Here is a 57,671-nt window from a genome sequence, read left to right on the forward strand (position 1 = left end):
GGAGATGCGGGAGGTTTGACGGTTACGTTATAATTTGAAAAATACGATTGACATACGAGATAAACAGGGCTATGCTTGTATTGCAAAAAAGCAAGCTCTTGACAGTGCATGAGGAGGAATTATCATGGCATCACTTTTTCCAAGAGAGGAACACGCCGAAGCACTGTTCCACAGAATTCTGAGCAATCCGGGTGCAGAGCAGCAGTTGTACGAAACCTTCTGCATGGAGCAGGAGAATGCATCGTTTGAGGATGGCGGCGGTGCAGAGTGCAGCTTTGCGAAAGCGCTTTTGCAGGCTTACGAGAACCGCGATATTTCCGCGCTGACGATTGCGCTATGCAATAACACGATGTTCGATCTGCTGCGTACAGCTTATCTTATTCCGTATCGCTTTCATGGCAAAAACGGCGGGAATCCCAGACTGCTGACCGATGCGAACGGTGAGGTGCGCGAGGAATACCGCAATGCCGTCTCGGCACGAGAGCTGCGCAAGTTCCACGATATTTACCGTCAGCACCTGTCTGTACCGCGTGCGGCGCTCTACCTGGCCGATGGCAGTCATCTGCGCCACAAGTACACCAAGGACATGCAGGTGCGGGAGATGTATTCGCCGTCCCGCCGCGGCGTGCTGACGCTGTACGCGCTGCCGGATACGGTCGAGCAGGGTCTGACCGAAGCACAGGCGTACAACATCGTCTGGGACGCATTCAATGAAATCCAGCAGAGGTGTCCGACCGCGATGGTATTCTACGGTCAGGACACCGGCTACAAGTTGCAGAAAAGCCACGATGAACTGGGCGTTCTGCTGCCGCTTAAGGAGTTTGAACATAACATCCTGCACCATCTCGAGCAGGTGGACGGCATTGTGCTGCGCTGTCGTGAGGAGATGATCCATCAGGCTGGCAAGGACTCGCTGCCGCTGTAAAAAGCATAACAAAACCGCTGCTATGAGAAAAACTCACAGCAGCGGTTTTGGCTTGTCTGCAGAAAATCAGGTGCAGTAACGGAACATCTTATCCGTCATAATGCGGGCGAAGATCAGTCCGAGCGGAAGCGCGAGAATGATCAATGTGGCAGACGCGAACCACGAAGCGGAAATGCTCAGGTTCATCATACCGAGATTGTAAATTGCGCGGTAGAGATACAGGCCGGGCACCATAATCACAATAGATGGCACTGTAATCGCGATGCGCGGAAAACCGGAGTGCTTTTTGTACGCAGAAGCCAGCAGTCCGGCGATCATGGCCGCGAAAAATGCGGCAGCCGCAGGCGGCAAAGATGCAAGGTCAACCAGCTCCAGACGCAGCGTGTTGGATATTGCGCCGATAACCGCGGCGGACATCGCCAGTGGTACCGGGCTGTTGAACATGATCGAAAAGCCGAACACACCGCAGAAGCTGGTGAGCAGGCGGAATACGATATACTGCAGCATGCTGAGGTTCAGCGGCAGAAAATCTACCGGTTTGAGGTGCAGCGCGAGCGCCATCAGCCATGCGGCCATCGTGGCAATCAATACGATCATTACCGCGTAGCTGAGCCGTTCGAGACCTGACCGCATATCCAGCTTGGCCATGTCGATGCCGCTGGTGATGAACGGAAATCCGGGAATGATGAATAGCATGGAGCAGATGTAGCCGGCTTCGTGCTGGACATTGATGCCGCAGGTCATCTCGGCAATCTTGAGACAGCCCGCGTACACCAGACAGGCTGCTGCGACCGAAACAGTCGTGCAGAGCACAAGCGTCAGATGGTGCTTGGACAGCTTGCAGCGCACGGCGTTGCCGATACCCGCGCCAAAGAATGCGAGTATCATCTCGACCCAGCCGCCGCCGAGCAGAAACGTAAATGCACCGCAGGCGAGGGCAGCCGCCAGACCGAGCATCAGTGGCGAATACAGTCCGTGCACCTGCTCGATTTCGTCAAGGTGGGTGTGCAGCTGCTCGCCGCTCATACGGGAGCAGATGTCGGCAAACTCAGCGACGAACTGCTCGAGTCGGTTGAGCTTTGAGGTGTTGACGCCTGTGCTGGTCAGCGTGAGCGTTTGCGAAAAGGCCTGTTCACCGTCAAAGCAGGTGTATTCGATCGAGGTCAGACCAATGTCGGCTGCACAGACCAGCCCCAGCTCCTCCGCGAGCGTGTTCATCGAACTGCGGACACGCCATGCACCGGTGCCGCATGAGAGCAGCATCAAGCCGGTGCGGCCGATGACGGAGGCCTTCTCGCGCAAGGGCGCGGCAGAGATCGGTAGAGTAGCATCATGTGATGTGTAATCGTGCCACGCAATGTGCATGTGGTTGGGGCGAAAAGCAGTTTGCGGCATAGTAATGCACTTCCTTATATGGCTGTATTGTAGTCGTTCTGTGCAGTAAAGTCAATAGATGAATGTAGAAAACGTCTGTTCAATTATTTGTAAAAGAAATTCCTGTTGGGTGTGGAATTTAGCCTTACAAACTTATTCGCTGTTCACCTGTAGTGGTAAAAATCACATATTTTGCAGAGTCGCCGTATTCTGAGCACTTTGCCTGTGAAGCTTTCAGTAGTTTTGCTTTTTCAACTTCTTTATTAATCTCATATATCTGCTTCTTGGCCAGTTTGGGATTAAAAGTAACAATCCTTTTTTCTGTTATCTTGAACTTTTTAATTTTTCCTGTTTCGGAGTCCTTGAATTTATATTCAAACTCATCTACACATTCTTTGATGCGGTATAAAAGTATTAAGCAGTTAAAAACAAAAATCCAAGAAGATATTTACTAATCTTATTGACATAGAAAAATAAATGAATATAATCATAGTTGAACAACTATTCAACTAAAATTATACGAGGTAAGTGTATGCCTAAACCGTCTTATATTTGTAATTGCGATGTAATTCATGAGGATATTGTGAATGATGTGAAATCCAAGATGCAACCCAAAGATGATTATATCCAGTTAGCATCTTTATTTAAGCTATTTGGAGATGGTACCAGAGTACAAATCTTACACGCTCTGGAACAGAGTGAGATGTGTGTATGTGATCTTGCTGTGCTACTGGGGGTAACGAAATCCGCAATCTCACACCAGTTAAAGGCATTGCGTCTTGCGAATCTGGTAAAATTCCGTAAAGAAGCACAGATAGTTTACTACTCGTTGGCAGATGATCATGTGAAAGAGATTATTGACAAGGGATTTGAGCATCTTTGGCAGAAATAATATTTTTTAATATTATAGTTGAGTAATTGAACAATTAAACAAATTATAGAGTAGGGATGCGCTGATTGCTGCAGGTTATGATCCGTGTAAAAAATGCAATCCATAAAAATGTGTCAGATATTTAAAAAATATGGAAGAGGAAGGCTGTAGTTCTATATTGCAATACTTCTTCTTTGCGCATATTGGATATGTTGTTGAGGGCGACTGTTGCACGCAGAAGATAAGTTGCGCCGGTCTGCGATAATGTGCTGTTTGTATAAGGAAAAGGACAAGGAGTTATGATGAATTTTAGTGGTATATTGATTGGTGTGCTTACCTTTTTTCTGATTGGATTGTTCCATCCTATTGTTATATATGCGGAGTATTACTTTGGAAGCCGCTGTTGGCCGGTATTTTTGCTGGTGGGCATTTTGTGTATGATTCTATCCGTAAGAATGCAGGAAATACTTTGGTCGGTTTCCCTGGGTGTTTTGGGCGTCAGTTGCTTTTGGAGCATTAAGGAACTGAAAGAACAGGAAAAAAGAGTGGCAAAAGGATGGTTCCCGAAGCGGAAGGTGGATAAGCACTAAAGAAGAAAGCGGGGAGATGAGAAGATGGCGGTATGGAGATTACAGGTGAATACTGGAGGAGCGAACGTTGCGGATTATTGCTTGCAAAACCATGTTGCAGCACTTGGGGGCTGGCAAGGTACTTGCTATGGAGCGTTTATCAAGGCAATCTTACACGTTTCTGACGAGCTGATTGAAAAAATCTATATCGACTTCTTCAACAGACTGCCAGAATTCATGCAGAACGCCCTAAGTGAAGACTTCCGGGTGGCGTAAGTGGTATTTTTAGGATCTGATTATAAGGATATTATCATGAAACGCATATTTCTATTAAAAGGGTTGGACTGTCCAAATTGTTCTGCAAAAATTGAAAAAGAAGTCGGAGAATTGGATGGAGTACAATCCTCAGTGGTAAATCTGATGAAGCAGACGCTTACAATCAATGTTACTCAGACAGCCGCAGATACGATAGCCAGTCAGGTTGAAACGATTGTCCACAGCCATGAGCCGGGTGTGGAGGTTCAGGAAGAAACAATTATCCCCGTTACAAAGAGTTATTTGTTAAAGGGCTTGGACTGTCCGAACTGCTCCGCAAAAATTGAAAAAGAAGTCGGAGAATTGGATGGAGTACAATCCTCACTTGTAAATTTGATGAAGCAGACGCTTACAATCAATGTTGCTCAGACAGCCGCAGATACGATAGCCAGTCAGATTGAAATGATTGTTCATAGCCATGAGCCAGATGTGGAAGTTTCTGAAATTGTACAGGAATCTTATATACCGGAAAAAAAGCAGGAGGCCAATGAATCCTATAACAATGAGGATAAGAAGTTGACAGTTCGTTTAGCGACTGGTGCAGCAATCTATGCCATTGGTATGGCATTGACTGTTTTTGCGAAAGTGCCACTGCCTATCGAGTTAGCTTTTCTCATTGTTTCTTATGTTATTCTTGGTGGAGATGTTGTATGGCAGGCTGTGAGGAACATTTCAAAGGGGCGTGTATTTGATGAACATTTTTTGATGAGTGTTTCTACGATTGGGGCTTTTGTCATTGGTGAATATCCGGAAGCAGTTGCTGTTATGCTATTCTATCAGGTAGGTGAATTTTTTCAGTCATTGGCTGTTAAGCGTTCCAGAAAATCTATATCAGACTTAATGGATATACGTCCGGATTGTGCTACAGTCAGAAGGAACGGAGAATTGATTACCATATCTCCTGAAAGTGTTGCCATTGGTGAGATTATTATTGTAAAGCCTGGTGAAAAAATCCCATTAGACGGTGTGGTATTGGATGGAGATTCTATGCTGGATACGAGGGCTTTAACTGGAGAATCGGTTCCGAGAAGCGTTCATAAAGGAGACGAAGCACTTTCCGGTTGTATGAATCAGACGGGTGTTTTAACGATTAAGACAACGAAAGCATTTGGTGAATCTACTGCTTCAAAGATTATTGATCTTGTGGAGAATGCGTCCAGTAGAAAAGCACCAACAGAAAATTTCATTACTACATTTGCACGTTATTACACTCCTGTTGTTGTAATCTTAGCAGCTATTCTGGCAATTCTGCCACCGATCCTTCTTGGTGGATGTTGGACAGAGTGGATTCGCAGAGGATTTGTTTTCCTTGTGGTATCTTGCCCATGTGCATTGGTCATTTCAATCCCGCTGACTTTCTTCGGAGGTATTGGTGCGGCATCTAAACGAGGTGTTCTTGTAAAAGGAAGTAATTATTTAGAGGCGCTTAATCATGTCAGCATTATTGTGTTCGATAAAACCGGAACACTTACAAAGGGTGTTTTCAATGTGACTGATATTCTGCCTGAAAATGGATTTTCAAAAGAACAGGTTCTGGAGTATGCGACCCAGGCAGAGAGCTTTTCTAACCATCCTATTGCAAAATCCATTCTCTCTGCTTATGGAAAAGAAATTGACCAATCAGTTATCTCTGATTACAAGGAAATTTCCGGATATGGAATCAGTGCCATGGCAGGAAAGAAGAAAGTTTATGCTGGCAATACGAAACTTATGGATTCAGAGCATGTGGAGTACACAGTCTGTGAAAAAGTTGGTACAAAGGTATATATAGCAGTAGATGGTCAATACGCCGGATGCATTTTGATAACAGATGAAGTAAAGCCGGACAGCAAAAAAGCAATTTCTGATTTGAAACATATCGGTGTGGAAAAAACAGTCATGCTTACCGGTGATGATGAAAAAATTGGGAAGTCTGTTGCAGAAGAATTGCAGTTGGATGAATATTATGCACAGCTGCTTCCTGACCAAAAAGTGGAAAAGGTTGAGCTTTTAGACAGTAAAAAGAGACCGGGAAGCAAATTGGCTTTTGTTGGTGATGGTATCAATGACGCTCCTGTCCTTGCCCGTGCAGATGTTGGTATTGCAATGGGTGGGCTTGGTTCGGATGCGGCCATTGAAGCAGCAGATGTAGTTCTGATGACAGATGAACCGTCTAAGCTGGTGGACGCGATTGAAGTAGCAAAAGCGACAAAACAGATTGTCATGCAGAATATAGTGATTGCTCTTGGGATTAAGAGTGTGTTCCTGATTCTTGGCGCTCTTGGTATTGCGGGAATGTGGGAAGCTGTATTTGGTGATGTAGGCGTTACCATAATTGCTGTTTTGAACGCAATGAGAATTTTGAAAAAATAGGAAATGAGGTGGGAATGTGAAACGAAAACTGATTCTGTTAGCAGTTACAATTGTTTTTCTTGCAGGTTTCGGTGCACTTTTGCACTCACCGCTCTCTATGATTGATGCAATCACAGGAGCAACACCGAAAGCAAAAAAAGCTGCCCAAGCCGCCGCACAGTTGGAAGGCTCTTATGTTCTCGGTATTAATATGATGTCAGATGGTCTCGACAACGAGAACACCCGGAATAAATTAAAAGAATTGGCACTGGACGATTCGGAAACAAATGAAACAGATCTCATGAAAACGGACATTAGTTTTCGGTTATATGTATCTGAGACGGATTATCCGCTTGTCAGTTATGCTAAGAAACTCTGTGACAGGTTGAAACAGGCCGGTTTCTCCGTAGATCTGAAAGAGTACAGTAACACAATGATGCTATCAAGAGTGGTAAGTGGAAAGTATGATGTATTCCTGGCATCGGATGATTTTATTGACGTTACAACGCTAACACAGATGGACTATATGATCATGGACAGCGAAGAAATGAGGTGAGCGGGAATTTATGAGAAAATGGAATACGATTTTGTCTGTTTTAATGCTTCTCATTTTTATGATTCATGGAATCATGGGCAGCTTTATGCTGAACGGAGTTGGAAGTAGCGCAGGGAAACTTCTTGCATGGATTGGTGTTGGTATTCTTGTTGTGCATACGGTGATTGGTGTCATCCTGACAGTTCAGAGTTTACAGACAGCGAAGCAATCCGGAAAAATGTATCTGAAACAGAACGCCATATTCTGGGCGAGACGAGCCAGTGGGCTGGCAATACTGATCCTGCTGTTCTTCCATATTGGCTTGTTTGGAAAGGTGCAGAATGGGACATATATTTTGTTCCCTTTTACAACGGTAAAGATGGTAACTCAGCTTTTGTTCGTGGCGGCAATCTTTGTTCATATTTTTATCAATATCCGCCCATTGCTCGTATCGCTGGGAATCATCAGTTATAAAGAACGAAGGGGGGATATTTATTTGATTCTTTCGGTGCTCCTTCTGTTTATAGCGGGCGCAGTTATTTTCTATTATATTGGGTGGCAATATCTATGAGTAAGACAATTATTATTATAGGTGCTGGACTGGCAGGACTTTCAGCGGCTTTGCAGGCAGCGGAAAATGGATGCAATGTAAAACTGGTTTCCTCCTTTCCATCAGAGCGGGCACAGTCTGTTATGGCGGAGGGCGGTATCAACGCAGCTTTGAATACAAAAGATGAAAACGACAGTCCCGAAGAACATTTCACAGATACAATAAAGGCGGCTTGCGGTCTGGCAGACCCAAATGCAGTTTGGGGAATGACACAGGCAGCACCGGAGCTGGTGCACTGGCTGTTAAAACTTGGAGTTCAATTTAACATGAGCGGCTATGATGATGTGGATCTGCGGAATTTTGGCGGGCAGAAAAAGAAAAGGACTGCTTTTGCACAGAGTGACACCGGGAAGCAGATTATGACCGCTATGATTGACGCTGTTCGTCAAAAAGAAGGGGCTGGTATGGTAGAACGGTTTAGCCACCATTCTTTCCTGACGCTTCGACTGTGCGGCAGTGTTTGCTGTGGTTGCGTAATTAGGGATGAATACAGTCAGGAAATTATGGAATTACCGGGGAATGCGGTCATTGTTGCCTCCGGTGGTATGCACGGATTGTTTGGGAATACAACAGGTTCGCTGTCCAATACGGGAGAAGTAACCGCAGAATTGTTCCGGCTTGGTGTTCCTCTGGCAAATGGTGAAATGATCCAGTATCATCCGACTACTGTGGAATGCGGCGGGAAACGTATGCTTATCAGCGAGGCAGCCAGAGGGGAAGGCGGCAGGCTGTTTGCTCTCAGAAACAATCAGCCGTGGTATTTCATGGAGGAAAAATACCCGGAGCTTGGAAATCTGATGCCCCGTGATATTACCGCCAGAGAAATATGGAAGGTCAGCCATGAATCCGAGGTATTTCTTGATATGACGGAAATATCGAAGGAGGTCATTTCAAATAAGCTGTCTGGCTTAGCAGATGACTGCATGACATATCTGCATAAGGATATTCGGAAGGAACCTGTGCCTGTTTTGCCAGGAATCCACTACTTCATGGGTGGTATTCTTGTGGATGAGCAGCACAGAACGTCGATTCAGAATCTTTATGCTGCCGGGGAATGCTGTGCCCAATATCATGGTGCAAACCGTCTGGGTGGTAATTCCCTGTTGGGCGCATTGTACGGAGGACGTGTTGCGGCAAAGTCAGCCTGCGAACAAGCTGACGGCGTAGTTTTATCTTGTGCGGCGCAGATAGATATTCCACCAGTACAGGAAATTGTGGGAACAAAACAATTAAATCAGGCTATGCAGGATTCTCTTGGGGTTGTTAGAAATGGAAGTTCCCTGTTAAAAGGGATTCGGAAAGTGCAGGAACTAAAAGGAACTCTGCCGTTGCTTGGTCTTGCAGTTCTCCAAAGCGCCTTTGCCCGAAAAGAAAGCCGGGGAGCGCACTGGCGGGAGGATTATCCTGAATGCAACAACAGGGATTTTCTCAAAACGACGGTGGCACGATTTGACGGAAAGCAGATACAAATTTCCTTTATGTCTGTTCCAGAGAGGCGGTGATTAACTTGGTATATAAAGTACGGATTCGGCGACAAGAGAATCAGAAATCAGACAGCTATTGGCAGGAATTTGAGTTTGGCGGAAGTGAAAATAGTTCTATTGCCGCTGTCTTAAACGAATTGAATAGTCGTAGCCCACTGACAGATGCATGTGGGAATACGGCTGCTCCTATTGGATGGGAATGCAGTTGTATGGTACGTAAATGCGGAGCGTGTGCCATGCTGATCAACGGACTTCCCCGGCTGGCCTGCTCTACATTTCTGAATATGCTAAAGAGCAGTACCGTTACGCTGGAACCACTCAGTAAGTTTCCTCTTGTCAGGGATCTGATTGTTGACCGGTCATTCCTGTTTGAGAACTTGAAGAAACTAAACCTTTGGTTGGAAAGCGAAGCCTATATGATTGAATTTACACACGAACCGAGGTATCAGTCGGCTCGCTGCCTGATGTGCGGGTGCTGCCTTGAGGTTTGTCCAAACTTTTCTTCAAAGGGTACTTTTGCTGGAGCGGTTGCAGCGGTCAACGCTTTTCGGATTCTGAATGAAGAACAGGAAATAAGCCATCGAAACGATGTTTCAACTCAATATAAGGAAAATTATTTTGAGGGATGCGGGAAATCATTAGCTTGCCATAACATTTGCCCGATTGGTCTACCTGTCGAAGAATTGATCGTGAGGTCAAATTCGGTAGCTATTTGGGGAAGACAGTGAGTATCAAAATGCTGATTAAAAAAACATGATTAACCTACATCTATGGTTTTACCAAAAATAGAGACATATCCTTTGTTTCGGTGTGTTAGCGGTTTTATTATGGACTGGATTCCGTATATGTATACTGTGGCAAAGATACCAAAAACAGGAGTAGTTCTTGTAATGAACCTGTTTGTTGCAGTCGCTTTTCTGGCTTTTGGGGAACTTGCAAATCTGCTGCTTGTCAGTTTGAGTGTTTGCTCTATTTTAGGGGGAATTGTTCGGAAATGGGTCGAATATAAGAATTATAAGTAATCAGCGATTTTGGGAAAAGCAGGCTGAGGCGTTCGGGAAGCGGTTTTTGAATTTTGAGCGAATGGGTACAGTTGAAATTTCAAGTAGCAGAGTGCCGAAAAAGTGGTATAATGAACGAGTAAAAGGAAGACAGATGCGAACAAAGCGTGAGTGCAGGCGGTACTGCGCTGTGTATGCCGCGTATGCCAAAGCGTGTGCCAGCAAGTGGATTGTAAACAACAAGGAATCGCAGACTTTTAATCGGGGTCGATTTAACCGCTGTTGAGCGACCGCAGAGGGTCAACAGGGGCTTGCAGACCTTTGTCCGTTCAGGTCATAATTTCCCGACAATGAAGCCGCTGGACTGATTGCGGGTGCACAAGGCAGAATAACCGTGTATACGCGAGATTCTGCAGATAGCTTACACCAAATTACCACAGGCTTGCAGCAAAGGAAGCCTTGGAAATGTACAGATTGAATTTGGGCAATCGACCCGTCGAGAAATCGGCGGGTCTTTTTTTGCCCATCGGAGGCGCGGCGGTGTGTTCTTTTCGCAGCCTTGCAGCCACACAGCGTTTCACGCCGGTATCCCATTTCAACTTGTTTTACAGGAATATTCGCCGCAAAAGCGCTCCGAATACGGCGTATAGTCTGTGTTTTCGCCTGTTTTGGCAGAAAAAAGGCGAAATTCCTTGAAATACCGTCCGCGAAGTGCTATGCTATTCTTATATAATGCCGTTTTGCGGCGAGAAATGAGGAAAAAGAAGGGCAGTCTGTCGGGGAGAGGCGGCTGTCACGGGTAAGGAGAATTGGTTGATGAAAACAAAAAAGAGGAAGCGGGGTCTGTCCTTCCTGCTCGCGGTACTGGTAACAGCGGCATGTCTGCTGACCGGCTGCGGCACACAAAAGAGCGAAGCACAGGAGGACGCGGAAACCATTCAGGTCTATCTATGGAACACCACGCTGTACGAAAAATATGCCCCCTATATCCAGTCGCAGCTGCCGGATGTGAATATTGAGTTCATTGTCGGCAATAACGATCTGGATTTTTACAAATTTCTGAACGAGAACGGCGGCCTGCCGGACATCATTACCTGCTGCCGCTTCTCGCTGCATGACGCTGCGCCGCTCAAGGGCAGTCTGATGAACCTCGCCACGACCAACGAGGCGGGCGCGGTCTACAACACCTACCTCAACAGCTTCAAAAACGAGGACGGCAGCGTAAACTGGCTGCCGGTCTGCGCGGACGCGCACGGCTTTGTGGTCAACCGCAGTCTGTTCGAGAAATACGGCATTCCGCTGCCCACCGATTACGACAGCTTTGTTTCCGCTTGTCAAGCGTTTGAAAAGCACGGCATCCGCGGCTTTGATGCGGACTATTTCTACGATTACACCTGCATGGAAACGCTTCAGGGACTTTCTGTCTCCGAGCTTTCCTCGGCGGAAGGCCGCAAATGGCGCACCGCGTACAGCGACCCGGCCAGCACCGAGAAAGTCGGTCTGGATGACACCGTTTGGCCGACCGCTTTCAAGAACCTCGAGCAGTTCATCCGCGACACCGGCCTGAACGCCGCTGACCTGACACTGATCTACGATGACATCATGGACCGGATGCGCAGCGGCGAGCTTGCCATGTTCTTAGGCAGCTCTGCTAACGTTAAAATCCTGCAGGATGAGGGCATTGATACGACCTTCCTGCCGTTCTTTGGTCAGGACGGGCAGCAGTGGCTGATGACCACCCCGTATTTTCAGGTTGCGCTGAGCCGCAATCTCGAGCAGGACAGCAACCGCCGCGACAAGGCGATGCAGGTGCTCCGTGTCATGCTCTCCGAGGAAGCACAGAACCGCATCGTCTATGACGGACAGGACATTCTGAGCTACAGCCAGAACGTCAGTCTTCGCCTGACCGATTATCTGGAGGACGTGCGCCCGGTGGTCGAGCAGAACCATATGTACATCCGCATCGCCTCCAACGATTTCTTCTCGGTCTCCAAGGATGTGGTCTCGCGCATGATTGCAGGAGAATATACGGCAGAGCAGGCGTATCAGGCGTTCAACGCGCAGTTGCTTGCGGATGAGCCTGCCGCGGATACGGCTGTGCTGACCTTGGACAAGGGCTATTCAAACGTTTTCCATGCGGACAGCGGCAATACCTCCTTCTCCGTGATGGCGAACACGCTGCGCGGCGTGTATGACACCGATGTGCTCATTGCTGCGGCGAACAGCTTTACCGGCAGCGTGCTGGCGGCAGACTACACCGAGAATATGGCTGCCTCTATGATCATGCCGAACGATCTGCGCGCGTATCGGCGCACGATGACCGGCGCGGAGCTGACCGAGACCGTCCGCGCCTTTGTCGAGGGCTGCGAGGGCGGCTTTACGCCGTTCAACCGCGGCTCTCTGCCGGTGGTCAGCGGCATTGCCATCGAGGTCAAGGAGGAAAACGGCGGCTTTACGCTGACCGGGATCACGCGGGACGGCAAACCGCTCCGCGAGGACGAGACCGTAACCGTAACCTGTCTGGCGACGGCGGGCAGCATGGCGCCGCTGTTTGCGGACGAGAGCCGTGCCTTCGAGGGCGGCGACACGAGAGTTCGGGACACCTGGAGCGCGTATGTCTCCGAGGGGAATGCCGTACTGGCGGAGCCGGAAAACTATATTACATTGAGGTAAACGGAAATGGCAGATAAAACACGCGGAAGCAAAATAAAATACCGCTTCCTGAAAAAATGGCGCCGCCCTGTCGCCGCACTGCTGGCTCTGGCGGTGCTGCTCGGCGGCATCTGCTATCGGTATTTCTTGTTTATGTCGCAGACGGTCTATCGGGAGAGCACTTCGCATCTGTCGGAGATCCTGCGTAAATCCGACAATATGCTGAACCATCTGGTCAGCCGAAACCAGATGCTGCTGCATCTGTGGAACGATTTTCTGAAAAACGCCTCGAGCGAAGAACAGATCCGTTCCAGTCTGAACGAGATGCAGAAGGAGACCGGCTGCGCCGCCCTCTACTTCCTCGCCTCGGACGGCAGCTGCATGACGCAGGACGGCGAAAAGAGCAGCCTTGGCTCGCAGACCGATCTGGACACGCAGCTTTTCGCCGGAGAGGACGTCGTTGTGAATGCGGTGCTGCCCGGAAAGCCGCAGATGCTCGTGTTTGCCTGCCCGGAGATGAGCGGCACCTACCGCGGCTTCGCCTATGATGCGATCGCCATCGCCTACTATAATGGTACGGTGCTGAACGCGATTGACAACTCCGCATTCGAGGGCACGAGCCACAACTATGTTGTCTACCCGGACGGGCGCGTTGTGCTCGACAGCGAGGCTGACGGTGAGAACGGCAGCGAGGAATCGGTCTATAATTTCCTCGCGGAGCTGCGCAGCAGCTCCAATCTGTCCGATAAAGCGTTCGACGCGCTGAGTGACGATTTCGCGCAGGGCAGGGACGGAAGCAAGATGCTGACGCTGCATGGAACCCGGTACTATCTGGTCTACGAGAACACAGGCATTCAGGACTGGATCATGCTCAGCCTTGTCCCGGTCAGCGTTGTTAACGCCAGCATGGATACGTTGTGGCACCGGACGGTCGAGATCGTGACCGTTATTGCGTGCCTGCTTATGGTGCTGCTTATCACGCTCATCGTGCACAGAAGCCGCGATGCGCTGCGTCGGAGAGATACTGAGATCCTGTACAAGGATGAGCTGTTCACCCGGCTCTCACGCAACGTGGACGATGTTTTCTTCATGCTGGATGCCGAAACCTCCCGCACGGACTATGTCAGCCCGAACATCGAGCGGCTGCTGGGCGTGCCGCTCGAGCAGGTGCGGCAGGACATCCGTGCACTGCGGGCGCTGCACCCGAAGGACTCTCCCGACCACGATAAGAACTTCCTCGCGGGGATTCAGTGCGGCGAGCAGAGCGAATGGGATGCCGATTATGCCCATCAGCAGACTGGTGAGCGCCGCTGGTTCCACATCGTTGCCATGGGCAGCGAGGTCGCAGGCCGGACCAAGTACATCCTCGTGATGTCCGACCGCACGGCTGATCGGAAGATCAATCAGGCGCTTTCCGAGGCGGTTGCGGCCGCCGAAGCCGCCAGCCGCGCCAAGAGCACCTTCTTGTCTAATATGTCGCACGATATCCGCACACCGATGAATGCGATCATCGGCTTTACCACCCTTGCGGTCAGCAATATCGATAATCAGGAACGGGTGAAGGACTATCTGACCAAAACCCTTTCCTCGAGCCGCCACCTGCTTGCGCTCATCAACGATATTCTGGACATGAGCCGTATCGAGAGCGGCAAGCTTCATCTGGAGGAAACCGAGGTCAACCTCGCCGAGATGCTGCACGATATCAAGACCATCGTCAGCGGACAGATATACGCCAAGCAGCTCGAGCTTTATATGGATGTGCTTGACGTTGCCGACGAGGACGTTTACTGTGACCGGACACGTATGGGACAGATTTTGCTCAACCTGCTGTCCAACGCCATCAAGTTCACGCCGGCGGGCGGCACGGTCTCCGTGCGTATCCGGCAGCTTGCCGGAACCGTGCGCGACTGTGCACAGTACGAGTTCCGCGTCCGCGACAACGGCATCGGCATGAGTCCGGAGTTCGCGCAGAAGATTTTTGAGCCGTTTGAACGCGAGCGCACCTCCACAGTCAGCCGAATACAGGGAACCGGCCTCGGCATGGCCATCACCCGGAATATCGTCGAGATGATGGGCGGCACGATCAAGGTGCAGACCGAGAAGAACCGAGGCACCGAGTTTATCATCTGCCTGCCGCTGCGCGTGCAGATCGGCAGCCGCCGCGAGGAAAAGATTGCGGAGCTTGCCGGCCTCAAGGCGCTGGTGGTGGACGACGATTTCAACACCTGCGACAGCGTGGCAAAGCTGCTGACCCGTGTGGGAATGCGTGCGGAGTGGACGCTCTCCGGCCGGGAGGCCGTGCTGCGTGCGCGGCAGTCCATCGAGTTGGGTGACCCCTGCCGCGCCTATATCATCGACTGGCGGCTGCCGGACATGAACGGCATCGAGGTCACGCGCCAGATCCGCAGCCTGAACGATGACACCCCCATCATCATCCTGACCGCCTACGACTGGTCGGACATCGAAGCGGAGGCAAAGGCGGCAGGCGTGACGGCCTTCTGCTCCAAGCCGATGTTCCTGTCCGACCTGCGCGACACCCTGCTGACAGCCATCGGACACATGCAGACGGCGGAGGAGCAGGACATCCTGCCCGGGAAAAACGCCGACTTCCGCGGACGGCATATCCTGCTGGTTGAGGATAACGAGCTGAACCGTGAGATCGCGATGACAATCCTGCACGAGTACGGTTTTCTGGTCGATACCGCTGAGAACGGCGCGGTCGCGGTGGAGAAGGTTCGCACCTCGGACACGGGCCGCTATGATCTGGTGCTGATGGATGTGCAGATGCCGGTCATGGACGGCTACACCGCCACCCAGCGCATTCGTGCGCTGAAGGACCCGGCGCGCGCCGCAGTCCCGATCGTTGCCATGACGGCCAACGTGTTCGAGGAGGAGCGAAAGCAGGCGTTCGACTGCGGCATGAACGGCTTTTTGTCCAAGCCGATCGTGGTTGAGGAGCTGATCGACGCGCTGAAGGGCATTATGCACTGACCGCGCCATGCGGATACATCAAAACCCGGAGTACCGGCCGAAAACGGCTGACGGTACTCCGGGTTTTTCGGATATGCAGAGGAAAATAAATGCCGCTGCGCCGCAATCTTCGCTTTCTTTTTGGGTCGGGAAATAGTATAATTATGGCATGGGAAAAGGAATGAATAAATTTTACCGAAGGAGGGGCAGAACATGAAAAAGCGATCAAGAATTGCTCTGCTGACCGCACTTCTCGCCATAGTGTTCGCGGCAGGCATTAGCGTTTACAGCAACTACATCGGAATGCAGATTTATCAGGAAAGCTCGAATCATCTGCTCGAAAGCTATGCGCAAATCTCCAAGACCTTCACGCTGTTTGTGCAGCGAAACTGGACCGTGCTGAGCCAGTGGGACAGCCTGATGAGTAACGTACAGACTGATGAAGACATTGACGAGATATGGAACACGATTCAAGACAACCGATCGTCGTGGCATTACAGCGATTTCTATATGGTCAATCAGAACTCGCAGTATCTAACAGCAGATGGGCGAAAGGGCAGCGCCGACAGCATCGACGGCGTTTTTCAGGAGATGTACAGCAAGGGCGAGCCAATCGTCTCCACCTATACGGCGACCTATGGCGTGTCCAAGATCGTGTTCGCGATGCCGATGAGCCGCAATCTGACGCTGGACGGCGTGACCTACACCGGTATCGCGGTCAGCTATGACACGGATGTGGTCGATGATCTGGTTGACGGCAGCATGTACGGCGGACAGAGCGACTGCTATGTGGTGCGCTCGAACGGCGACATCGTGCTGGAGTTTGAGCCGCAGACCGAGCTGTGCGAGGGAATGACCAACCTGTATGACCTGTCCGACCACGCTGACTGGAAATATGGCAGCATGGACGATATCAAGGACTGCATCCAACTCGGCAAGAGCGGAAGCGCGCAGTTCATCTGCGCTGGGGCGAGAAACTATTTGGTCGCGATTCCGACCGCATTTTCGGACTGGTCGCTCGTCGGCATCATCCAGGCGGATGAGGTGGACGGCGCGCTGTATGGCGTGCAGAATTCCTCGCTCATCTTGCTCGGTGCACTCAGTTTTTTCGCCGTCATCATCGTGGTGCTGGCGCTGGGCATGGAGAGCCGGCTGCGCCTTAAGGACGAGGAAACGGAGCGCCTGAACCTCGAGCGCGAAAAGATGAAGAGCGACCGTTTCCTGCAAAGCATGAGCCGCATCGTCGATCGCTATATGGTCGTCAATCTGGATACCGGACGCTACCGCTATCATGAGCTGCGGAGCAGAGAGCCGCTCTATCCGACCTCCGGACAGTATTCGAAAATGGTTGAAATCATCTCTAAACGCTATGTCGCGCTGACCGAAACGGAAAACGCCAAGCTCTCGCGGCTGCTTACGCCGGACTATCTGCGCAGCGTGCTCCGGAAACCGGATGACAATCTCAAAATCGAGTATTGCAGCCGGACGGAAAACGCCTATATGGTGCTGACCGTCCTCCCGGTCGAGTGGCATGCGGACGGCACGGTCGCCGTGGTCATGCAGGTTGTGCAGGATATCGGGCAGAAGGTCGAGCTGGAAAACATGGCAAACACGGACAGCCTGACCGGTCTGTTCAACGAGCGCTATTTCAGCAGGGTCCTGAACATCTGTGAGGCGAAAAAGCTGCCGTTTGTGCTGTATTACCTCGATCTCGACCGCTTTAAGCCGATAAACGACACCTACGGTCACGCCATGGGCGACCGGCTGCTCAAGGAGATCAGCGCGCGGCTGCTGCGCTGCATCCGCAGCCGGGACTACGCCTTCCGCATCGGCGGCGATGAGTTCGCGCTCATCGTCAGCGCCGATATGGACGAGGAGCAGCGCAGCCGCATGGCCGAGCGCATCCAGACCATGCTCTCTGCGCCCATCGTTATCGAAGAAAAAGTGCTTTCGGTCGGCGTCAGCTGCGGCTGCGCCTGCTATCCGGAGGACGGCGACGCTTCGCAGGTGCGCATCACGGCGGACAGCCGCATGTACGCGGAAAAGCAGCACCATCACGAAGACGACCGGACGGAGGAACAGTCATGAAACACAAAACCCTGCGGTGCGCCGCAGAGACAGCCGCCCTGCTGCTGACCGTGGCAATGCTGACGTTCCTCATTGCCGGACTGCATCAGCACGAGCCGGACAGGGAGCTTTCCACCCTTGATACCGGCTGGTATCAGTTGACGGACGGCGTGCGGCGCGAGGTTGCGCTCCCGGTCACGCTTCCGGCCGCGCCGGAACAGACGCTTACCCTGTATAACGACACGCTGACCGCCCGCGATGCCGGAAAGCTGCTGTCCGCGCGCGGTGTGGAATACGGCATCGAGATTCGTGCGGGCGAAACGCTGCTCTATCGCTACGAGGACAACGCCTTTCCGAAAAACACGCAGATGAAGGGACGCCTGTGGGCGGATGCGGAGCTTCCGGACAACATCGGCGGACAGACACTCAGCCTGACCTTTACGCAGCTTTCCGACCGGACCGGCAGGTTTGACGCGCCTCTGCTCGGCTCGGTGCGGAGCATCACCGGTCATCATATCCAGACCTCGCTGTTTTCTCTGGTTATGATGCTCGCCATGGTCATCCTTGCCGTGCTGGCGCTGCTGATCTTCTGCTACATGAGCAGCCGCGGCATCCACGAGCGCCGCTTCCTCGATGTGGCGGTCTTTCTGCTGCTGTGCAGCCTGTGGTGCCTGACCGATTCCGCTCTGTATCAGATTTATGGACGGGATACTGCCGCCGGAAGTGTCGTTTCCTTTTACGCCTTTATGCTGATGTCTATCCCGATGGTGCATTTTGTCCGCAATGCGGTAAGCGGCAGACAGCAGCTTGTTCCCGATATATGCATTGCGCTGTTCTGCGCCAACGCGCTTGCACAGGGCGCGGCGTACCGGCTTTTCGGCATCCGGTTTATTGATATGCTGCCGCTGACGCACCTGATTCTGGCGGCAGGCGTTGCAGCGATGCTGATCGTGCTGCTCCGGTCGTACCGCGAGCAGCCCTCGCAGCAGCTTCGGCTGCATATTGCGGCGTTTGCCGCACTGGGTGTGTTCGGCGTGGCAGCGCTCGTCCTGTACGGCCTGCTGCACATCTACTGGTACGATGCGATATTCCAGTTTGGCGTGCTGCTGTTCATCATCCTGCTCTTCCGTGAACTGATCGGACAGGCGACCGAGGATATGCGCTTTCACATGGAGCACCGTATCAGCCATCTGATGCAGCGTGAGGACCGTATGACCGGTCTGCCGAATCGCCGTGCATTCGAGGAATACATGGAGCGCATCCGCACCGGTGAGGTCGGATGCCGCGATGCGGTGCTGACCTATATCCGGCTGGAGGGTCTGAACGAGCGCAATGACCGCTTCGGCCTTCAGGCAGGAGATGAGGCGGTCATCGCCGCCGCGCGGTGCGTTGCAGACTTTTGCCGCGCGTGCGAGGACGGAGGCGAAAGCGTATCGTGCTTCCGCACCGGCGGAAACGAGTTCGCCCTCATCCGTCCCGAGCCAAGGGCAAATTCGGGGCAGCTGCACCGGCAGTTCAGCGCGATCGTCGCGCGGTACAACCGCACCTGTGCGCCGCGCGCCCGCATCACGATGACCTACGGCTTCAGCCGCCTGTGCGACGAGGACGGAAAATCGCGCAGCATCAGCGCATGGAAGGCGGAGGCGGACGCCTATTTGAAGAGAAATGAAACCAGACTGGGAGGGGACACGGAATGACAACCAATCTACATTATCTGATCGCCGGGATGGCGGTGCTGCTGGTTGTTCTGTGGCAGTATTCTCATCAGCGGCAGATGGATGACCGGAACAGCCTCATGTTCCGCCGCCTGCTGACCGTCGTCAGTCTGGACGTTCTCGCTGAGCTGGTCAGTACATGCTTCATTCTGTACGCTCCGTACAGCTTTGGCGTCGGCCGCATGCTCTCGAACACCGTGTTCTATCTGTTTCAGGCGATCCTGCCGCTCATGCTGCTGTACTATGTCTGTACACTGTGCTCGAGCCGCGTGATCTCCACCGGAACCGTACTGCGCATGGGCATTCCGACTATCGTTCTGTTTTTTATCATTCTGACCAACCCCTTCACCGAAAAGCTGTTCTATTTTGACAGCACCGGCTACTGCCACGGTCCGTGGTATCTGCTGCTGTACATCAGCGCCCTGCTGCACATCGCGGCGGCAGCAATTTTTGTTGCGGTGCACCGGGATGCGGTCAGCCGCCGCAATCTGACGGCGCTGCTTACGGTCTTTCTGCTCGCCGCCTTCGGCATCGCCGCGCAGGCCGTCAATCCCGCGGTGCTGACGACCGGCTTCGGCCTTTCGCTCAGCATTCTCGCAATGTATCTGACCATCAACAATCCCTGCGCGTGCATGGACAGCCTGACCGGACTGAATGACAAGCAGTATCTGCTGCGCCGCATGAACGAGCTGACCGACGCGCACAAGGCTTTTCACATCATCACGGTCTACGCCTACCAGCTTGACCACATGAACAAAGTCTCGGGCGTGCAGAGCGGCGACGAATTTCTGCGCCGCGCGGCAGAGCACATGCAGGAGATCGCGGGCAGGAACGTGTTCCGCGTGACAGGCAAGCGTTTTTTGCTGCTGACGTTCTCGCTGCGCGAGTACGAAGCCTGTCTGACGAGTCTGCGGCAGGTGTTCCACACGCAGCCGGATGACGCGCAGGCCGCTCCCTCGCCGGTCATCCTGTGCGGCGTGGTGGGCGCGGAAAAGCTGGGAACGGGCGGCCTTGTGCTGGATTATGCGGAATATCTTGAATCTCTCGCAGCACGCAGCGGCGGGACTGAGGTCATCCAGAACGACCGCAAGAACAGGGACAGTTTTTACTACAACAAGCAGGTCGAGCAGTTCCTGCACCGCGCGATCGACGAGGATCTGTTCGAGGTCTACTATCAGCCGGTCTATTCGCTGCATCAGCAGCGCTTTGTCACCCTTGAGGCGCTCAGCCGCCTGCGGCATCCTACACTCGGCTGGATTTCACCGGATATTTTTATCCGCCTTGCGGAGAAGAATCACCTTATCAGTCAGATCACCGAGCTTCAGCTGCGGCGCGTCTGCCGTTTTCTACGCGAAAACCCGGCGCTCCGCGCGAGCATTGCGAACGTCAAGATCAATCTTTCGCCGCTCGATCTTATTCACAGCGATGGCGGAAGCCACTTGATCCGCATTCTGGATGAATACGGTCTGCCGTACTCCTGCTTCCAGTTTGAGATCACCGAGACGGTTGCGACCGAGTATTCCGCGAGCCTGACCCGGGTGGCGGAGAGCTTTCAGGCGGCCGGCATCGGCCTGTGTCTGGATGATTTCGGCTCGGGCTACGCCAACCTGAATACGGTCATGCAGCTGCCGTTCTCGGTCATCAAGCTCGACCGTTCGCTGCTGTTCCACATCTGCACGGACAAAAACGCCGCGCTCTTCTACCAGAGCATCGTATCCGCTTTCTGCCGTCTCGGCTACCGCATCATTGCGGAGGGTGTGGAGACGCAGGAGGAGATGGAGCTGCTGCGGAGCTGGAACGTGGATATGATTCAGGGCTATTATTTCTCCCGTCCTCTGCCGCCGGGAGACCTGCTGCGGCTGCTGACCGAGGAAGCCGTCGAACAGATGTGACCGGGTGCGGCGGACCGCCCCCAAAATCCGTGAAAAAAATTTTTCAGAAGCCGGAACCTTTTTAGACGTGCTTCGTCTAATAGAGAGAAAGAGAGCAGATACTGCTCTCTTAGAAAGAAGGCTTTTTACATGAAAAAAACACTGATGGTATTTGCATGCACGGCTCTGCTGGCTGCATCGCTTTCGGCCTGCGGCAGCAAGCCCGCCGAAAATACGGATACCGGTACAGCATCGTCTGCGGCGGCCTCGTCCTCGAGCAGCGAACAGCAGAAGGAAAACACGCTCACCGGCTCGCTCGATGAGAAGAAGAACGGCATGTTCGTTGTAACGGATGCCGAGGGTGCCGCTTATGAATTTACCTACGATCCCTCCGATACGCCGAAGGGTCTGGATGATGCCGCAGAGGGCGATTCGGTCACTGTGACTTATACGGGCACGGTCTCCGAGGTCGATTCGTTTGACGGCACGATCATTTCGGTCGAGAAAGCGGAGGCAGCACAAAATTAAAGACGCGGCTTCTTGCGCAGGCTCCGGTCGCGCTGCCGCGGCTGCCGCTTGGAAAGAACGCAAAAAATCCCCTGCCGGGGACAGATTTTCTGTCTCCCCCGGCAGGGGATTTCGCTTTTCAGGACTTTTGCTCTGCCTTGTCCAGATACATCAGATAATCCGCCTTGCGGATAGCCTCTGCGATCGGATGTACGCCGCAGATGCCGCCGATGCTGACCGAAAGCTGAACATCCGCGAACTCCGACATGCGGATGCCGCGCACGGCCTGCTGAATCTGCTTTTTCTTGTCGAGGAAAGCCTCCTCGGTCATACGCGGAAACAGTAGCAGGAACTCGTCACCGCCGTAACGGATCAGAATATCGGTCTTGCGGATGCAGGAGCGCACCGCGTCCGCAATGTCGCGCAGCGCCGCGTCGCCTGCGGCGTGGCCGTAGCGGTCGTTGATAAGCTTGAAGCTGTTCACATCGATCAGCGCCACGCCCTCCATGCCCTCAAGGTGGGTGCGGTAGGTTTCAAAATAACGGCGCGAATAGACGTTGGTCAGCGGGTCGAGGAACAGCTGCATATCCTCGCCGCGCGTGCGGTCAAGCAGAAAACGTGAGCCGTTTGCGTCGATCCAGCGGCCCTCGTTGAGCCGCGAGACCAGCTCGAGCACGCAGGGCGTGCCGTTGATCGTAATATACTTGGAGATGACGAAATACATCTCATTTCGCGTAAATTCGAGCTTATTGAGCGTAGTATGCTCAGCATACGCCCGTGCAGAGATGCAGTTGGCGCAGCCCACGTCGGTATCCCAGAATGCGGCGCAGCGCTCACCCGTGCGGTGCAGAACGCCGTCCGCATCGAGATCGAGCACGGCGTATTTTGTCGGGTCAACCAGACGGACGACATCAAAGAACGCGCTCAGACGCTGTATATCATCGGCGATCGACAGCTCGTCCGTTGTGCTTTTGCCTGTGCAGCGGAAGGGAGCACAGCTGTACTGCACCTTCTGCGTGTCGGTCAGACAGCCGATTACGCCGACATAGTGACCGGGGGAGAACGGCGACCAGAGCGTACGCATCCGGATGTTGTGCCAGTGCTGCTCGTGCCCGACCGGCAGGAGCAGGCTGAGCGAAAGCTCATTGTTCTCGGGCGTTGTGGCTTTGAGGGCGGCTCTTAGCCGCGCAATATCGGCCGGCCGCAGCAGTCGGAGACTGTCCGGTTCATGCACGTTCAGTATCGTGCGCTGCTGCTGCCGCGGACGGCTTTGGTCGGCTATTATGACGGTACCGGCGGGAACGTCATACTCAAACTGCACATCGCCGCAGCAGGAGACAAAGAAATCCAGCTTTTCCTTGACATAATCCAGCTCGCGCTGGGCGCGGTCGCTGAGCGGTACATCGCTCTTTTGCAGCAGCTCGGCAGACAGGCGCTTTGCGTCGCGGTGGAGCACCTGATCGGCGGCGAGCGTCGGCAGTGCGCTTCGGAGGCGCATGCTGATCTCATGAAGGCAGTCGAGCAGCATCGGGTTGAACGCGCCGCACTCTCCGTTGAGGATCATGGTGATGGCGGTGTCGTGGCTGTACGCCTTTTTGTAGCAGCGGTCACTGGTCAGCGCGTCAAATACGTCCGCCAGTGCGACCACCTGCGCCGAGATCGGGATCTGTTCACCGAGCAGGCCATCCGGATAGCCGCCGCCGTCCCAGCGCTCGTGGTGCCAGCGGCAGATCTCGATAGCGACCTTGACCAGCGGCTCGTCGCGGTATTGCGTCAGTCCCTCAAGCATGGATGCGCCGACGGCGGGATGGGTGCGGATGATGTTGAATTCCTCGGGCGTCAGTGCGCCCGTCTTGTTCAGAATGCTCTCGGGGATGCTGATCTTGCCAATGTCGTGCAGGGCGGACGCGGTGGTGATGAGGCGGATCTTTTCCTCGGTCAGACTGTATACATCGGTCTTTTCGGTCAGCTTGCGCAGCAGCATTTCGGTCACGGTCTGCACCTGAAGCACATGCTGTGCGCTCTCACTGTTGCGGAACTCGACAATATGACTGAGGATGCCGATCATGACATGGCTGTTTTTCTCGTTCCGATAGATCTGGTCGGAGACCATGTCCATCAGCCGCTTCTGGTTGGCGTAGAGCGTGAGCGTGTTTTTGACGCGGCGCTGCACAATGAAGGAGTCGAACGGACGGCGGATATAGTCGGTAATGCCAAGGCTGTAACAGCGTTCGATAACCGCACGGTCCTCGGCGGCGGAGATCATGATGACTGGCAGCTCCTCAATCCAGCGGAACTGATTCATGCGCTCGAGCACGCCGAAGCCGTCAATTTTCGGCATATTGATATCCAGCAGCAGCAGGTCGATGTGCATATCCTGCTGGATCATGAGGAGGGCCTGCGCGCCGTCCTCTGCCTCTGCGTAGTCATATTCCTCACCGAGAATCGCCTTGAGCATTTCTCGGTTGAGCTCTGAGTCATCAACAATCAGAATTTTCTGTCGGTTCATAGTCGTTCGACCGCAGCCGGGTCGCTCTCCCTCCCTTTGTTTACCGGAATTTGACCGGTTGCACAATTATATTATACTACCAATGCGATGCAGAATAAAGGAAAACTTCCGTCAGCGCCAACGGCGGAAATTTCTGTTGTGCAGGAGCGCGGCAGCATGTTATAATAAAAAATAAATTGTGCCGACCTGCGGCACAGACAACGAACAAGAGAGAGGACACCATCATCGGTATGAACAGACACAAACGGGTAAAATGCGCTCTGGCGCTTTTGACCATGCTGACGGCGGGTCTGCTGTCCGGCTGCGCCTCGGAGGCGGCATCCGACAGCACACTTCCGACGATTACCGTCGGCAGCGACACCTATCCGCCTTATGTTTATATGGATAATAACGGCGACATTACCGGTCTGGACGTGGATATTGCGGAGGAGGCATTCCGCCGCATGGGATACCGCGCGGAATTCACCACGATCGACTGGGAACAAAAGACCGAGCTGGTCGATAACGGAGAAATCGACTGCATATGGGGCTGCTTTTCCATGGACGGCCGCGAGAACGATTATCAGTGGGCGGGACCGTATCTGGTGAGCCGTCAGGTCATTGCCGTCGGCGCGCAGAGCGGCATCGAGCAAATGAGCGATCTTGCCGGAAAGACCATCGCGGTGCAGGCTACCGGCAAGCCGGAGGCGATCTTTCTGAGCGGAGGCGAAAACGTCCCGGCCTTCCGAAATGTCATCAGCCTCGCTGACCGCGGGGTGCAGTATGCCATGCTGGACTGCGGCTATGTGGACGCAGTAGCAGGACACGAGGAGGCTATCCGGCAGTATATGAAGGACTACGGCGCGAACTTCCGCATTCTGGATGAACCGCTGCTGACGACCGGCATCGGCGTGGCATTTTCCAGGCACGACACACGCGGTCTTGCGGCGCAGCTGACCGAGGTTGTCGCGCAGATGCGCGAGGACGGCAGCATGGAACAGCTGGTCGGAAAATATCTCGAGGTCCCCGCGCACAGTCTGGAGGTGGAGCAGCTTGAACAATAATTCCCGACGCATTGTCTTACGAAGGACGTTCTGGTGCCTGTGCTTCGCAGCGGGGCTTTTGTTCCTCAGCGCGGTATTCCTGCTGTCCCGGCACGCGGATATGCGGGACTGCGAGCAGCGCATGACCGAACTGATCGACTTTGTAAAGGAGCAGTCCTCCTCCTATGTGCAGTATAACGAGACTGCCGTGGCCAAGGCGCTCGTGCGCGGAACGACCGCCGTTCAGGAGCTGGAGGGCGTGACGCTTGACTGCGGCGAGGATGAGCTGCGGCAGTATGCGGAGCGGCTGGGGCTGACCGGCATTTCGGTGCTGGATGCGAACGGCAGGCTGGTCTGCGAGTACAGCACGGACGGCATCGGCTATACCCGCCTGCAAACCGATTTGGAAGCCGAGCGCGTGCTCGCTGTGATCGGTCATCCGCAGAGCACCTATGTTCGGCGCGTGCAGCTGACCGACGGCTCGTTTGCCGACGTTGCCGTGCGCAGCTGTTCGGACGACCGCGGCGCGGTGCTTGGCTGGCGGCACACCGGGGCGGCGTTCGCAAAGAAATCCGTGCTCTCCGTGCAGAATCTGCTCGACGGCTACGACGCCGAGACCACGGGAACCGTGCTCCTGTCGGACGGCAACCGCGTAACCGCGTCGGACGATCTATCCCTCATCGGTACGGATACCACGGAAAATGATCTGCTCCGCCGCATCCGCTCGAGCGGCCATGCCGATCGGCTAGTCTATGCCGGACGCAGGGGACTGACCCGATACTACGGCATGTACAGCCACGGGCGCAACTTCTACTACTATATATATGTCCCGGGCAGACTGCTCTACACGAAGACGCCGGTCAATTTGGCTGTGTCGTTCCTCGCCTGTGCGATCGTTCTGACGCTGCTTCTGTTTGTGCGCCGAGGCACGGAAAAGAGCTTTCTCCAGCAGCAGAAAACGCTCGAAAAGGAATATCAGACCTCGCTTGAGCAGAAAAACGCCGAGCTTGAACGCGCTATCCGTCAGGAAACGGCGGCAAACCGCGCCAAGCGCGAATTTCTGTTCAATATGTCGCACGACATCCGCACGCCGATGAACGCGATCATCGGCTTCACCTCGCTTGCGGCCACCCATATCGACAACCGCGAGCAGGTGCTCGACTACCTGAAAAAGACCGCAACGGCGAGCCAGCATCTGCTCTCGCTTATTAACGATGTGCTCGATATGAGCCGCATCGAGAGCGGCAAGGTCTCACTCGAGCTGCGCCCGGTGCAGCTGCCCGAGCTTGTGCACGACCTGCGCGATATCATCCAGCCGAGCATCACAGCCAAGCGCATCTCGCTTTTCATCGACATGGTCGATGTGGAGGACGAGAATGTGGTTGCCGACCCCATGCGCCTCAATCAGATCATGCTCAACATCCTGTCCAATGCCATCAAGTTCACCCCGGTAGGCGGCATGATCACCCTGCGCATCGTTCAGAAGCAGACCGCGCCGCATGGCAGTGCGGACTATGAATTCCATATCCGTGATACCGGCATCGGCATGAGCTCGGCGTTTCAGGAGCATATCTTCGAGCAGTTTGCGCGCGAGGAGACCTCAACCGTGAGCAAAATTCAGGGAACCGGCCTCGGTATGGCGATCACGAAAAATCTGGTCGATATGATGGGCGGCAGTATTTCGGTCGAGAGCGAGCCGGGGAAGGGCTCGGAATTCACGGTTTCCCTGCGCTTTCCCATCAGCGGAGAGCAGGCCGTGCCGCAGCGTATCCCCCAGCTTGAGGGTCTGCGCGCGCTTGTGGCGGATGATGACACCGACACCTGTCTGAACGTCAGCAAAATGCTGCGCATGATCGGCATGCGGTCGGACTGGACGACCTCGGGACATGAGGCTGTCGTCCGTACGCAGGACGCGATCGAGCAGGGTGACGGCTTCTATGTCTTCATCATCGACTGGATGATACCCGATCTGAACGGTCTTGAGGTCGTGCGCCGCATCCGCAAGATGATCGGCAGCAACACCCCAATCATCATCCTGACCGCCTACGACTGGACGGATATCGAGGTTGAGGCAAAAGCCGCAGGCGTGACCGCGTTCTGCGCCAAGCCGCTGTTCATGTCCGAGCTGCGCCGCGTACTGGCTGAACCGTTTCTTTCGGCAGAGCCTGCGGAGCAGACGGAGAAAAAGGCGGATTTCGCCGGAAAACGGCTGCTGGTCGTCGAGGATAACGCCCTCAACCGCGAAATCGCGGTGACGATGCTCGAGGAAGGCGGATTCGAGGTGGACACGGCGGAAAACGGAAAGATTGCGGTCGACAAGGTGCGCGAGAGCGCGCCCGGGTACTATGATCTGGTGCTGATGGACATTCAGATGCCGATCATGGACGGCTATGCGGCCGCGCGTGCCATCCGCGCTCTGCCGGATGCCGAAAAGGCGGGTCTGCCCATTGTCGCCATGACGGCGAACGCCTTTGACGAGGACAGGCAGAACGCAGAGAAGGCAGGCATGAACGGCCATCTTTCCAAGCCGTTCGATATGCAGCAGCTGCTCGCGATGCTCCGGGAGAAGCTGTCACCGTAACGCTTTCATTTTCATCGCGTTATTCGATAATGAAGCCGCCGGATCAGACTGAATAGGAAACGCAGGAAGCGTCCGTTAGGGATGCCTTCCTGCGTTTTTCTTTGCACATCGCCGGTACGGCGGATTTTTTTACCTTTTTTGTCCATAAAAGGTTTACATTGCTTATCGATTGGCTTATGATAAAATCTGACAAAGGAGGTGGGCCTGTGCACGGAGTACGTCAATGGTGGGTGCGTCTGTCCATTGTGAACAAGGCGATCGTGCTGAGCTGCGCATTCGTCATTCCCATTCTGCTGGTGGTGGGACTGTTAATGAACGATTTTTACGATTACCGCGAGAAAAGCAATGATATCCTGTCCGAATATGCACGCTGCACGGACTACATGAACGCCATGGAGCAGGAAAATGCGCTTCTGAGCGAGCTGACGCTTGCGGCGCCCGGGTCCGATACGATCGACAAATATGCGGACGCCGTGCAGGACACCGCCTGTGCGTGGGAGCGGCTGCGTAGCGCAGAGACCGACGGCAACACGCAGAGCGAGGTGCTCAAGCAGGTCATCGACCGCACGATGAAAAGCTATCGAGTCCGTCAGGAGACGTTCATCGCGCAGCTGCATGGCGGCACATTTGACGCGGTGAACTACGAAGCTCTGCGCACACAGGGCAGCTATCTGACGCAATACACCGACCAGCTGACGGCGGCCTTTCTGATGGAGGGACGCGAGGGTTATCTGGTCCTCGGTCAGCGGGGTACCGCGCAGAACATGGTATTTACCATCGTAGCCGCGATCGGCAGCGTGCTGTTTGCAGGCGCGATGCTGTACTACGCACGCAGCCTGCTGCTGCCGGTGCAGCAGATGAGCCGCGGTGCGCGCCGCGTCGCGGATGGCGAATACGACATTGAGGACTTCAACTTTGCACGCTCGGACGAGATCGGTATGCTCGCTGACTCGTTTAACCACCTCAAGCACCAGATCGCGCGGACGATCCACGCACTGGAAAGCGAAGCACAGCTGGAAAAATCCCTGCGTCAGCAGGAGAGCGAGGCAGCACGTCTGCGGCAGCTGATCGAGCAGAGCCGCTTTGCACAGCTGCAGAGCCAGATCAACCCGCATTTTCTGTTCAACACGCTGCAGAGCGTGGCCAACATGGCCGGAATCGAGCAGGCGACCGTCACCGGCGACATGGTGGTGCGGCTGGCGAACTTCTTCCGCTACACGCTTGACCATGATGACAGCGTGGTAACACTCGACCGCGAGCTTGCGCTGCTGCGCGACTATATTTCACTGCAGGAGCTGCGGTTCGGTGAACGCATTTCGTTCGAGATGGACTGCGACAGCCGCTGTGCGGCCTGTGAACTGCCGAAATTCACACTGCAGCCAATCGTGGAAAACTCTATCGTACACGGTATGCGCAGCCGCAGTGCGGGCGGCCGCATCCGCATTGTGACGCAGCTTGCACCGGAAGGCTGCCGCATCCAGATTACGGACAACGGCGGCGGCTTCTCGCGCAGCAAAATGAAACAGAACACCGCCGAGGGACATCGTTCCATCGGCCTGCAGAATATCGCGGGACGCATTGCGCTGTCCGGCGGCAGCTTCCGCATTGTCAGCTGTCCCGGATTGGGCACGACAGCCCGCATCATACTGCGCATGAAAGGGGAAGAGCATATATGTTAAAGGTACTGATCGCGGAGGACGAACCGTTGAGCCTGCAGAATCTGAGCGGACAGATGCGCGATTTGCTTGGCGCGGATGCCCTCATCGAGGGAGTTGCGAACGGACGGGAGGCGGTTGAACGCGCCCGTCAAATTCAGCCGCAGCTGGTGCTGATGGATATTGAAATGCCGGTGATGAACGGCCTTGATGCGGCAGCCATCATTCACAAAGCCATGCCGGAAACGCACATCGTGTTCCTGACTGCCTTCGACCGCTTCGACTACGCCGTAGGCGCCATGCGGGCCGGCGGAACGGATTATCTGGTCAAGCCGTTCGACAGTGCCCAGATTACCGCCTGCCTGCGCAAGCTGAATCTGCTGCCGGAAAGCCGTCCGGCGGTATGCGGGGACAAGCCGGGAAATGCGTTCTGCACCCAGTTTTCCGTGTGGCTGGAGCATCATTACATGCAGGATGTGTCGCTCGATCAGGCGGCAGAGGCGATGGGCATGAGTGCGTTCTACTTCTCACGCTTTTTTCGCACCTCATACAACCAGACCTTCCTTGAATACCTGACCGCTTACCGTATCGACCGTGCGGTTGAGCTGCTGCAGCAGACCGACATTCCGGTACGGGAAATTGCCGTCCGGGTCGGCTACACGGATGCAAACTACTTCACGAAGGTGTTCAAGCGGCATTTGGGCGTAACGCCTACCGAGTACCGCAATCATAACGCAAACTGAACGAGCTGCGCAGCAGGATTTACGGAATCCAAACGAAAATTTATTATTCCTGCCAAAGTGTTTATGCAAATGTCATAAAAAAGAATGTGAAGATTTTCAGTGCGCTGTGATTTTACCTGTCTACCGCAAGTATTTACGATGTTGCCGGAACTTGTCACCCTATATAATAGGAGATGGAAAGATGAATAAACGCTTTCGGTGTGTGATCGTCGGATGGCTGCTGCTCATGCTCTGTGCATGTACCGGCGGCACGGACGAGCCGCATATCCGCTATTACCGCCTTGCCGGCGGACAGAGCGAAAACTACCTCGCCAATCAGGCGTGTCAGCGCTTCTGTGATCAGGTGCGCAGGGAAACGGACGGCGCGATACAAATTCTGCCGAGTTTTGATAACGAGCTTGGCACCGATGCATCCGCACTTGAGCAGTGCGTGTACGGCGGCATTGATTTTGTACGCACGCCAATCTCGTCTGCCGCGGCGTATGCACCGCAGCTCGCGGCGCTGCAGCTGCCGTACGAGTACACCTCGGACAAGCACCTGTTCCGGGTGCTGGACGGCGCAGTCGGTCAGCAGGTGATGGCCTCGCTCGAGGACAAGGGCCTTACCGGTTTAAGCTATTTTTATGCCGGTTACCGGTGCTTTTTCACGACCGGAAAGGCGATCACCTCACTCGATGACATGAAGGACCTGCGGCTCGGCACCGAGGATTCCTCGCAGATGAAGCAGGTCATTCCGATGTGGGGCGCCGAGGCGGTGACGCTGCCGCCGGATGAAATCGCGCTCGCGCTCCGCACCGACCGGATTGACGGCGCCGAGAGCACGCTGCCTACCTATGTGGACAGCGGCTACTATCAGCTTGCACCGTACTGGACGTACGACCGACATTCCTACAACGCGGATGTGCTGGTCGCGTCCTCGGAAACGTGGGAAACGTTCTCCCAGGAGGAGCAGACCATCATTGAGCGGTGCGCCGCCGAGGCGGCTTCGTGGCAGCGCGACCACTGGCAGAGTGCCGAGGTTCGAGCAATGCTGCATGCATCCCGCAGCGGCTGCTACATGGCGCTGCTCGATGAGGAGCAGGCCGATAAGTTCCGTGCAGCGGTGCAGCCGATTTACGAACACCTTTCCGATGAGCAGAAGGAGGTCGTGCAGGCCGTACAGGCACTGGCCGACAGCGATTAGCGAGAATCCCCTCCTTGTGCACGAGCAGTTTGTTCGCAAACGCCCGCAAAACGGCGTTTTCGATAGAGGAAAACGAACAAGGAGGCTAAAAAGATGAAAATCAAAAGATTGATGGCAGGTCTGCTTTGCGGTGCAGTCGGTGCGGCAACCCTTGGTTTGTCCGGCTGCGGCAATGCCGCGGACAGCGGCATGATGGATGCGGCAAACGCCAATGCAGTTGCAGGCGGCAGCAGTGATCTGCCGGTCATCACCTGGAAGATGGGTTCCACCTGGGGTGACGGCAACATTCACTTCACCTGTGACGAGCGCTTCTCCGAGCTGGTCAGCCAGCTGACCGACGGACGCTTCACCATCACCAACTATCCGGAAGGCTCGCTGTGTGCGGCAAATCAGCTGTTTGATTATGTCCAGAACGGCACCATCCAGTGCGGCGGTGACTGGGGCGGCTACTGGAGCGGCAAAGATACCGCTTTTGAGCTGCTCTCTACCACGATGGATAACTTCACCGGCATGGACTACTACATCTGGATCACCCAGGGCGGCGGTCTGCAGTGCTATCAGGATATGTACGGCAAGTACAACATGACGTATTTCCCGATTATGATCAACCACGCAGAGTCCGGTATCCGTTCGACCAAGCCGATCACTTCTATCAAGGACATGCAGAGCATGAAGATCCGCCTCGGCGGCGTTATGGCCGGCCGTGCAGCGGAAAAGCTCGGCATCAACATCACCACCGTTGCGGCAAGCGAGCTTTATGAGTCCCTGCAGCGCGGCGTTATCGACGGCGGCGAGTTCTCTACGCCGTGCTCGGATGATTCGCTGAAATTGCAGGAGGTTGCCAAGTACTGGTGCTCGCCTGCATGGTATCAGTCCGGCGGCGTCAACGGCGTTATGATCAACAAGGATGCATGGAATCAGCTCCCCGAGGAGTACCAGAACGCCATCCAGATGGCGGCTGAGATCTGCACCTCCGAGCAGCTGTCCCGCTACCTGTGGATGGATTTCGATTCCACCAAGAAGATGCTCGAGGAGGACGGCTGCGTCGTCACCAAGATGAACCAGGACGACTGGAATACCATCCGTGAGACCTGCCGTCAGGTTTACGAAGAAGAAGCTGCGAAGAATGAAAACTTCAACATGGTATACAGCTCTATGCAGGATTACCGTGAACACGCCGATACCTACCGTGCAATGCTCGGTGACTACGGCTGGGGCTTCAACTACGATGAATCCGAAAAGTGACCGACAGAGTGTTCCGTGCTCTCTTTTGAGAGCACGGAGCCTCAGAAGATGAGGTGTAATATATGAAAGTGATCAAACGCATCTGCGATGTGATCGACCTCGTCAATGACTGGATCGGCAGGATTGCTTCCTTCGCCGTTCTTGGCATTCTCGCGGTCATTGTTACCGAAGTCGTGCTGCGCCGTTTGTTCCACAGTCCGCAGATCTGGACGATGGACGTCATCTGCATGACCTTCGGCTGCTACATTATCATGGTCTGCGCCTACGGCTTCCAGAAGAAGGCCTTTGTTGCGGTTGATGTGCTGTATGCACGGCTTAAACCGCTTGCGCAGAACATTCTGCACCTGATTACCTATCTGGTGTTCTTTGTTCCGTTCGTATTCGTGCTCGTGCCCGAGAGCTTCGGATTTTTCCTTCGCTCGTATACCACGGGTGAGCGCGGCTACTCGGTATGGGCGCCGCCGGCATGGCCGGTCAAGCTGGCACTGTTCGTCGGCATGACGCTGCTCGCACTGCAGGGCATTTCCGAGATGCTCAAGTGCGTGCGCGGCATCGGTGAAGCCGTTTCCGGCACGGATGATACGAAGGGAGGCGACGCTGCATGATGGAAATGCTGACCAATCTTGTCACGCAGTCCGGCGTGGGCGCAACACAGCTCAGCGCGATCCTGCTTGGCGTATTGTTCCTTACTATGATCATCGGTCTTGCGACCGGTCAGGAGCTTGCGTTCGTCCTCGGCGGCGCCGGTGTTATTATCGGCTATCTCGCCTGGGGCGGTCCGGGCATCACCATCGCCATGACCAAGGTGTACGACCAGATGCAAAGCTATTCCATGGTCGCCATCCCGATGTTCGTGCTGATGGCAAACTTTTTGACACATTCCAAGGTCGCGGATGGGTTGTTCCTCTCTATCCGCTACCTGCTTGGTCCTCTGAAGGGCGGTCTCGGTCTGGCAGTGATCGTGGTTTCCACTGTGTTCGCTGCCACGACCGGTATCGTCGGCGCATCCGTTGTTACCATGGGCATGCTGTCCGTACCGGTGCTGCTGAAGTGCGGCTATAAGCCGTCTCTCGCGTGCGGCATGGTGTGTGCGGGCGGTTCGCTCGGTATCCTGATTCCGCCGTCCATCATGCTGGTTTCGATGGGCTCCTATGCGAATGTATCGGTCGGCAAGATCTTCTTCGCCGCCATCGTTCCGGGTCTTGTTCTGTCGCTGTTCTACATGATCTATGTGTTCGTCATCTGCCATATCCACCCGGATTACGGTCCGGCGATGACCACCGAAGAGCTGGCTGCCATGCCGCTGGGTGAGCGCATTATCGGTTCGCTCGTCAACCTGATCCCGCCGCTCATCCTGATCGTCGGCGTGCTCGGTTCTATCTTTACCGGCTGGGCAACCCCGACCGAGGCAGCAGGCGTAGGCGCACTGTTCTCGCTCATCCTCGCCATCTTCTACAAGCAGTTCAGCTGGAAGATGCTGTACGATTCGCTGATCGACACCGCAAAGACATCTGCGATGGTATTCATCATCCTGTTCGGCGCGTCTGCCTTCACCGGCATCTTCATGTCGCTCGACGGCGACCAGCTGATTGCAACCTGGATTTCGAGCGTTGGCATCGGCAAGTGGGGCGCGTTCGCAATCATGATGGCGATCGTATTCTTTATGGGCATGTTCCTCGACTGGCTGGGCATCGTTATGATCGTATTCCCGATCTTCCTGCCGATTATGGATATGTTCGGCTTTGACCGTCTGTGGATCGTCGCAGTTACGGCTGTTATGCTGCAGACCTGCTTCATGACGCCGCCGTTCGGCTTCGCACTGTTCTACATCAAGGGCATTGTGCCGCCGTCGGTCAAAATACAGGAAATCTACCGCGGCGTTATCCCGTTCATCCTGATTATCATCGCAGTGGTAATTCTGGTAACGGTATTCCCGCAGGTTGTATATTTCCTCCCGAATCTGGTAGCATCTTAATCTTTCTCCTGAGCCTTCCGGCAGCCACCTGTGCCGGAAGGCTCATTTGCAGTAAGGAATAGCAGGCTTTGGGCAAAAAATGCCTATGGACTGTGCAGGATATGGTGTTATACTGGATAAGTACGCAAAACGTACCATTTGTTACCTGTGTTATTTCGCAGTTCGATGCGGTTCCCTCTCACCGTGAAAAGGGACATGTGTAGATGCGTTTGAACTGTGGAATAAATCTCTGTCTGCCGGATTGTTGGAGTATTTGCCGGCGGCAGCCCCCTCCGGGCTCTCTGATCTGTTGGAAATCAGAGAGCACTTGCTTATTCTTGCGTGGAAAAATTCCGCAAATCGCTTGACTTATCGAAAAATTTCGGGTATAAGATTATATTGAACAGACAAAAATTCGATGATATACTACTATATAATGTATGCCTGTTTAAAGCCTGAACGGTACGTTCAGGCTTTCAGCGTATCATCGTTAAAGGAGGGGATTCATCGTGCAGACGCAGATTTTTATGGTGCATAAGCGGCATCTGGGACTGCGGGCGCCGACGGTGCTTGCCGTCGGCTTTGCGCTGACGATTCTGGTGGGTGCGCTGGTGCTGATGCTGCCGGTTTCGGCGGCAGACGGACAGATAACGCCGTTTCTCGACGCGCTGTTTACAGCAGCCTCGGCGAGCTGTGTTACCGGACTCGTCACGGTCAGCACGGCAGTGCACTGGTCGGTATTCGGCAAGTGCGTCATCCTGCTGCTGATTCAGATCGGCGGACTCGGCTTTATGTCCGTCGCGGCTATTGCGTCGTTTGTCCTGCGGCGAACGATCACGCTGCACGAGCGCATGGTGATGAGCGCGGGGCTTAATCTGTCGGACGGCGGCGGCATTGTCCGTCTGACACGGCGCGTGCTGTTCGGCACGTTCATCATCGAAGGGACGGGAGCGGTTCTGCTGTCCTGCCGGTTCGTGCCGCATTACGGTTTCCCGAAGGGAATCACAATGGGCGTGTTCCACGCGGTTTCGGCATTCTGCAACGCAGGCTTTGACCTGATGGGCACACCGGACGATCCGTTTCAGTCGCTCATCGGCTGGGCGGAGGATCCGCTCGTGAACATTACGGTGATGGCGCTCATCGTGCTCGGCGGTCTCGGCTTTTTCGTGTGGAGCGACGTGTGGGACAAGCACAGTTTCCGCCGCCTGCGCCTGCACACGAAAATCGTGCTGACGGCTACGGCAGGACTGCTGCTGTTCGGCTTCGGCTGGACGCTGCTGTTCGAGTGGAGCAATCCGGCAACGCTCGGTGCGTTCGATACCCCGCACAAGCTGCTTGCGGCGGCGTTTGAGTCCGTGACCCTGCGCACAGCAGGCTTCAACACCATCGATCTCGGCGCGCTTACCGGCCCGAGTCAGGCGGTGTCGTGCCTGCTCATGTTCATCGGCGGATCGCCCGGCTCAACAGCAGGCGGCATCAAGACCGTGACGGCGGCCGTGCTCGTGCTCACGGCCATCAGCGCCTTCTGCGGGCGCACAACGGTTTCGGCGTTCGGCCGGACGATTGCGCCGCGCAGCATCATGAACGCCGTAACTCTGCTCATGGCAGGCGGCGTGCTCTGTCTGGTCGGCGCCTGTGCGATCGCCGGAATCGAGGACGCACCGTTTCACCAGTGCCTGTTTGAAGCGGTCTCCGCGTTCGGCACGGTCGGTGTGAGCATGGGTCTGACACCGACGTTGGCGGCGGCTTCGCGCGTCATTCTGATCGTGATGATGTATATGGGCCGTGTCGGTGTGCTGACGCTCGGCGTTGCCGTTTTCATGCGCCGCAGAGAGCCGCCAAGGCTCAAATACCCGGACGCAGATGTGTTTATTGGTTGAGGCAGCATTCCGCAATTATATTTTCGGCATTTTGCGTGATGATGCCTTTATGGTGAAGTAGATTAAGCAGTTATCCAAAGGAGAGACAGATATGAAATCCTTTCTGGTGATCGGCATGGGCCGATTCGGTACCGCCGTTGCGCAGGAGCTGACCGAGCTTGGTCAGGAGGTTCTTGCCATCGACGAGAACGTCGAGAGCGTGCAGCGCATCGCGGATGATGTGACGCAGGTCATGCAGGGCGACGCGCAGGACGAAGCCGTGCTGGGGGCCGTCGGCGTGCGCAACTTCGACTGCTGTATCGTTGCGGTAGGTACGGATATGGAGGCGAGCATCCTCATCACAGTCATGCTCAAGGATCTGGGCGCGCAATACATCATTGCCAAAGCGAGAAGCACTGTGCATGCCAAGGTGCTCGAGCGCGTCGGTGCGGACCGTGTTGTCCTGCCGGAGAGCGAAATGGGCTGCAAGCTGGCGCAGCGCCTGGCACATACCAACGTGGTGGATTTTATCGGCGTGTCGGACGAATACAGCATTCTGGAGATACACGCGCCGAAAAGCTGGGTCGGCAGATCGCTGGTGCAGCTTGACGTGCGGCAGAAGCATAAAGTGAATGTGCTCGCCGTCCGTCATGGTGAACAGGGTGCACTGGATGCAAGTCCTAAGCCGGATAGAGCCATCGAGGCGGATGATCTTCTGTTTATCATGGGCGAAAATAAATTTGTGAGCAGGGTGGTGGAACTGGATTGATTGAGATACAAAGCCGTCAGAATGCCGCGCTCAAGCACCTTGCGCGGCTGGGACGGGAACGAAAATACCGCCGGAGCACGGGGGAAATGCTGTGCGAGGGCGAAAAAATGCTGGGAGAAGCACTGCGTTCGGGCGCGAAGCTGAAAACCGTGCTTGTGAGAGACGGCTGGGACAGTCCGCTCGTCAAAGAGGCGGAAGAGCAGGGAGCTACCCTGTATTCTGCACCGGATGCGCTGTTCAAACTCGCCAGCGAGGTGGAAACACCGCAGAATGTCATCTTTTCCTGCGAGCAGCCGCAGTGGACGGCGGACGCGCTGGATGGAGCCGGGCAGGTGCTCCTGCTGGACGGCTTACAGGACCCGGGCAACCTTGGCACGATCTTACGCACCGCCGAAGCGTTCGCGCTCGGTGCCGTTGTGTTGTGCGAGGGCTGCGCCGATCCGTTTTCACCCAAGGTCGTGCGCTCGACGATGGGCGCGGTGTTCCGTCTGCCGTGCGTGACGCTCCCGCTTGCGGAGGCCGCCGAACGGCTGCACCGGAACGGTCTGCCGCTGTACGCCACCGCGCTGCATGAGGACAGCGTGCCGCTTTCCTCGGTTTCGCTTTCCAAAGCCGCCGTTATCATCGGCAGTGAGGGAAAGGGCGTGACCGAGCAGGCGCTCCGTCTGTCCGATAAGCGCGTGATCATTCCTATGAAGGGCCGTGCCGAATCGCTCAATGCGGGCGTTGCCGCGGCCATCGTGATCTACGAAATGACAAAATGAGGAGGCGGGCACTATGCCGTCAAGACTCAGCTATGTTTGGCTTTCGCTCAAGCGCGGACTCGGCTCGCGTACAGCCGCCGAGGTACTCGATGCCTTCGGCTCTCCGGAGGCGGTGTTCGCTGCCGACCGGCAGGCACTGACAGCTGCGCCGTGTGAGCTGCGCAAGACCCATGTCGATCTGCTGTGCGACAAGGATACGTCCGAAGCCGAGCAGGTCATCCGGTCCTGCACGGAAAAGAATATCCAGATCATTACCATTGGCGACAGCGCTTATCCGGACCGCCTGCGGGCGATCCCAGATCCGCCGACCGTGCTGTATGTGCGCGGACGTTGGCCGGATTTCGACAGCGTTCCCGCCGTAGCCGTTGTCGGCACGCGCAAGGCGACGCCATATGGCCTGAAAGTCGCCGATCAGATCGGCACAACGCTTGCCCGGACGGGCATGATAACCGTCAGCGGCATGGCGCTCGGCAATGACGGCGCGGCACACCGCGGTGCACTGAAGGCAGGCGGTCTGACCGTCGCCGTGCTGGCGGGCGGACCCGATGTGTGTTATCCGCCGCAGCACCGCAGCCTGATGGGCGATATCCTGCTCATGGGGGCTATCATCAGCGAATATCCGCCCGGCACCGAGCCGCACGGACGCAATTACCATCAGCGCAACCGCATCATCAGCGGTCTGTCGGTCGCGTCCGTCATCGTGGAGGCGAGCGACTGGCGTTCGGGTGCGCTCATTACCGCGCGTCACGCGCTCGATCAGGGACGCGATGTGTACGCCGTGCCCGGTCCGATCGACGCGCCGCAGTCGCAGTCGTGCAATGAGCTGATCGAGAAAGGCGAAGCCGCGCTGCTCAGCAGCCCGGTGACGCTCGTGCGCGCCTACGGCGGCATGATGCCCGAACAGGCGGTACAGCAGGCGTTCCGGCGCCAGACCGGCGAGTATCCGGAACCGGCGGCACGGAGCGCGTGGGAGGACATTCGCAGGCGCGAGCAGCAGGCCGAACAGCGCCGCGCTGCTGCGGCAGAAAAGGCGAAAGTCGAACACAGACAGCCGTCCGCGGCCGCAAAACCGCTGCCGAACGGCTTAAATGAGGATGAAAAGACCATCGTTACGCTTGTGCGGGACGGTGTGAGCACGCCCGAGGAGTTGATCGACCGCTGCGGTCTGGCAGCACCGCGGGTGATGAGCCTTGTCACTATGCTGGAAATGGATGGGATTCTGCGCCGCGAAAAGGGCAGACTCATCCTCGGCACCTGGTGATAAACAGGAGAGAGAAGAAAAGAAATACACGCATTCCGCACCGTAGGGTGCGCATTCAATAGAATTTCCGCAGGAAATTCATAAAAAGGGGGAGCATGGTCCAGACCACCTTCTCTTGCCGCTACGCGGCAATTCACCTTGTGTATCACCCTTTTTATACAAGTGCGGAGAGAAGTTTCGACGAAGGAGGAACTTTTCTCCGCATGGGATGTATCCGAACCCGCGGTTCGGTACATCCTCTCGTACGCAAGCGTGGTTGCGTACGAAGCCATTTCTGGAGGTTTTTATGTCTAAGTTAGTCATCGTGGAGTCACCGGCCAAGGCAAAGACGATCGGAAAATATCTCGGTTCGGACTATGTCGTCAAGGCTTCGATGGGACATCTGCGCGATCTGCCGAAAAAGAAAATGAGCATCGATATCGAGCACGATTTCCAGCCGGAATATGTGCCGATCGAGGGTAAAGATAAAATCATCAAGGAAATCCGCAGCGAAATCCGCAAGAGCGATTTCGTCTATCTCGCAACTGACCCTGACCGCGAGGGAGAGGCGATTTCGTGGCACATCAAGGAGCTGTTCAAGCTCAAAGACAAAAATTCCCGCCGCGTGACCTTTAACGAGATCACCAAGCAGGCGGTCCGTTCGGGCATCGAGAACCCGCGCGATATTGATATCGATCTGGTAAATGCACAGCAGGCACGCCGCATTCTCGACCGAATCGTTGGCTATCAGCTGTCGCCGTTCCTGTGGCGCAAGGTCAAGCGCGGTCTGTCCGCAGGCCGTGTGCAGAGCGTTGCAACCCGTCTGGTCGTGGATCGTGAGAACGAAATCCGCGCATTCGTGCCGGAGGAATACTGGTCGATCGAGGCTCTGCTGCAGACCGCGGACGGCGGTCAGTTCACCGCGCGCTACTACGGCGATGCGAACGGCAAGGCCGAGCTGAAAAACGAAGAGCAGGCGATGCATGTTGTCAACGCTGTTACCGGCAAGCCGTTCACCGTCGGCAATATCAAGCGCGGCAAGAAAAAGCGTACCGCCGCACCTCCGTTCATCACCTCGACGCTGCAGCAGGAAGCCAGCCGCAAGCTGAATATGACACCGCGCCGCACGATGAGCATCGCACAGGAGCTGTACGAAGGTATTGAACTCGGTGAATACGGTCTGACCGGTCTTATCACCTACATGCGTACCGACTCGCTCCGCCTGGCGGATGAGGCCACCGCTGCCGCTGCCGGATTCATTCGCGGCCGCTACGGCGAGGAATATTATCCGGGCAAGCCGCGTGTGTTCAAGACCAAGGGCAACGCGCAGGACGCGCACGAAGCGATTCGTCCGTCCAACGTGCAGCTGCTGCCCGAGGAAATCCGCAAGTACCTGACGCCCGATCAGTTCAAGCTGTACCGCTTGATCTGGTCGCGCTTTGTGGCCTGCCAGATGGCAGACGCCATTCTCGATACGGTTTCTGCCGACATTGTCTGCGAGGGTCAGGTGTTCCGTGCATCCGGTCATACGGTCGCATTCCCGGGCTTTACTGCGGTTTACGAGGAGGGCACGGACGACGAGAAAAAGCAGGATTCCGCAGGAAAGCCGCTGCCGCGCTTCGATCAGGGCGACAAGCTGACCGCCGAGAAGATCGAGCCGTCCCAGCACTTTACGCAGCCGCCGGCTCGCTACACCGAGGCATCGCTCATCCGCGCGATGGAGGAACGCGGCATCGGCCGTCCGTCCACCTACGCGCCGACGATTTCCACCATCATTGACCGCGATTACGTCACCAAGGAGAACAAGGCGCTCCGTCCGACACCGCTCGGCGAAGGCGTTACCGGCCTGCTGGTTGACGAGTTCAAGTCGGTTGCCGATTACGAGTTCACCGCCAACATGGAGCACGAGCTGGACGAGGTCGAAGCGGGCAAGCTGAACTATATCCAGCTGCTGCACAACTTCTATGACGGCTTTGAAGCCGCGCTCAAGCAGGCGGAGATCGACCTCGAGGGCAAGCGCATCAAGATTCAGGACGAGGTGACTGACGTTATCTGCGAGAAATGCGGACGCAACATGGTCATCAAGTCCGGCCGGTTCGGCAAGTTCCTTGCGTGCCCCGGTTTCCCGGAGTGCACCAACACCAAGCCCATCACCGAGGACACCGGCGCTGCGTGCCCGGTCTGCGGTGCAAAGGTCGTCAAGAAAAAGTCCGCACGCGGCTATGTGTACTACTCGTGCGACACCTATCCGACCTGCCAGTTTATGACGTGGGACAAGCCGCTCAAGACCAAGTGCCCGAACTGCGATTCCTCGCTGTTCCGCCACACCGACCGCGATTCCAAGGAGGTCACGGACGTTTGTCTGCGTGAGGGCTGCGGCTACAAGGAGCTGGTCAAGGAGGGTCTGTCGCCTGAGGAGACCGAAAAGCGCCGCAAGATGCGCGAAGCGCGTGCCGCCAAGGCTGCGGAACGTGCTGCCGCAAAGGAAGCCGCCGAGAAGAACGGCGAGACCGAGGAAAAGGTCAAGAAGGTAACGAAAAAGGCGGCTGTCAAGAAATCCACCGCGAAGAAAACCCTGCCGTGGATGACCAAGACCACCAATAAATTCAAAAAGCTGAAGGACGAGGCTGTACAGGAGCTGACTGCCAAGCAGCAGGAGCAGTACGCCAAGGCTCTGGCAAAGTATGAAGCAGAAAAGGCGGCTGAGAAGGCGAAAAAAGCCGCTGAGAAGAAAGCAGCAGCGAAAAAGCCTGCCGCAAAGAAAAAGACCACGGCAAAGGAGAGCGCCGAATGAGTGAAATGGTAACAGTAGTCGGCGCAGGACTGGCCGGTTGTGAGGCTGCATGGCAGCTGGCACAGCGCGGCATCTCCGTGCGCCTGTGTGAGATGAAACCGGTGCAGCATACGCCTGCACACCACTCGGACGATTTCGCTGAGCTGGTGTGCTCCAACTCGCTGCGCTCGGATGAGCTGGCGAACGCCGCCGGTCTGCTGAAGGAGGAGCTGCGCCGTCTGGACAGCCTTATCCTCTCCTGTGCGGATGCGCACCGCGTAGAGGCGGGCGGCGCACTGGCGGTTGACCGCGAGGCCTTCGCGGCAGCCGTCACCGAGAAGATCAAGAACCACCCGAATATCGAGGTGGTCTACGGTGAGGTAACGGAGATTCCGGAGGGCAGAGTCGTAATCGCCTCAGGTCCGCTGACGTCGGATACGCTGTTTGACGCCATCCACGCCAAGGTCGGCGGTGATTTCCTGCACTTTTACGATGCCGCCGCGCCGATCGTCACGGCTGAGAGCATCGACATGGATTCCGCATACGAGGCTTCCCGCTACGGCAAGGGCACGGCGGATTACATCAACTGCCCGTTCTCCCGCGAGGAGTACGAGGCATTCTGGAATGCGCTGACCACCGCCGAGGAAGCACCGGTGCACGGCTTCGAGGACTCCAAGGTGTTCGAGGGCTGCATGCCCATCGAGGTCAACGCGCGCCGCGGCTTTGATACACTGCGTTTCGGCATTTTGAAGCCCATCGGCCTGCCGGACCCGAAAACCGGCAAGGATCCGTATGCAGTCCTGCAGCTGCGCCGCGACAACGCAAACGGCACGCTGTACAATCTGGTCGGCTGCCAGACCCACCTGAAGTTCGGTGAGCAGAAGCGCGTGTTCTCCATGATTCCGGCGCTTCGTAACGCTGAGTTCGTGCGCTATGGTGTCATGCACCGCAACACATTCCTGGATTCTCCGCGCCTGCTGGATGCAACTTACGCGCTCAAAGCCGACCCGCGCATCCGCTTTTCGGGCCAGATGACCGGCGTAGAAGGCTATGTGGAGTCCACCGCCTCCGGCTGGGTGGCAGGCGTGGCAACCGCGATGGATGTGCTCGGCAAACCGATGCCGACACTCGACCGTCTGACCGCCACCGGTGCACTGGCGACCTATATTTCCGACCACACGGTTGCGAAATTCCAGCCGATGAACGTAAACTTCGGCATTATCGAGCCGCTCGGCTATAAAATCAAAGGCAAGCGGGAGAAGAATACCAAAATCTCCGAGCGGGCGCTCGAGCAGATCGAAAAACTGAAGGGAGAGCTTTAATATGAGGATCATCGTTGATGCGATGGGCGGCGATAACGCGCCCGAATCCGCTGTATGGGGCGGTGCGCTGGCTGCGAAGGAATACGGCGAGGAAGTGCTGCTGGTCGGCAAGCCGGAGGTCGTAGCGAATGTCCTCAAGGAGAAGGGACTTTCCGATGTCAAGGGCATTACCATCATGCCCGCAAACGATCTGGTCGATATGCATGACGATCCCGCAACGGTACTCCGCCGCAAGCCGGATTCGTCCATGGCGGTAGCGTTCAAGCTGCTCAAGGCCGGCGAGGGCGATGCGCTCGTTTCCGCGGGCAACACCGGCGCACTGCTCACCGGCGCGACGCTGTACGGCGGCCGCATCAAGGGCATCCGACGCGGTGCGCTGGCACCGGTTATGCCGTGCGCGAACGGTCAGGTTATGCTGTGCGATGCGGGTGCAAACACCGAATGCACCGCCGAAATGCTGCTGCAGTTTGCGTTCCTCGCTTCGCTGTACGCGGAGAGGATCAACGGCGTCGTCAAGCCGCGTGTCGGTCTTGTCAACAACGGCACGGAGGATACCAAGGGCGATCCGCTCCGCAAGGAGGCTTACGCGCTGCTGAAAAAGGCGGGCGACGAGGGCCGTCTGAATTTTGTCGGCAATGTAGAGGGCAGCATGGTTCCGCTCGGCGCGTGCGACGTTGCGGTGTGCGACGGCTTTACCGGCAATGTGCAGCTTAAGACCATTGAGGGTGTAGCCAAGTTCATGTCGAAGGAGATCAAGGGCGTGTTTATGGCGTCTGTTGGCACCAAGCTCGGCTATCTGCTGTGCAAAAAAGGCATGGACGACTTCCGCGAGGTGTTCAATCAGGACAAGATTGGCGGCGCGCCGTTCCTCGGCATCGCAAAGCCGGTCATCAAGGCGCACGGCTCGTCCAACGAAATCGCGGTGATGAACGCTGTCCGTCAGGCGATTGCGTACACCAAATCCGGCATGATCGATGCGGTAAAGGAAAACATTCAGTACATGACGGTTTCCGAGTGATCCACAGGAAGAAGGAACAAAAATGCTGAAAATTGACTATAAATTCAAGGATGAAAGCCTGCTCCGGTTGGCGATGACGCATTCGTCCTACGCGAATGAGCATCATGGCACGCACCTGCAGTGCAACGAACGTCTGGAGTTTCTGGGCGATTCGGTGCTGGGCTTTGTCACGGCGGGCTATCTGTTCACGCACTATCCCGACCTGCCCGAGGGCGACCTGACCAAGCTGCGCGCGGCAGTTGTCTGCGAGGGTGCACTGGACGAGATCGCGCACGAGATCGGTATCCCGGAAGCCATCCGTCTGGGGCACGGCGAGGAGATGGGCGGCGGACGCAAGCGTGCGTCCATTCTCGCTGACGCAACAGAGGCTCTGCTCGGCGCTATCTTTATGGACGGCGGCATCGAGCCTGCCCGTGCGTTCGTGCTGCGGTTTATCCCGCATAAGGTCGAGGTTGCGCTGGCAGGCGGCGCGTTCAAGGACTACAAGACCATGCTGCAGGAGATCGTACAGAAGAACAAGCAGGAGACGCTGGAATACCGTCTGGCAGGGCAGTCCGGCCCGGACCACGACAAGCGGTTCACTATGGAGCTGCTGCTCAACTCCAATGTGTTCGCGCAGGGCATCGGCAAGAGCAAAAAGGAAGCCGAGCAGATGGCGGCGAAGAAGGCCTTGGAAAATATGGGATGCTGACGCTTATCGTCAAACCGCAATAGAGATAAACGGCAAAGAGGTCGAGAAATCGACCTCTTTTGAGGCTGTCGAAAAACTAACGTTTTCCGAGCAGCCTCTCGATCGAAACCACGCTTTCGATCGAATTTCGAAGAAAAATCGCGCCTTGCAGGCACATTTTTTCTTCCCTTGTATAAATTCCGAGATACATGCTCTCGGAATTTATGAATTTGCTCCGCAAATTCTATTTTATGCGTGCTGCCGCACGAAGCAAAAGAGTCGAAATGCAGCTTTTTCGACAGACTGCAAAGAGGTCGAGAAATCGACCTCTTTTTTCTGCGTGACGCAGTTAGTCGTTGAAAAGATACTGCTGCAGTGGTAAAATAAAACTATCTATAATAAAGAGGTGGCATATGGTTCTCAAAAGCCTGATTTTACAGGGCTTCAAGTCGTTCCCGGATCGCACCGAGATCAAATTTCTCGGCGGTATTACGGCGATCGTCGGTCCGAACGGCTCGGGAAAATCGAATATTTCGGATGCCATCCGGTGGGTTCTGGGGGAGCAGTCCTCGCGGTCTCTGCGCGGCGCGAAGATGGAGGACGTGATCTTCGGCGGCACAGCCAAGCGCGGTCCGGTCGGCTTTGCCGAGGTTTCGCTCATTCTGGATAATTCGGCGCATGTGTTCCGCTCGGAATTTACCGAAATTATGGTCACGCGCCGGTACTACCGCTCGGGTGAGAGCGAGTATTTCCTCAACAAAAAGCACTGCCGCCTCAAGGATGTGCACGAGCTGTTTATGGATACCGGCCTGGGCCGCGACGGCTATTCCAGTATCGGACAGGGCCGCATTGACGAGATTCTGTCCTTCAAGAGCGAGGACCGGCGCGAAATCTTTGAGGAAGCCGCAGGCATCACCAAGTTCCGCTACCGTAAGGAGGAAGCCGAGCGCAGGCTGTCAGCCACCGAGGAAAATCTGGTGCGTATCCGCGACCTGTACGGCGAGCTGGAAAACCGGCTCGAGCCGCTCGAACAGCAGGCTGACAAGGCAAAAAGGTTTCTGCATCTGCGGGATGAGCTGCGCGTGCTTGAGGTCTCACTGTGGCTGCTGTCGCTTGAGCAGCTGAAGAATGACACTGCCAAGTTGAATAAAGACCAGACAACCTGCGAAAGGCAGCTTGCGGATGCAAAACAGCAGCAGGGAATGCTGTATGCGCAGTCCGAGCAGCTGACCGAGTCACTGCGCGAGATTGACAGGGAAACCGAACGTCTGCGGAATGAGCTGCGCGAAGCCGAGCAGTTTGCCGCCGAGCAGATCAGCCGTGAGGCGGTTATTCAGGCGAACATCCGCAACTGCGAGGAGAATATCGAGCGCACACGGCAGGAGAGCGCACACCGCGCCGAGCAGGTGCAGAGCATGGATGCGCAGCTTGCCGAACGGCGCGAGCGTATTTCTGCATGGAATGAGCAGGAGAAGGCACAGTCGGCTGAACTGGATGCACTCCGAAAACAGTCTGCCGGGCAGGAGCAGCAGCGCACACAGGCCGAGCAGGCACTTGGGCAGGCTGAGCAGGCGCAGCGCAAGCAGGAGCACACGCTGCACGCGCTCGAACTCGACCGAACAGCCGCTGAGAGCGGTCTGGCGGGCATGAACGACCGCAAAATGACACTGGATTCCGAAATCGCAGCAGCGGCACAGCAGCTGGATACCGAAAAGCAGGCACAGGACAAGCTCGAGCGGGAACTGACCGCGTGCGAGCAAACGCTTGCCGAAACGGCAAAGCAGGCGCAGACGGCCGCCGCTCAGGCGGAGACCTGCCGCCGAAAGGCCGAGCAGGCGCAGAACGACCTGCGAGCAGCGCAGTCCTCGCTGAGCGAAATGCAGAGCCGCGTAAAAATGCTGACCGACATGCAGCACGAGTACGAGGGCTTCTCTCGGTCGGTGAAAGCCGTCATGCGGCAGGCCGAAAAGGGTGCGATGAACGGCGTGCACGGCCCGGTTTCCGCGCTCATCACGACCGAAAAGCGGTTCGTGACGGCAATCGACACTGCACTCGGTGCGTCAGCGTCCTCCATCGTGGTGGACAGCACGAGCGTGGGCAAGCAGTGCATTTCGTACCTCAAGCGCACGGACGGCGGCCGCGCGACCTTCCTGCCGCTGGATACCATTCGGGCAAACAGCCTGCGGGAGACCGGCCTGGAACGGCAGAACGGCTGCTTCGGCACCGCGGATGCTCTCGTCAGATTTAATGAAAAATATAAGAATATTGTGTGCAATCTGCTGGCGCGCACGGTCATTTCGGAGAATATGGACACCGCGCTTGCGCTGGCAAAGGCGTACGGACACCGGTTTCGCATTGTCACCTTAGACGGACAAATCCTGCAGGCAGGCGGTGCCATGACAGGCGGCTCGGCCTCCCGCGGCACCGGCGCACTGGCGCGGGCGGAACGCCTGCACGCCGCCGAGGAGCGCGTGCGCGCACTCGAGCAGGAGCGCAAAACGCTGGCACAGACCGAGCAGGATGCAAGGCAGGAACTGGAATCGCTTGCCGGGCAGGCGCAGGCCATCGAAACCGACCGCCGCCGCGCGGAGCAGGAGAGAGCCGGACTTGCTGCTTCGGTAAAACAGCATAAATTCCTGTTGGAAAGCCTGCAGAAACGGTATGACAGCCTGATTTCTGAACAGACTAACTTCACAGCGACACAGCAGAAGTATGAACAGACACTTGCCGCCTGCACGGAGCGCCGGTCTGCCGCAGAGCAGGCGCTTGCAGCTGCCGAGCAGGTCTGCACCGAGCACCGTACGGCAGTGAACGCCGCCGCGGAACAGCTGGCGCAGACGGCTTCGCGCATCACAGCCGCGCAGACCGCGCTCGCGGAGACGCGCACGGCGCAGGACAGCGAAGCACGCGCACTCGCGGAACTTGAGCGGCTCAAGGCCGACCTCGACGCGGGCGTGTCCGGTGCGGAGCAGACGATTGCAGGCTTTGCGGCGGAAATCGCACGCCTGACCGACGAACTCACCCAAGTCCGCGCAGCCAAGCACGGACGCGACACAACCGCCCGGCTGCTCAGCGAACAGCTTGCGCGGCAGACCGGCAGGCGCGAACAGACCGAGGGCGAACGGGTCCGTCTGGAAAAGGCGGCACAGAGCCGCAACGAGGAAATCCTTGAACTCGAACGCGAGACCGCCCGACTGGAAAACCGCGCGGTCCAGCTGAAAACCGAGGAAACACAGATTCTGGATAAAATGTGGGAAAGCTATGAATTAACACCCACACCGGCGGCAGAGATCGCCAAACCGATTGAAAACCTCGGTGAAACGCGCGGCCGCGTGCAGGAGCTGCGCGTGAAAATGCGGGCGCTCGGCAACGTCAATCTGGATGCGGTGGACGAATTTCAGCGTGTGCAGGAGCGGCACAGCTTCCTGCGGGAGCAGAAGGATGACCTCGAGACCGCGCAGACCGATCTGCGCAAGGTCATCGACCAGCTGACCGTCAGCATGAAGGAGATTTTCGCGTCCGAGTTCGCCAAGCTGAATGTGTACTTCCGCGATACCTTCCGCGAGATTTTCGGCGGCGGACACGCCGAACTGCAGCTTGCCGATACCTCGGATATCCTGAACTGTGGTATCGACATCCGCGTGTCTCCACCGGGCAAGGCGGTTAAAACGATTACGCTGCTTTCGGGCGGTGAAAAGGCGTTTGTCGCCATTGCGCTGTACTTTGCGATCCTCAAGCTGCGGCCTACGCCGTTCTGCGTGCTCGATGAGATCGAAGCCGCGCTCGATGATGTAAACGTGCAGCGGTTTGCAAAATACATTCGCCGCCTGACAGATTCGACACAATTTATTGTAATTACCCACAGACGTGGTACAATGGAAGAAGCAGATATGCTCTACGGCGTGACCATGCAGGAGCAGGGCGTTTCCAAAATGCTGATGCTCAATCTGGCTGAGGCAGAAAAACGGCTCAAAAATACCATTAAGTAATGGAAAATTGAGAATGGAAAATGGAGAATTGCGTCAATGGATATGCGAAGCGAAAAATATCCGTACCGGCTGGATGTGGAAAGACGATTGCCGAACGGCTCTCTTACGACAGACGGCTATGCGGCACGGCATCCGGTCGAGTTTCGGCACTGGGGACACGCCCGCGGCTATATTCTCTGGGGGGAGCGGATTGACCGCACGGACTGGGAAAACTGGCGTATCAACTACTATGGGAAATAATGACTAAATACGGATTCCTGATTTGCAAGATAAAAACATAAGGAGATAAGCATGGGATTTTTTGATAAAATTAAGCAGGGCTTCAAGAAAACCTCGGATGCGGTGAGCCATTCGCTGGACAGCGTGTTTGCGGCATTTGTCAAGATCGACGATGATCTGCTCGAGGAGCTGGAAGAAGCACTCATCCTGTCGGACGTCGGTGCGTCCACGGCGGCGAAGATCGTCGCTGAGGTCGAAAAGCGCGCCAAGCTGCGTAAGACCACCACGGCAGACGAGCTGCGCGATCTGCTCCGCGAGGTGCTGACCGACAATATGCTCGACAACCAGCCGCTGAATACGGACGGCAAGCCGGCGGTCATTCTGGTAATCGGCGTCAACGGTGTCGGCAAGACGACCTCGATCGGCAAGCTGGCGGCCCGCTATGTCAATGAGGGCAAAAAGGTTATGCTGTCGGCGGCGGATACCTTCCGCGCGGCGGCGGCTGACCAGTTGGAAATTTGGGCTAAACGTGCCGGTGCGGACATCGTACGCCACGGCGAGGGCGCAGACCCGGCAGCTGTTGTGTTTGACTCCATCTCGGCGGCCAAGGCACGCGGCAGCGATATTATCATCGTGGATACGGCAGGCCGTCTGCACAACAAGGCCAACCTGATGAACGAACTGGCGAAGATCGACCGCGTTATCTCCCGTGAGCTGCCGGACGCTTCGCGCGAAACGCTGCTCGTGCTGGACGCGACCACCGGTCAGAACGCGGTTCATCAGGCCGAGGAGTTCAACAAGGCTGCCGAGCTGACCGGCATCATCCTCACCAAGCTGGACGGCACCGCAAAGGGCGGCATCGTGATCGCTATTTCGGCAGGACTGGGTGTTCCGGTCAAGCTGGTCGGCGTTGGTGAGGGCATTGACGATCTGATCGACTTTGATCGTGCGGCATTCCTGGAGGCCATCCTGCCGCCGGTTCATGAAAACACAGAAAACGACGAGGAACAGACCGAGGAGGACGAAAATGCAGAGACCTGACGGAAGAACCAAGGGCGCAATGCGTCCGGTGAAGATTACCACTGACTATACGATGTACGCGGAAGGCTCGGTGCTGGTTGAGATGGGCAACACCAAGGTCATCTGCACCGCGTCGGTCGAGGAAAAGGTACCGCCGTTCCTCGAGGGCAAGGGCCTCGGCTGGGTAACCGCCGAGTACGCGATGCTCCCGCGTGCGACCAATACCCGCAAAAAACGCGATATCAAGTCGCTCAAGCTGGACGGCCGCTCGAGCGAGATCCAGCGCTTGATCGGCCGTGCGCTGCGTGCGGTCGTTGACCGCGAAGCACTCGGTGAGCGCCAGATCACGATTGACTGCGATGTTATTCAGGCGGACGGCGGCACGCGCTGCGCGTCCATCACCGGCGGATTTGTTGCACTCTGGCTTGCATGCAAAAAGCTGCTGGCCGACGGCGTGATCGAGAAGATGCCGCTCACCGCACAGGTTGCAGCCGTTTCGGTCGGCATTTTTGAGGATGAAGCCGTGCTCGACCTCAACTACGCCGAGGACAGCCACGCCATCGTGGACTGCAACGTGGTTATGACGAGCAAGGGTGAGTTTATCGAGGTGCAGGGCACCGGCGAGGGGCGTCCGTTTACGGATACCGAGCTGCGCAAGCTGCTCGGACTCGGCAAGCGTGGCTGCCTGACGCTGTGCCGCAAGCAGGCCAAGGTGATGGGGGAAAGTCTGTAATGCAGTTTGTACTTGCGTCCCATAACAAGAAAAAGCTGGCAGAGCTGTCCGCTATCGTGAGCAGCCTTGGCATCGAAATCATTCCGCTGCCGGAGGGTGCGCCCGAACCCGATGAAAACGGCAAAACCTTCGAGGAAAACGCCATGATCAAGGCAAAATCCGCCGCAGAATTCACCGGTCTGCCCGCTCTCGCGGACGACAGCGGCCTGTGCGTGGATGCACTGGACGGCGCTCCCGGTATCTACTCGGCGCGCTACTGCGAGGGTACGGACGAGGACCGAAACGCCTTTTTGCTGAAAAATATGCAGGATAAGGAAAACCGTGCCTGCCGGTTTGTGTGCGCGATCGCGTGTGTGCTCGCGGACGGCGAAACGCTCACCGTGCGCGGTGAATGTGAAGGAGAACTGCTCCGCAAGAACCACGGTGCAGGCGGCTTCGGCTATGACCCGCTGTTCTATGTCGAGAAATACGGCTGTACCTTCGGCGAACTGCCCGCAGAGGTCAAGAATACAATCTCTCATCGGGCAAATGCTTTGAATAAGCTGAAAGAAGTCTTAAAGGATAAAATATAAGCGAATCCGTAGGGCAGCCCGCCCTACGAAAAAAATATAACGAAATTACAGGAGTTTACATTTATGCTTAACACAAAACAACGCGCACAGCTTCGTGCAATGGCAAACCCGCTGGCAGTTACGCTGATCATCGGCAAGGAAGGCGTAACCGACGCGGTAGAACGCGAACTGGACGCGCTGCTCGAATCCCACGAGCTGGTCAAGGGCAAGGTGCTCGAGAGTGCGATGCTGACGCCGCGCACGGTATCCGAGGCGCTCTGCGAGGCCACCGGCGCGGACGCTGTACAGTGCATCGGCTCCAAGTTTGTGCTGTACCGCCAGTCCAGCGATGAGGACAAGCGCAAGATCGTTCTGGTAAAATGAGAACAGGGATTCTCGGCGGCACGTTCAATCCGCCGCATCTGGGACATCTGCACGCGGCGGAACTCGCGTACCGTGCGCTGAACTTAGATCGGGTGCTGTTCATTCCGACTAACATTCCGCCGCACAAGGCTCTGCCGGAGAACACCGCTTCCGCAGAGGACCGGTGCGAAATGGTGCGCCGCCTGACGGCAGAAAAACCGTGGGCACAGTTGGACACCATCGAGATCGACCGCGGCGGCGCAAGCTACACGGTGGACACGCTTCGCGCGCTTCATGCACGCGGTGAGACCGACCTGCACCTGATCGTCGGCACGGATATGCTGCTCTCGTTTGACAGGATCTGGCGTGCGCCGGACGAGATCGCGCGGCTGGCTTCGCTTGCGGTCTGCGCCCGCGAAAACGAGGACTGGGACGCGCTGCGCGAAAAGGCGGCGGCGCTCAAGGACTCGCTCGGTGCAACCGTAGAGCTGGTGCAGGGCGACAGCCTGACCATTTCCTCAACCGAGCTGCGGCAGGGCGGTGCACTGCGATGCTATACACCGGAATCGGTCGCGGATTACATCGAAGAAAAGCATTTGTACGGCTATTAAGCCTGTAAAATACAGGTTTGACAGATAAATACAGCAGCTTGTTCGAAATCAGTAGTTTAGGAACAGCTTGCGGCTCGTTCCTCCTTGTCGGCAAAGCTGCAGTTTTGCGGCAGGAAATACAGAGAAAGGCGGGAAAAGTTATGTTATGTAATGAAGAAATGCGTAAAAGTATCCTTTCCAGACTGCAGGGCTACCGCTATGAGCACTCGCTCGGCGTGGAGCGTGCGGCGATCATGCTGGCAGAAAAGTACGGCGAGGACCCGGAAAAAGCGGGTACCGCAGGCATTCTGCATGACATAACAAAATATCTTTCTCCGCAAGAACAGTTGAATTTATGCGAGAAATACGGTATAATACCCTGTACCGTCGAAAAAAGCGAGCCGAAAATGCTGCACGGAAAGACGGCGGCAGCCATCGCGCGGGCCGAATACCACATGCCCGAGGATATCTGCGATGCCATCGCCTGCCACACCACCGGCAAGAACCATATGACGCTGCTTGACAAGATCTTGTATCTGGCGGATTACATCGAAGAAACTCGTGATTTTCCCGGCGTGGACAAGGCGCGTGAGCTGGCGCAGATCGACATCGACAGTGCCCTGCTCTACTGCTATGACCAGACGCTGACCGAGCTGGTCGCACGCGGAAAACTCATCCACAGCGATACCATTGCCGCTTATAATGATATGATCCGGCAGGGTGTCAGCTGGCGGGACAAGTAAAATGGAGGCAGGAATCGTTTGAAACTATTCGGAGGAAGCGGCGGCAGGAAAAACCGCAACGGAGACAGCACTCCGGCACAGCAGGCAGCGCCCAAGCCGGAAGGGAACCACCAGCCGATCTCGGCGCCTAAGCCGGGCGGCAAAAAGGGAAAGGCTCCGAAGGAGAAAAAAAAGCTGACACCCAGACAGAAGGGCAAGCGCATTGCCATCGTTATGGCGGTTGTGCTGGTGCTGTTCGCGTGCGCAGCTGCTGCAGCGGTGTGGTTCGTCCGTTCGCCGCAGGCGACGATCAAGGACAAGGAAAACGGCGATAAGGTCGATGTGAGCAGCCTGCTCAACTCGGGCACCCGCATTGACGATGTGTTTACGTTCGTGGTCGGCGCAGTTGATGAGGACGAAACACGAACAGACGCTTTGATGGTCGCAACCATGGATACCAAGGATAAGACCATCAACGTCATGAACATCCCGCGCGACACCATGTGCAACAACACGGCGACCGGCGCGAGCAAGAAGATCAACGCGGCCTACGGCATGGATACCGGCGGCAAGGGCGGCAACATCGAGCAGATGGGCAAGGAAATCGAGCGTCTGATGGGCTTCCGGCCGGATAAATACGTTATCGTCAACTTTGACGGCATTGCAGCCATCGTGGATGCGATCGGCGGCGTGGATTATGACGTGCCGTTCGATATGAAGTACGATGATCCGTCGCAGAATCTGCACATCGACCTGAAAAAAGGCCAGCAGCATCTGGACGGCAAGCAGACTGTCGGCTTTCTGCGCTGGAGACACAACAACGATTACACCGTACAGTACACCAACGGCGATGAAGGCCGTGTAGAGAATCAGCAGAAGTTCCTCAAGTCGCTGGCAGGTCAGGTGCTGCAGATCAAGAACGTGACCAAGATCCGCTCGATCGCAGAGGCCGTGTTCAAGAACGTCAAGACCGACTTCAGCGCCGGCGAGCTGCTGTGGATGGGCATGCAGGCCATGCAGATCGACAACAGCAGCATTCAGTTCTTTACACTGCCCGGCTACGGCAAGATGAGCACAGCGGGCACCTCGGTGCAGTATTCGTTCTTCTTCCCGTATTACGACCAGACGCTGGAGCTGGTAAATAAGTATTTCAACCCCTACGAGGAGCCGATCTCCAAGCTGGACATTGTCGGCGGACCGGATACCACTACTTACTCGGGCGGCTATGTAAGCTCGGGCGAGGAAGATAATGTATGGGGTGACACCTCCGGCTCGTACGATTACAGCGAAGATTATTACGAAGAACCGGATTACAGCTACGATGAGCCATCCTACGACAACAGCGGCTCGGACGGCGATTATTCGGATAACAATGACTACTCGGGCGGCGACAGCGGCGGAGACTCTTCCGGCGGCGACTCTGGTGAGGAGAGCGGCGGCGACTCCTCCGGCGGCGATTACACCGGCGGCGGAGAGGACAGCGGTGCTTCCTCCGGCGGGGACGACGGCGGAACGTACGATCCCGAGGCATAATAAAGGCAATATACCATAATCGGCAGAAAGGCAAACCCTTTTCTGCCGCACAAAAGGAGTTTATACTTTGACTGCAAAAGAAACTGTAAAGGCGATCTGCGAAGCGCTGATCGAGAAAAAGGCTCAGGGCATTGAGGTGCTGCATGTTGAGCGCCTGACCGAGCTGACCGAGTATTTCGTCATCTGCTCTGCGTCCTCCACTACGCAGGTTAAGGCACTGGCGGACAATGTAGAGTGGCACCTGAAGTACGATCACGACGAGATGCCGCACCACACCGAGGGCTATGAATCCGCACAGTGGATGCTGCTGGACTACGGCTGCGCTGTACTGCATGTATTCATGCCGGAGGCACGCAAGTTCTACAATCTGGAGAACCTGTGGAAGGACGGCACGCCGGTAACGCTTGAAGAGCTGGGCATCGAGGACAAGTAAAATACCGACATGCGGCGGCCCCGGAAACGTGTCCGCCGCGTTGTCGCGCTCAAAATCAAAAACTCACTTTAGGGGGAGAATCCGTTGAAGTACGATCATAAACAAGTAGAAAAGAAATGGCAGGACATCTGGGACGAGAAGCAGTGCTTCTGCGCCGAGAATGACTCGGACAAGGAGAAGTTCTATGCACTCGTTGAGTTCCCGTACCCGTCCGGTCAGGGTCTGCATGTAGGCCATCCGCGCTCCTACACCGCGCTGGATATCGTTGCGCGCAAAAAGCGCATGCAGGGCTACAACGTGCTGTATCCGATGGGCTGGGACGCATTCGGTCTGCCGACTGAGAACTTTGCCATCAAGAACCATGTGCATCCGGCAGAGGTCACCAAGAAGAACATCGCCCGCTTCAAGAGCCAGCTCAAGAGCCTCGGTCTGTCGTTCGACTGGTCGCGTGAGATCAATACCACCGACCCGAGCTACTACAAGTGGACTCAGTGGATTTTCCTGCAGCTGTTCAAGAAGGGCCTGGCCTACAAGAAGGAAATGAGCGTAAACTGGTGTACCTCCTGCAAGTGCGTTCTGGCGAACGAGGAGGTTGTCAACGGCGTTTGTGAGCGCTGCGGCAGCGAGGTCGTTCACAAGACCAAGAGCCAGTGGATGCTCGCCATCACCAAGTACGCACAGCGTCTGATCGACGATCTGGAAGATGTGGACTATATTGAACGCGTTAAGATTCAGCAGCGCAACTGGATCGGCCGTTCCACCGGTGCCGAGGTGGATTTCAAGACCACTGAGGGCGATACGCTGACCGTTTACACCACTCGTCCGGACACCCTGTTCGGCGCGACCTACATGGTAATCTCTCCGGAGCACCCGATGATCGAGCAGTGGGCAGACAAGCTGAACAACATCGAGGACATTCGCGCGTACCGCGAGGAGGCTGCCCGCAAGTCCGACTTCGAGCGCACCGAACTGAACAAGGACAAGACCGGCGTTAAGCTGGACGGCGTTGCCGCAATCAATCCGGTAAACGGCAAGCAGATCCCAATCTTCGTTTCCGACTATGTTCTGATGGGCTACGGCACCGGTGCCATCATGGCTGTCCCGGCGCACGATGACCGCGACTGGGAGTTTGCTAAGAAGTTCGGCTGTGAGATCATCGAGGTCGTTTCCGGCGGCGAGGATGTCCAGAAGGCAGCCTTTACCGCAAAGGATGAGACCGGTATTCTGGTCAACTCGGATTTCCTCAACGGCAAGACTGTCAAGGATGCGATCCCGGCTATGATCGAGTGGCTGGGCGAGAAGGGCATCGGTCATGCCAAGGTGCAGTACAAGCTGCGTGACTGGGTATTCTCCCGTCAGCGTTACTGGGGCGAGCCGATTCCGATCGTCAAGTGCGACAAGTGCGGCTATGTGGCTCTGCCGGAGGATCAGCTGCCGCTTGAGCTGCCGAACGTAACCAGCTACGAGCCGACCGATAACGGCGAGTCTCCGCTGGCGCACATGACCGACTGGGTAAACACCACCTGTCCGTGCTGCGGCGGTCCGGCAAAGCGCGAGACCGATACCATGCCGCAGTGGGCCGGTTCCTCCTGGTACTTCCTGCGCTATATGGACCCGCACAACGACAAGGCGCTTGCTTCGCCGGAAACACTGAAATACTGGTCTCCGGTTGACTGGTACAACGGCGGCATGGAGCACACCACGCTGCATCTGCTGTACAGCCGTTTCTGGCATAAGTTCCTGTATGACATCGGCGTAGTGCCGACCAAGGAGCCGTATGCAAAGCGCACCAGCCACGGCATGATCCTCGGCGAGAACGGCGAGAAGATGTCCAAGAGCCGCGGCAACGTCGTCAACCCGGACGAGATCGTTGACACCTACGGCGCAGATACCATGCGTCTGTACGAGATGTTCATCGGCGACTTTGAGAAGGCTGCTCCGTGGAGCCCGAAGTCCATCAAGGGCTGCCGCCGCTTCCTCGAGCGTGTATGGGCGCTGGCTGACAAGGTGCAGGACGGCGACACCTACTCCGAGCAGCACGAGGTTCTTATGAACCGTACCATCAAGAAGGTGGGCGAGGATGCAGACAACCTCAAGGCCAACACCGCTATCGCAGCGCTGATGACCATGCTCAACGAGTTCTACGACAAGGGCGTAAACAAGGCTGAGTACAAGACCTTCCTGGCACTGCTCAATCCGTTTGCACCGCATATCACCGAGGAGCTGTGGCAGCAGCTCGGCGAGACCGGTCTGCTCTCTGTAGCACCGTGGCCGACCTACGACGAGGCCAAGACCGTCGAGAGCATGGTAGAACTGGCGGTACAGGTAAACGGCAAGCTGAAGTGCACTATTAAGCTGGCAGTCGATGCGGACAAGCAGACTGCGATTGACACCGCACTGGCAGAGGAAAAGGT

At 55.8% G+C, this 57,671-nt stretch carries 46 protein-coding genes (1 of these 46 running past the window's edge); 44 read left to right on the forward strand and 2 right to left on the reverse strand.

Features of this window, described 5'->3' with window-relative positions:
- Nucleotides 1-124: 124 nt before the first annotated feature.
- Nucleotides 125-925: a DUF4866 family protein gene (locus DW088_RS08355; RefSeq protein WP_118285405.1), complete on the forward strand. Its 801-nt coding sequence runs from the start codon at nucleotides 125-127 to the stop codon at nucleotides 923-925.
- A 66-nt stretch (nucleotides 926-991) separates the two neighbouring features.
- Here DW088_RS08355 and DW088_RS08360 read toward each other — a convergent pair whose 3' ends face one another.
- Nucleotides 992-2,320, reverse strand: coding sequence for a threonine/serine ThrE exporter family protein (locus DW088_RS08360; RefSeq protein ID WP_118360371.1), 1,329 nt, complete (start codon nucleotides 2,318-2,320; stop codon nucleotides 992-994).
- A gap of 511 nt (nucleotides 2,321-2,831) precedes the next feature.
- Between DW088_RS08360 and DW088_RS08370 the strand changes: the two genes are divergently transcribed.
- The 16 genes from DW088_RS08370 (at nucleotide 2,832) to DW088_RS08445 (ending at nucleotide 21,818) form a co-directional block, all read left to right on the forward strand.
- Nucleotides 2,832-3,191, forward strand: a complete 360-nt coding sequence (locus DW088_RS08370) for an ArsR/SmtB family transcription factor (protein ID WP_118360372.1) — start codon at nucleotides 2,832-2,834, stop codon at nucleotides 3,189-3,191.
- Nucleotides 3,192-3,469: 278 nt separating this feature from the next.
- Complete coding sequence (locus DW088_RS08375; RefSeq protein ID WP_015552777.1) at nucleotides 3,470-3,760, forward strand: DUF4491 family protein; 291 nt, start codon at nucleotides 3,470-3,472, stop codon at nucleotides 3,758-3,760.
- A gap of 24 nt (nucleotides 3,761-3,784) precedes the next feature.
- Nucleotides 3,785-4,015, forward strand: a complete 231-nt coding sequence (locus DW088_RS08380) for a hypothetical protein (RefSeq protein WP_118360373.1) — start codon at nucleotides 3,785-3,787, stop codon at nucleotides 4,013-4,015.
- A gap of 36 nt (nucleotides 4,016-4,051) precedes the next feature.
- Complete coding sequence (locus tag DW088_RS08385) at nucleotides 4,052-6,406, forward strand: heavy metal translocating P-type ATPase (protein WP_118360374.1); 2,355 nt, start codon at nucleotides 4,052-4,054, stop codon at nucleotides 6,404-6,406.
- 16 nt (nucleotides 6,407-6,422) lie between these two features.
- Complete coding sequence (locus DW088_RS08390) at nucleotides 6,423-6,941, forward strand: DUF6921 family protein (protein ID WP_118360375.1); 519 nt, start codon at nucleotides 6,423-6,425, stop codon at nucleotides 6,939-6,941.
- Between the two features lie 10 nt (nucleotides 6,942-6,951).
- Nucleotides 6,952-7,491, forward strand: coding sequence for a hypothetical protein (locus DW088_RS08395; RefSeq protein WP_008703787.1), 540 nt, complete (start codon nucleotides 6,952-6,954; stop codon nucleotides 7,489-7,491).
- Nucleotides 7,488-9,032: an FAD-dependent oxidoreductase gene (locus tag DW088_RS08400; RefSeq protein ID WP_118360376.1), complete on the forward strand. Its 1,545-nt coding sequence runs from the start codon at nucleotides 7,488-7,490 to the stop codon at nucleotides 9,030-9,032. The genes DW088_RS08395 and DW088_RS08400 overlap by 4 nt, the downstream gene beginning before the upstream one ends.
- Complete coding sequence (locus DW088_RS08405; RefSeq protein WP_442861181.1) at nucleotides 9,029-9,742, forward strand: 2Fe-2S iron-sulfur cluster-binding protein; 714 nt, start codon at nucleotides 9,029-9,031, stop codon at nucleotides 9,740-9,742. Before DW088_RS08400 ends, DW088_RS08405 begins: the two co-directional genes overlap by 4 nt.
- A gap of 42 nt (nucleotides 9,743-9,784) precedes the next feature.
- A complete protein-coding gene (locus tag DW088_RS08410) occupies nucleotides 9,785-10,036 on the forward strand; it encodes an MptD family putative ECF transporter S component (protein ID WP_118360377.1) in 252 nt (83 codons plus the stop codon).
- A gap of 444 nt (nucleotides 10,037-10,480) precedes the next feature.
- A complete protein-coding gene (locus DW088_RS08415) occupies nucleotides 10,481-10,711 on the forward strand; it encodes a hypothetical protein (RefSeq protein WP_118360378.1) in 231 nt (76 codons plus the stop codon).
- A gap of 120 nt (nucleotides 10,712-10,831) precedes the next feature.
- Entirely contained in the window at nucleotides 10,832-12,688 is a 1,857-nt protein-coding gene (locus tag DW088_RS08420) for an ABC transporter substrate-binding protein (RefSeq protein WP_118360379.1), read from the forward strand.
- A gap of 6 nt (nucleotides 12,689-12,694) precedes the next feature.
- On the forward strand, nucleotides 12,695-15,658 hold the full coding sequence (locus tag DW088_RS08425) for a hybrid sensor histidine kinase/response regulator (protein WP_118360380.1): 2,964 nt from the start codon (nucleotides 12,695-12,697) through the stop codon (nucleotides 15,656-15,658).
- 192 nt (nucleotides 15,659-15,850) lie between these two features.
- Nucleotides 15,851-17,725, forward strand: a complete 1,875-nt coding sequence (locus tag DW088_RS08430; protein WP_118360381.1) for a sensor domain-containing diguanylate cyclase — start codon at nucleotides 15,851-15,853, stop codon at nucleotides 17,723-17,725.
- Nucleotides 17,722-19,401, forward strand: a complete 1,680-nt coding sequence (locus DW088_RS08435) for a sensor domain-containing diguanylate cyclase (RefSeq protein WP_118360382.1) — start codon at nucleotides 17,722-17,724, stop codon at nucleotides 19,399-19,401. Before DW088_RS08430 ends, DW088_RS08435 begins: the two co-directional genes overlap by 4 nt.
- The gene (locus tag DW088_RS08440; protein ID WP_118360383.1) at nucleotides 19,398-21,311 is read left to right on the forward strand and encodes an EAL domain-containing protein; all 1,914 of its coding nucleotides are present in this window, start codon (nucleotides 19,398-19,400) and stop codon (nucleotides 21,309-21,311) included. The genes DW088_RS08435 and DW088_RS08440 overlap by 4 nt, the downstream gene beginning before the upstream one ends.
- Nucleotides 21,312-21,440: 129 nt before the next feature.
- The gene (locus tag DW088_RS08445; RefSeq protein WP_118360384.1) at nucleotides 21,441-21,818 is read left to right on the forward strand and encodes a hypothetical protein; all 378 of its coding nucleotides are present in this window, start codon (nucleotides 21,441-21,443) and stop codon (nucleotides 21,816-21,818) included.
- A 118-nt stretch (nucleotides 21,819-21,936) separates the two neighbouring features.
- On the opposite strand, the gene DW088_RS16540 is transcribed toward DW088_RS08445, so the two are convergent.
- Nucleotides 21,937-24,306 carry an HD domain-containing phosphohydrolase gene (locus tag DW088_RS16540; protein WP_118360385.1) on the reverse strand — a complete coding sequence of 790 codons (2,370 nt, stop codon included), beginning with the start codon at nucleotides 24,304-24,306 and terminating at the stop codon, nucleotides 21,937-21,939.
- A gap of 230 nt (nucleotides 24,307-24,536) precedes the next feature.
- Between DW088_RS16540 and DW088_RS08455 the strand changes: the two genes are divergently transcribed.
- The 27 genes from DW088_RS08455 to leuS all read left to right on the forward strand — a co-directional run.
- Nucleotides 24,537-25,349, forward strand: coding sequence for a substrate-binding periplasmic protein (locus DW088_RS08455; protein ID WP_117489432.1), 813 nt, complete (start codon nucleotides 24,537-24,539; stop codon nucleotides 25,347-25,349).
- Nucleotides 25,339-27,909 carry a hybrid sensor histidine kinase/response regulator gene (locus DW088_RS08460; protein ID WP_243029842.1) on the forward strand — a complete coding sequence of 857 codons (2,571 nt, stop codon included), beginning with the start codon at nucleotides 25,339-25,341 and terminating at the stop codon, nucleotides 27,907-27,909. Before DW088_RS08455 ends, DW088_RS08460 begins: the two co-directional genes overlap by 11 nt.
- 206 nt (nucleotides 27,910-28,115) lie before the next feature.
- A complete protein-coding gene (locus DW088_RS08465; RefSeq protein WP_158574644.1) occupies nucleotides 28,116-29,588 on the forward strand; it encodes a sensor histidine kinase in 1,473 nt (490 codons plus the stop codon).
- A complete protein-coding gene (locus DW088_RS08470; RefSeq protein WP_118360387.1) occupies nucleotides 29,582-30,307 on the forward strand; it encodes a response regulator transcription factor in 726 nt (241 codons plus the stop codon). The genes DW088_RS08465 and DW088_RS08470 overlap by 7 nt, the downstream gene beginning before the upstream one ends.
- Before the next feature lie 181 nt (nucleotides 30,308-30,488).
- On the forward strand, nucleotides 30,489-31,490 hold the full coding sequence (dctP, locus tag DW088_RS08475) for a TRAP transporter substrate-binding protein DctP (protein WP_118360388.1): 1,002 nt from the start codon (nucleotides 30,489-30,491) through the stop codon (nucleotides 31,488-31,490).
- A gap of 93 nt (nucleotides 31,491-31,583) precedes the next feature.
- Nucleotides 31,584-32,735: a TRAP transporter substrate-binding protein gene (locus DW088_RS08480; protein ID WP_118285385.1), complete on the forward strand. Its 1,152-nt coding sequence runs from the start codon at nucleotides 31,584-31,586 to the stop codon at nucleotides 32,733-32,735.
- A gap of 62 nt (nucleotides 32,736-32,797) precedes the next feature.
- Nucleotides 32,798-33,340: a TRAP transporter small permease subunit gene (locus tag DW088_RS08485; protein WP_110436437.1), complete on the forward strand. Its 543-nt coding sequence runs from the start codon at nucleotides 32,798-32,800 to the stop codon at nucleotides 33,338-33,340.
- Nucleotides 33,337-34,710, forward strand: coding sequence for a TRAP transporter large permease (locus tag DW088_RS08490; RefSeq protein ID WP_199720424.1), 1,374 nt, complete (start codon nucleotides 33,337-33,339; stop codon nucleotides 34,708-34,710). The genes DW088_RS08485 and DW088_RS08490 overlap by 4 nt, the downstream gene beginning before the upstream one ends.
- Nucleotides 34,711-35,198: 488 nt before the next feature.
- Nucleotides 35,199-36,569 carry a TrkH family potassium uptake protein gene (locus tag DW088_RS08495; RefSeq protein WP_243029844.1) on the forward strand — a complete coding sequence of 457 codons (1,371 nt, stop codon included), beginning with the start codon at nucleotides 35,199-35,201 and terminating at the stop codon, nucleotides 36,567-36,569.
- Nucleotides 36,570-36,660: 91 nt separating this feature from the next.
- Entirely contained in the window at nucleotides 36,661-37,317 is a 657-nt protein-coding gene (locus DW088_RS08500) for a potassium channel family protein (protein WP_118285384.1), read from the forward strand.
- Nucleotides 37,314-38,081, forward strand: coding sequence for a TrmH family RNA methyltransferase (locus DW088_RS08505; protein WP_147356558.1), 768 nt, complete (start codon nucleotides 37,314-37,316; stop codon nucleotides 38,079-38,081). Before DW088_RS08500 ends, DW088_RS08505 begins: the two co-directional genes overlap by 4 nt.
- Nucleotides 38,082-38,094: 13 nt before the next feature.
- Nucleotides 38,095-39,342 (forward strand): DNA-processing protein DprA, encoded by a 1,248-nt coding sequence (gene dprA, locus DW088_RS08510; protein WP_118360390.1) that lies wholly within the window; start codon nucleotides 38,095-38,097, stop codon nucleotides 39,340-39,342.
- Between the two features lie 286 nt (nucleotides 39,343-39,628).
- Nucleotides 39,629-42,115, forward strand: coding sequence for a type I DNA topoisomerase (gene topA, locus DW088_RS08515; RefSeq protein ID WP_118360391.1), 2,487 nt, complete (start codon nucleotides 39,629-39,631; stop codon nucleotides 42,113-42,115).
- Complete coding sequence (gene trmFO, locus DW088_RS08520; protein ID WP_118360392.1) at nucleotides 42,112-43,416, forward strand: methylenetetrahydrofolate--tRNA-(uracil(54)-C(5))-methyltransferase (FADH(2)-oxidizing) TrmFO; 1,305 nt, start codon at nucleotides 42,112-42,114, stop codon at nucleotides 43,414-43,416. The genes topA and trmFO overlap by 4 nt, the downstream gene beginning before the upstream one ends.
- A gap of 1 nt (nucleotide 43,417) precedes the next feature.
- Nucleotides 43,418-44,434 (forward strand): phosphate acyltransferase PlsX, encoded by a 1,017-nt coding sequence (gene plsX, locus DW088_RS08525; RefSeq protein ID WP_118360393.1) that lies wholly within the window; start codon nucleotides 43,418-43,420, stop codon nucleotides 44,432-44,434.
- A 22-nt stretch (nucleotides 44,435-44,456) separates the two neighbouring features.
- A complete protein-coding gene (gene rnc / locus DW088_RS08530) occupies nucleotides 44,457-45,125 on the forward strand; it encodes a ribonuclease III (RefSeq protein ID WP_117750987.1) in 669 nt (222 codons plus the stop codon).
- A gap of 392 nt (nucleotides 45,126-45,517) precedes the next feature.
- On the forward strand, nucleotides 45,518-49,093 hold the full coding sequence (smc, locus tag DW088_RS08535; protein WP_118360394.1) for a chromosome segregation protein SMC: 3,576 nt from the start codon (nucleotides 45,518-45,520) through the stop codon (nucleotides 49,091-49,093).
- A 36-nt stretch (nucleotides 49,094-49,129) separates the two neighbouring features.
- Nucleotides 49,130-49,333: a hypothetical protein gene (locus tag DW088_RS08540; protein ID WP_118360395.1), complete on the forward strand. Its 204-nt coding sequence runs from the start codon at nucleotides 49,130-49,132 to the stop codon at nucleotides 49,331-49,333.
- A 51-nt stretch (nucleotides 49,334-49,384) separates the two neighbouring features.
- Nucleotides 49,385-50,353, forward strand: a complete 969-nt coding sequence (gene ftsY / locus DW088_RS08545; protein ID WP_118360396.1) for a signal recognition particle-docking protein FtsY — start codon at nucleotides 49,385-49,387, stop codon at nucleotides 50,351-50,353.
- Nucleotides 50,340-51,065: a ribonuclease PH gene (gene rph / locus DW088_RS08550; protein ID WP_117492600.1), complete on the forward strand. Its 726-nt coding sequence runs from the start codon at nucleotides 50,340-50,342 to the stop codon at nucleotides 51,063-51,065. The genes ftsY and rph overlap by 14 nt, the downstream gene beginning before the upstream one ends.
- Nucleotides 51,065-51,637 (forward strand): RdgB/HAM1 family non-canonical purine NTP pyrophosphatase, encoded by a 573-nt coding sequence (rdgB, locus tag DW088_RS08555; protein WP_118360397.1) that lies wholly within the window; start codon nucleotides 51,065-51,067, stop codon nucleotides 51,635-51,637. The genes rph and rdgB overlap by 1 nt, the downstream gene beginning before the upstream one ends.
- A gap of 63 nt (nucleotides 51,638-51,700) precedes the next feature.
- A complete protein-coding gene (locus DW088_RS08560; protein WP_110436450.1) occupies nucleotides 51,701-52,000 on the forward strand; it encodes a YhbY family RNA-binding protein in 300 nt (99 codons plus the stop codon).
- Nucleotides 51,997-52,590, forward strand: a complete 594-nt coding sequence (gene nadD / locus DW088_RS08565) for a nicotinate (nicotinamide) nucleotide adenylyltransferase (RefSeq protein WP_118360398.1) — start codon at nucleotides 51,997-51,999, stop codon at nucleotides 52,588-52,590. The genes DW088_RS08560 and nadD overlap by 4 nt, the downstream gene beginning before the upstream one ends.
- 140 nt (nucleotides 52,591-52,730) lie before the next feature.
- Nucleotides 52,731-53,312 (forward strand): bis(5'-nucleosyl)-tetraphosphatase (symmetrical) YqeK, encoded by a 582-nt coding sequence (gene yqeK, locus DW088_RS08570; protein ID WP_118360399.1) that lies wholly within the window; start codon nucleotides 52,731-52,733, stop codon nucleotides 53,310-53,312.
- An 18-nt stretch (nucleotides 53,313-53,330) separates the two neighbouring features.
- A complete protein-coding gene (locus tag DW088_RS08575; RefSeq protein WP_118360400.1) occupies nucleotides 53,331-54,824 on the forward strand; it encodes an LCP family protein in 1,494 nt (497 codons plus the stop codon).
- A 67-nt stretch (nucleotides 54,825-54,891) separates the two neighbouring features.
- Nucleotides 54,892-55,257 carry a ribosome silencing factor gene (gene rsfS / locus DW088_RS08580; RefSeq protein ID WP_110436454.1) on the forward strand — a complete coding sequence of 122 codons (366 nt, stop codon included), beginning with the start codon at nucleotides 54,892-54,894 and terminating at the stop codon, nucleotides 55,255-55,257.
- An 84-nt stretch (nucleotides 55,258-55,341) separates the two neighbouring features.
- Nucleotides 55,342-57,671 carry the 5' portion of a leucine--tRNA ligase gene (gene leuS, locus DW088_RS08585; RefSeq protein ID WP_118360401.1) on the forward strand. It continues 79 nt past the right edge of the window, so only the first 2,330 of its 2,409 coding nucleotides appear in the window; the start codon lies at nucleotides 55,342-55,344; its stop codon lies beyond the right edge, outside the window.

It is taken from the genome of Butyricicoccus sp. AM05-1 (assembly GCF_003474415.1).
In the GTDB taxonomy this organism is placed as follows: domain Bacteria; phylum Bacillota; class Clostridia; order Oscillospirales; family Butyricicoccaceae; genus Agathobaculum; species Agathobaculum butyriciproducens.

Coding starts and splice junctions, on each gene's coding strand:
- DW088_RS08355 (WP_118285405.1), top strand. CDS start 125: ATGGCATCACTTTTTCCAAGAGAGGAACACGCCGAAGCACTGTTCCAC.
- DW088_RS08360 (WP_118360371.1), bottom strand. CDS start 2,320: ATGCCGCAAACTGCTTTTCGCCCCAACCACATGCACATTGCGTGGCAC.
- DW088_RS08370 (WP_118360372.1), top strand. CDS start 2,832: ATGCCTAAACCGTCTTATATTTGTAATTGCGATGTAATTCATGAGGAT.
- DW088_RS08375 (WP_015552777.1), top strand. CDS start 3,470: ATGATGAATTTTAGTGGTATATTGATTGGTGTGCTTACCTTTTTTCTG.
- DW088_RS08380 (WP_118360373.1), top strand. CDS start 3,785: ATGGCGGTATGGAGATTACAGGTGAATACTGGAGGAGCGAACGTTGCG.
- DW088_RS08385 (WP_118360374.1), top strand. CDS start 4,052: ATGAAACGCATATTTCTATTAAAAGGGTTGGACTGTCCAAATTGTTCT.
- DW088_RS08395 (WP_008703787.1), top strand. CDS start 6,952: ATGAGAAAATGGAATACGATTTTGTCTGTTTTAATGCTTCTCATTTTT.
- DW088_RS08400 (WP_118360376.1), top strand. CDS start 7,488: ATGAGTAAGACAATTATTATTATAGGTGCTGGACTGGCAGGACTTTCA.
- DW088_RS08410 (WP_118360377.1), top strand. CDS start 9,785: ATGGTTTTACCAAAAATAGAGACATATCCTTTGTTTCGGTGTGTTAGC.
- DW088_RS08415 (WP_118360378.1), top strand. CDS start 10,481: ATGTACAGATTGAATTTGGGCAATCGACCCGTCGAGAAATCGGCGGGT.
- DW088_RS08420 (WP_118360379.1), top strand. CDS start 10,832: ATGAAAACAAAAAAGAGGAAGCGGGGTCTGTCCTTCCTGCTCGCGGTA.
- DW088_RS08425 (WP_118360380.1), top strand. CDS start 12,695: ATGGCAGATAAAACACGCGGAAGCAAAATAAAATACCGCTTCCTGAAA.
- DW088_RS08430 (WP_118360381.1), top strand. CDS start 15,851: ATGAAAAAGCGATCAAGAATTGCTCTGCTGACCGCACTTCTCGCCATA.
- DW088_RS08435 (WP_118360382.1), top strand. CDS start 17,722: ATGAAACACAAAACCCTGCGGTGCGCCGCAGAGACAGCCGCCCTGCTG.
- DW088_RS08440 (WP_118360383.1), top strand. CDS start 19,398: ATGACAACCAATCTACATTATCTGATCGCCGGGATGGCGGTGCTGCTG.
- DW088_RS08445 (WP_118360384.1), top strand. CDS start 21,441: ATGAAAAAAACACTGATGGTATTTGCATGCACGGCTCTGCTGGCTGCA.
- DW088_RS16540 (WP_118360385.1), bottom strand. CDS start 24,306: ATGAACCGACAGAAAATTCTGATTGTTGATGACTCAGAGCTCAACCGA.
- DW088_RS08455 (WP_117489432.1), top strand. CDS start 24,537: ATGAACAGACACAAACGGGTAAAATGCGCTCTGGCGCTTTTGACCATG.
- DW088_RS08470 (WP_118360387.1), top strand. CDS start 29,582: ATGTTAAAGGTACTGATCGCGGAGGACGAACCGTTGAGCCTGCAGAAT.
- dctP (WP_118360388.1), top strand. CDS start 30,489: ATGAATAAACGCTTTCGGTGTGTGATCGTCGGATGGCTGCTGCTCATG.
- DW088_RS08480 (WP_118285385.1), top strand. CDS start 31,584: ATGAAAATCAAAAGATTGATGGCAGGTCTGCTTTGCGGTGCAGTCGGT.
- DW088_RS08485 (WP_110436437.1), top strand. CDS start 32,798: ATGAAAGTGATCAAACGCATCTGCGATGTGATCGACCTCGTCAATGAC.
- DW088_RS08490 (WP_199720424.1), top strand. CDS start 33,337: ATGATGGAAATGCTGACCAATCTTGTCACGCAGTCCGGCGTGGGCGCA.
- DW088_RS08500 (WP_118285384.1), top strand. CDS start 36,661: ATGAAATCCTTTCTGGTGATCGGCATGGGCCGATTCGGTACCGCCGTT.
- dprA (WP_118360390.1), top strand. CDS start 38,095: ATGCCGTCAAGACTCAGCTATGTTTGGCTTTCGCTCAAGCGCGGACTC.
- topA (WP_118360391.1), top strand. CDS start 39,629: ATGTCTAAGTTAGTCATCGTGGAGTCACCGGCCAAGGCAAAGACGATC.
- trmFO (WP_118360392.1), top strand. CDS start 42,112: ATGAGTGAAATGGTAACAGTAGTCGGCGCAGGACTGGCCGGTTGTGAG.
- plsX (WP_118360393.1), top strand. CDS start 43,418: ATGAGGATCATCGTTGATGCGATGGGCGGCGATAACGCGCCCGAATCC.
- rnc (WP_117750987.1), top strand. CDS start 44,457: ATGCTGAAAATTGACTATAAATTCAAGGATGAAAGCCTGCTCCGGTTG.
- smc (WP_118360394.1), top strand. CDS start 45,518: ATGGTTCTCAAAAGCCTGATTTTACAGGGCTTCAAGTCGTTCCCGGAT.
- DW088_RS08540 (WP_118360395.1), top strand. CDS start 49,130: ATGGATATGCGAAGCGAAAAATATCCGTACCGGCTGGATGTGGAAAGA.
- ftsY (WP_118360396.1), top strand. CDS start 49,385: ATGGGATTTTTTGATAAAATTAAGCAGGGCTTCAAGAAAACCTCGGAT.
- rph (WP_117492600.1), top strand. CDS start 50,340: ATGCAGAGACCTGACGGAAGAACCAAGGGCGCAATGCGTCCGGTGAAG.
- rdgB (WP_118360397.1), top strand. CDS start 51,065: ATGCAGTTTGTACTTGCGTCCCATAACAAGAAAAAGCTGGCAGAGCTG.
- DW088_RS08560 (WP_110436450.1), top strand. CDS start 51,701: ATGCTTAACACAAAACAACGCGCACAGCTTCGTGCAATGGCAAACCCG.
- nadD (WP_118360398.1), top strand. CDS start 51,997: ATGAGAACAGGGATTCTCGGCGGCACGTTCAATCCGCCGCATCTGGGA.
- yqeK (WP_118360399.1), top strand. CDS start 52,731: ATGTTATGTAATGAAGAAATGCGTAAAAGTATCCTTTCCAGACTGCAG.